The organism is Alteromonas sp. G5_S2_22_S1, assembly GCF_054968525.1.
On record NZ_JBQKUJ010000004.1, the window covers coordinates 172,834 to 230,504 of the forward strand.

The 57,671-nt window shown below is 45.6% G+C and carries 51 protein-coding genes (2 of these 51 only partly in view); 28 read left to right on the plus strand and 23 right to left on the minus strand.

Going from position 1 to position 57,671, the window contains the following annotated elements:
* Positions 1 to 29, minus strand: partial view of a DNA helicase II gene (uvrD, locus tag ACTRWF_RS06750; protein ID WP_012516720.1) — the start only. 2,143 nt of this gene lie to the left of the window's left edge; only the first 29 of its 2,172 coding nucleotides appear in the window; it begins with the start codon at positions 27 to 29; the stop codon falls past the left edge of the window.
* A gap of 428 nt (positions 30 to 457) precedes the next feature.
* On the opposite strand from uvrD, the gene cysE reads away from it, so the two are divergent.
* Entirely contained in the window at positions 458 to 1,264 is an 807-nt protein-coding gene (cysE, locus tag ACTRWF_RS06755) for a serine O-acetyltransferase (RefSeq protein ID WP_012516721.1), read from the plus strand.
* 90 nt (positions 1,265 to 1,354) lie between these two features.
* Here cysE and ACTRWF_RS06760 read toward each other — a convergent pair whose 3' ends face one another.
* From ACTRWF_RS06760 to ACTRWF_RS06795, 8 genes are read right to left on the minus strand one after another with little or no spacing between them, the layout of a single operon-like run.
* Positions 1,355 to 2,095: an HAD-IA family hydrolase gene (locus ACTRWF_RS06760; protein WP_024015502.1), complete on the minus strand. Its 741-nt coding sequence runs from the start codon at positions 2,093 to 2,095 to the stop codon at positions 1,355 to 1,357.
* Positions 2,096 to 2,116: 21 nt separating this feature from the next.
* The gene (gene xerC / locus ACTRWF_RS06765) at positions 2,117 to 3,037 is read right to left on the minus strand and encodes a tyrosine recombinase XerC (protein ID WP_012516723.1); all 921 of its coding nucleotides are present in this window, start codon (positions 3,035 to 3,037) and stop codon (positions 2,117 to 2,119) included.
* Between the two features lie 5 nt (positions 3,038 to 3,042).
* Positions 3,043 to 3,738, minus strand: a complete 696-nt coding sequence (locus ACTRWF_RS06770; protein WP_012516724.1) for a DUF484 family protein — start codon at positions 3,736 to 3,738, stop codon at positions 3,043 to 3,045.
* Positions 3,735 to 4,565, minus strand: coding sequence for a diaminopimelate epimerase (gene dapF / locus ACTRWF_RS06775; protein WP_012516725.1), 831 nt, complete (start codon positions 4,563 to 4,565; stop codon positions 3,735 to 3,737). Before dapF ends, ACTRWF_RS06770 begins: the two co-directional genes overlap by 4 nt.
* 35 nt (positions 4,566 to 4,600) lie before the next feature.
* Positions 4,601 to 5,851, minus strand: coding sequence for a diaminopimelate decarboxylase (lysA, locus tag ACTRWF_RS06780; protein WP_012516726.1), 1,251 nt, complete (start codon positions 5,849 to 5,851; stop codon positions 4,601 to 4,603).
* On the minus strand, positions 5,851 to 6,048 hold the full coding sequence (gene lptM, locus ACTRWF_RS06785) for an LPS translocon maturation chaperone LptM (protein WP_231125109.1): 198 nt from the start codon (positions 6,046 to 6,048) through the stop codon (positions 5,851 to 5,853). The genes lysA and lptM overlap by 1 nt, the downstream gene beginning before the upstream one ends.
* Positions 6,049 to 6,099: 51 nt before the next feature.
* Positions 6,100 to 7,167 carry an MJ1255/VC2487 family glycosyltransferase gene (locus tag ACTRWF_RS06790; protein WP_015065947.1) on the minus strand — a complete coding sequence of 356 codons (1,068 nt, stop codon included), beginning with the start codon at positions 7,165 to 7,167 and terminating at the stop codon, positions 6,100 to 6,102.
* A 1-nt stretch (position 7,168) separates the two neighbouring features.
* Positions 7,169 to 7,681: a phosphatase PAP2 family protein gene (locus tag ACTRWF_RS06795; protein ID WP_071950502.1), complete on the minus strand. Its 513-nt coding sequence runs from the start codon at positions 7,679 to 7,681 to the stop codon at positions 7,169 to 7,171.
* 351 nt (positions 7,682 to 8,032) lie between these two features.
* Between ACTRWF_RS06795 and rraA the strand changes: the two genes are divergently transcribed.
* On the plus strand, positions 8,033 to 8,518 hold the full coding sequence (gene rraA, locus ACTRWF_RS06800) for a ribonuclease E activity regulator RraA (protein WP_071950503.1): 486 nt from the start codon (positions 8,033 to 8,035) through the stop codon (positions 8,516 to 8,518).
* Positions 8,519 to 8,650: 132 nt separating this feature from the next.
* On the opposite strand, the gene ACTRWF_RS06805 is transcribed toward rraA, so the two are convergent.
* The 3 genes from ACTRWF_RS06805 to mpl all read right to left on the minus strand — a co-directional run bounded on the left by ACTRWF_RS06805 (position 8,651) and on the right by mpl (position 11,524).
* Complete coding sequence (locus tag ACTRWF_RS06805) at positions 8,651 to 9,457, minus strand: S1/P1 nuclease (RefSeq protein WP_015065949.1); 807 nt, start codon at positions 9,455 to 9,457, stop codon at positions 8,651 to 8,653.
* 2 nt (positions 9,458 to 9,459) lie between these two features.
* Positions 9,460 to 10,092 carry a flavin prenyltransferase UbiX gene (locus ACTRWF_RS06810; protein ID WP_012516732.1) on the minus strand — a complete coding sequence of 211 codons (633 nt, stop codon included), beginning with the start codon at positions 10,090 to 10,092 and terminating at the stop codon, positions 9,460 to 9,462.
* A 73-nt stretch (positions 10,093 to 10,165) separates the two neighbouring features.
* Positions 10,166 to 11,524, minus strand: coding sequence for a UDP-N-acetylmuramate:L-alanyl-gamma-D-glutamyl-meso-diaminopimelate ligase (mpl, locus tag ACTRWF_RS06815; protein ID WP_015065950.1), 1,359 nt, complete (start codon positions 11,522 to 11,524; stop codon positions 10,166 to 10,168).
* Between the two features lie 313 nt (positions 11,525 to 11,837).
* Between mpl and ACTRWF_RS06820 the strand changes: the two genes are divergently transcribed.
* The 3 genes from ACTRWF_RS06820 (at position 11,838) to ACTRWF_RS06830 (ending at position 14,128) form a co-directional block, all read left to right on the plus strand.
* The gene (locus tag ACTRWF_RS06820) at positions 11,838 to 12,815 is read left to right on the plus strand and encodes a class 1 fructose-bisphosphatase (protein WP_015065951.1); all 978 of its coding nucleotides are present in this window, start codon (positions 11,838 to 11,840) and stop codon (positions 12,813 to 12,815) included.
* Between the two features lie 163 nt (positions 12,816 to 12,978).
* Positions 12,979 to 13,509: an inorganic diphosphatase gene (gene ppa / locus ACTRWF_RS06825; RefSeq protein WP_024015508.1), complete on the plus strand. Its 531-nt coding sequence runs from the start codon at positions 12,979 to 12,981 to the stop codon at positions 13,507 to 13,509.
* Positions 13,510 to 13,642: 133 nt separating this feature from the next.
* Positions 13,643 to 14,128: a DUF3299 domain-containing protein gene (locus tag ACTRWF_RS06830; protein WP_462835283.1), complete on the plus strand. Its 486-nt coding sequence runs from the start codon at positions 13,643 to 13,645 to the stop codon at positions 14,126 to 14,128.
* 18 nt (positions 14,129 to 14,146) lie between these two features.
* Here ACTRWF_RS06830 and ACTRWF_RS06835 read toward each other — a convergent pair whose 3' ends face one another.
* Positions 14,147 to 14,845 (minus strand): 2OG-Fe(II) oxygenase, encoded by a 699-nt coding sequence (locus ACTRWF_RS06835; protein WP_015065954.1) that lies wholly within the window; start codon positions 14,843 to 14,845, stop codon positions 14,147 to 14,149.
* A gap of 22 nt (positions 14,846 to 14,867) precedes the next feature.
* Positions 14,868 to 15,287, minus strand: coding sequence for a thioesterase family protein (locus ACTRWF_RS06840; RefSeq protein WP_462835284.1), 420 nt, complete (start codon positions 15,285 to 15,287; stop codon positions 14,868 to 14,870).
* A 184-nt stretch (positions 15,288 to 15,471) separates the two neighbouring features.
* Here ACTRWF_RS06840 and ACTRWF_RS06845 point away from each other — a divergent pair, with 184 nt between their 5' ends.
* Entirely contained in the window at positions 15,472 to 16,974 is a 1,503-nt protein-coding gene (locus ACTRWF_RS06845; protein WP_020745186.1) for an Hsp70 family protein, read from the plus strand.
* 64 nt (positions 16,975 to 17,038) lie between these two features.
* On the opposite strand, the gene ACTRWF_RS06850 is transcribed toward ACTRWF_RS06845, so the two are convergent.
* Positions 17,039 to 17,206, minus strand: a complete 168-nt coding sequence (locus tag ACTRWF_RS06850; protein WP_015065957.1) for a hypothetical protein — start codon at positions 17,204 to 17,206, stop codon at positions 17,039 to 17,041.
* A 203-nt stretch (positions 17,207 to 17,409) separates the two neighbouring features.
* Positions 17,410 to 20,241: an excinuclease ABC subunit UvrA gene (uvrA, locus tag ACTRWF_RS06855; RefSeq protein WP_020742666.1), complete on the minus strand. Its 2,832-nt coding sequence runs from the start codon at positions 20,239 to 20,241 to the stop codon at positions 17,410 to 17,412.
* 496 nt (positions 20,242 to 20,737) lie between these two features.
* Between uvrA and ACTRWF_RS06860 the strand changes: the two genes are divergently transcribed.
* Together ACTRWF_RS06860 and ACTRWF_RS06865 are read left to right on the plus strand one after the other, a co-directional pair.
* Positions 20,738 to 22,075, plus strand: coding sequence for an MFS transporter (locus tag ACTRWF_RS06860; protein ID WP_012516743.1), 1,338 nt, complete (start codon positions 20,738 to 20,740; stop codon positions 22,073 to 22,075).
* A gap of 68 nt (positions 22,076 to 22,143) precedes the next feature.
* Complete coding sequence (locus tag ACTRWF_RS06865; protein ID WP_012516744.1) at positions 22,144 to 22,728, plus strand: HAD family hydrolase; 585 nt, start codon at positions 22,144 to 22,146, stop codon at positions 22,726 to 22,728.
* A gap of 74 nt (positions 22,729 to 22,802) precedes the next feature.
* On the opposite strand, the gene ACTRWF_RS06870 is transcribed toward ACTRWF_RS06865, so the two are convergent.
* On the minus strand, positions 22,803 to 23,396 hold the full coding sequence (locus tag ACTRWF_RS06870; protein WP_012516745.1) for a hypothetical protein: 594 nt from the start codon (positions 23,394 to 23,396) through the stop codon (positions 22,803 to 22,805).
* Positions 23,397 to 23,628: 232 nt separating this feature from the next.
* Here ACTRWF_RS06870 and ACTRWF_RS06875 point away from each other — a divergent pair, with 232 nt between their 5' ends.
* Entirely contained in the window at positions 23,629 to 24,492 is an 864-nt protein-coding gene (locus ACTRWF_RS06875) for an alpha/beta hydrolase family protein (protein ID WP_012516746.1), read from the plus strand.
* A gap of 431 nt (positions 24,493 to 24,923) precedes the next feature.
* On the opposite strand, the gene ACTRWF_RS06880 is transcribed toward ACTRWF_RS06875, so the two are convergent.
* Positions 24,924 to 25,925: a LacI family DNA-binding transcriptional regulator gene (locus ACTRWF_RS06880; RefSeq protein WP_012516748.1), complete on the minus strand. Its 1,002-nt coding sequence runs from the start codon at positions 25,923 to 25,925 to the stop codon at positions 24,924 to 24,926.
* Between the two features lie 326 nt (positions 25,926 to 26,251).
* On the opposite strand from ACTRWF_RS06880, the gene ACTRWF_RS06885 reads away from it, so the two are divergent.
* The 6 genes from ACTRWF_RS06885 (at position 26,252) to ACTRWF_RS06910 (ending at position 33,566) form a co-directional block, all read left to right on the plus strand.
* Positions 26,252 to 27,274, plus strand: coding sequence for an aldose epimerase family protein (locus tag ACTRWF_RS06885; protein WP_015065960.1), 1,023 nt, complete (start codon positions 26,252 to 26,254; stop codon positions 27,272 to 27,274).
* A gap of 169 nt (positions 27,275 to 27,443) precedes the next feature.
* Positions 27,444 to 28,499 (plus strand): UDP-glucose--hexose-1-phosphate uridylyltransferase, encoded by a 1,056-nt coding sequence (locus ACTRWF_RS06890; RefSeq protein WP_012516750.1) that lies wholly within the window; start codon positions 27,444 to 27,446, stop codon positions 28,497 to 28,499.
* Positions 28,492 to 29,640: a galactokinase gene (gene galK / locus ACTRWF_RS06895; RefSeq protein WP_015065961.1), complete on the plus strand. Its 1,149-nt coding sequence runs from the start codon at positions 28,492 to 28,494 to the stop codon at positions 29,638 to 29,640. The genes ACTRWF_RS06890 and galK overlap by 8 nt, the downstream gene beginning before the upstream one ends.
* Before the next feature lie 340 nt (positions 29,641 to 29,980).
* The gene (locus ACTRWF_RS06900) at positions 29,981 to 31,543 is read left to right on the plus strand and encodes a sodium/sugar symporter (protein ID WP_015065962.1); all 1,563 of its coding nucleotides are present in this window, start codon (positions 29,981 to 29,983) and stop codon (positions 31,541 to 31,543) included.
* A 264-nt stretch (positions 31,544 to 31,807) separates the two neighbouring features.
* Entirely contained in the window at positions 31,808 to 32,398 is a 591-nt protein-coding gene (locus tag ACTRWF_RS06905; protein WP_012516753.1) for a single-stranded DNA-binding protein, read from the plus strand.
* A gap of 214 nt (positions 32,399 to 32,612) precedes the next feature.
* The gene (locus tag ACTRWF_RS06910; RefSeq protein ID WP_041702419.1) at positions 32,613 to 33,566 is read left to right on the plus strand and encodes a hypothetical protein; all 954 of its coding nucleotides are present in this window, start codon (positions 32,613 to 32,615) and stop codon (positions 33,564 to 33,566) included.
* A gap of 216 nt (positions 33,567 to 33,782) precedes the next feature.
* On the opposite strand, the gene ACTRWF_RS06915 is transcribed toward ACTRWF_RS06910, so the two are convergent.
* From ACTRWF_RS06915 to glpK, 5 genes are all read right to left on the minus strand, one after another.
* Complete coding sequence (locus ACTRWF_RS06915) at positions 33,783 to 36,359, minus strand: CIA30 family protein (protein WP_015065964.1); 2,577 nt, start codon at positions 36,357 to 36,359, stop codon at positions 33,783 to 33,785.
* 17 nt (positions 36,360 to 36,376) lie between these two features.
* A complete protein-coding gene (gene galE / locus ACTRWF_RS06920; RefSeq protein WP_462835285.1) occupies positions 36,377 to 37,393 on the minus strand; it encodes a UDP-glucose 4-epimerase GalE in 1,017 nt (338 codons plus the stop codon).
* 10 nt (positions 37,394 to 37,403) lie between these two features.
* Complete coding sequence (locus ACTRWF_RS06925) at positions 37,404 to 39,764, minus strand: glycoside hydrolase family 2 TIM barrel-domain containing protein (RefSeq protein ID WP_342326042.1); 2,361 nt, start codon at positions 39,762 to 39,764, stop codon at positions 37,404 to 37,406.
* A gap of 99 nt (positions 39,765 to 39,863) precedes the next feature.
* On the minus strand, positions 39,864 to 42,521 hold the full coding sequence (locus ACTRWF_RS06930; RefSeq protein ID WP_462835286.1) for a TonB-dependent receptor: 2,658 nt from the start codon (positions 42,519 to 42,521) through the stop codon (positions 39,864 to 39,866).
* Positions 42,522 to 42,966: 445 nt separating this feature from the next.
* On the minus strand, positions 42,967 to 44,451 hold the full coding sequence (gene glpK, locus ACTRWF_RS06935) for a glycerol kinase GlpK (RefSeq protein WP_015065968.1): 1,485 nt from the start codon (positions 44,449 to 44,451) through the stop codon (positions 42,967 to 42,969).
* 161 nt (positions 44,452 to 44,612) lie between these two features.
* Between glpK and ACTRWF_RS06940 the strand changes: the two genes are divergently transcribed.
* The 13 genes from ACTRWF_RS06940 to ACTRWF_RS07000 form a co-directional block, all read left to right on the plus strand.
* A complete protein-coding gene (locus ACTRWF_RS06940; RefSeq protein WP_015065969.1) occupies positions 44,613 to 45,371 on the plus strand; it encodes a DeoR/GlpR family transcriptional regulator in 759 nt (252 codons plus the stop codon).
* Between the two features lie 263 nt (positions 45,372 to 45,634).
* Complete coding sequence (glpD, locus tag ACTRWF_RS06945; protein WP_015065970.1) at positions 45,635 to 47,173, plus strand: glycerol-3-phosphate dehydrogenase; 1,539 nt, start codon at positions 45,635 to 45,637, stop codon at positions 47,171 to 47,173.
* Between the two features lie 144 nt (positions 47,174 to 47,317).
* Positions 47,318 to 47,902 (plus strand): phosphoglycerate mutase family protein, encoded by a 585-nt coding sequence (locus tag ACTRWF_RS06950; RefSeq protein ID WP_015065971.1) that lies wholly within the window; start codon positions 47,318 to 47,320, stop codon positions 47,900 to 47,902.
* A gap of 122 nt (positions 47,903 to 48,024) precedes the next feature.
* Positions 48,025 to 48,528 (plus strand): hypothetical protein, encoded by a 504-nt coding sequence (locus tag ACTRWF_RS06955; protein ID WP_012516764.1) that lies wholly within the window; start codon positions 48,025 to 48,027, stop codon positions 48,526 to 48,528.
* 166 nt (positions 48,529 to 48,694) lie between these two features.
* The gene (locus ACTRWF_RS06960; protein ID WP_015065972.1) at positions 48,695 to 49,609 is read left to right on the plus strand and encodes a hypothetical protein; all 915 of its coding nucleotides are present in this window, start codon (positions 48,695 to 48,697) and stop codon (positions 49,607 to 49,609) included.
* On the plus strand, positions 49,606 to 50,232 hold the full coding sequence (locus ACTRWF_RS06965; protein ID WP_015065973.1) for a PilN domain-containing protein: 627 nt from the start codon (positions 49,606 to 49,608) through the stop codon (positions 50,230 to 50,232). Before ACTRWF_RS06960 ends, ACTRWF_RS06965 begins: the two co-directional genes overlap by 4 nt.
* Positions 50,207 to 50,854, plus strand: a complete 648-nt coding sequence (locus tag ACTRWF_RS06970) for a type II secretion system protein M (RefSeq protein ID WP_015065974.1) — start codon at positions 50,207 to 50,209, stop codon at positions 50,852 to 50,854. Before ACTRWF_RS06965 ends, ACTRWF_RS06970 begins: the two co-directional genes overlap by 26 nt.
* A gap of 6 nt (positions 50,855 to 50,860) precedes the next feature.
* The gene (locus tag ACTRWF_RS06975; protein ID WP_015065975.1) at positions 50,861 to 51,190 is read left to right on the plus strand and encodes a mannose-sensitive agglutinin biogenesis protein MshK; all 330 of its coding nucleotides are present in this window, start codon (positions 50,861 to 50,863) and stop codon (positions 51,188 to 51,190) included.
* Entirely contained in the window at positions 51,174 to 52,922 is a 1,749-nt protein-coding gene (gene mshL / locus ACTRWF_RS06980; RefSeq protein ID WP_020742678.1) for a pilus (MSHA type) biogenesis protein MshL, read from the plus strand. The genes ACTRWF_RS06975 and mshL overlap by 17 nt, the downstream gene beginning before the upstream one ends.
* Before the next feature lie 2 nt (positions 52,923 to 52,924).
* Entirely contained in the window at positions 52,925 to 53,827 is a 903-nt protein-coding gene (locus ACTRWF_RS06985; protein ID WP_012516770.1) for an ExeA family protein, read from the plus strand.
* Positions 53,824 to 55,080 (plus strand): tetratricopeptide repeat protein, encoded by a 1,257-nt coding sequence (locus ACTRWF_RS06990; protein ID WP_020742679.1) that lies wholly within the window; start codon positions 53,824 to 53,826, stop codon positions 55,078 to 55,080. The genes ACTRWF_RS06985 and ACTRWF_RS06990 overlap by 4 nt, the downstream gene beginning before the upstream one ends.
* Entirely contained in the window at positions 55,080 to 56,792 is a 1,713-nt protein-coding gene (locus ACTRWF_RS06995; RefSeq protein ID WP_015065978.1) for a GspE/PulE family protein, read from the plus strand. Before ACTRWF_RS06990 ends, ACTRWF_RS06995 begins: the two co-directional genes overlap by 1 nt.
* Positions 56,792 to 57,671, plus strand: the 5' portion of a protein-coding gene (locus ACTRWF_RS07000; RefSeq protein WP_015065979.1) for a type II secretion system F family protein. The gene runs 356 nt beyond the window's last position; only the first 880 of its 1,236 coding nucleotides appear in the window; it begins with the start codon at positions 56,792 to 56,794; its stop codon lies off the right edge, out of view. The genes ACTRWF_RS06995 and ACTRWF_RS07000 overlap by 1 nt, the downstream gene beginning before the upstream one ends.

The following is a 57,671-nucleotide window of genomic DNA, read 5'->3' on the forward strand; positions in this document are numbered from 1 at the left end:
AGCTCGTCTAGCAGTCGAGATACATCCATAGTGTGGCACCTGTTAGTTGATAGTGTTATACATTCAGCAGCGGGCTATTATGCCATCTGCCTGTTAATTTATACAGTCCAGTTTTGCTGCCGGCTTCCAGCGCGCACGTGTCTGCTGTGAATCGAATGCTTATTGAAACAATGCCGAGGTAAGAATGCATGCTTATAAATAAGCTACATTGTTTCAACGTTGGTTATAACGGTTATTAGCTATAACGAATTAATTCGATAAATTGATCGAATTGTGCGCTCGGGCGGTATCTCATTGGTATTGAATCGTCTAAAACTCAGGTAAACTTTCACCCTGAATTCAGCTTTTTTGCATTTTACTGCTAAGCCCTAACACGTTTTTTGTAGCAGGCGTTTAGCTATGCTTACAGTCACAATTTCCAGTACACGAGACTTTCATACATTAACGGGACATGCTCATGACCGCACTATCTACGCCCATCGATTTTTGGTCGACGTTAAAACAAGAAGCGCAAGTTGTTGCAGACAAAGAGCCGTTGCTGTCGAGTTATGTTCATGCCAGTGTACTGGCGCACCACAACTTTGAGTCGTCTTTAAGCTTTATTTTGTCAAATAAAATGGCTGATGACGTTATGCCTGCGCTGGCAATTCGCGAAGTGTTCGACGAAGCTTACCTGCTTGAGCCCGGTATCAGCGAAGCGGCCAGTGCGGATATACTGGCGATCAAAGCGCGCGACGCCGCAGTGAATGATTTTTTAACGCCGCTACTGCACTTTAAAGGCTTTCACGCTGTTCAAGTTCACCGCATGGCCCATTACCTTTGGCTTCACGGTCGACATCAACTGGCCTTGTTTCTACAAAGCCGTAATTCAGCAAGCTTTGGGGTGGATATTCACCCGGCGGCCCGCATAGGTAAAGGGGTGATGTTTGACCATGCTACCGGCATTGTTGTGGGTGAAACGGCGGTAGTTGAAGATAACGTGTCTATTTTGCAAAGCGTTACCTTAGGCGGTACGGGTAATGAGTCTGGTGATCGTCATCCTAAAATTCGCCAAGGTGTGCTGATTGGCGCAGGGGCTAAAATCTTGGGCAATATCGAAATAGGCGAAGGTTCAAAAGTCGGCGCAGGAAGTGTTGTCCTTAACAATGTACCTGCCCATGTAACTGTGGTGGGCGTACCTGCGAAAGTTGTTGGGAGACCTGTTTGTGAAAGCCCTTGTGAATCTATGCGCCAAAACGTATTAGAGGACAACTCCCACGTTTGATACCCCTCTAATATTGGGGGGCAGTGTACTTTAACGCTGCACCCCTTTTGATTCGGGTAAATGTACTCTGACCCTCACCGCTTTTATTTGCTATAGAAAATGCGTTAACTCGCTAAGATCATCTAATGCCACATGAGGCAGCACGCTAACAGGCTCATTGTGTAAGGTCATTGGTCTGTTACACGCAAACCACGCAGCCTGATACCCGGCGTTAATCGCACCGTAGACATCTTTAAATATATTATCGCCCACATGCAGTATGTGCTTAGGCGCTAAATTCAACCGTGCTGCGGCTTCATCAAACATATGCTGTGCGGGCTTCATGGGGCGCGACGTGCTGGCATGCAATATGGTATCGAAATAGCTATCAATACCTATTTTTTCAGCGTTAACATTTCCGTTTGTAATGCCAATTATCGGTAAACTTTTACTGACTGCTTTAAGGGCGCTGTGAACGTCCTTGGCTAGGGTAAAGTCGCTTCTTGCGTCGTAGAAACAATTAAAACAAGCTTCTACTGCTTGCGTTAGCTCGCCTTCTTTTTCCAGCTGCGTTGTTATCTTGTCTGGCGCGGTGTTAGAGAGTGCTGCTGTGAGTACTACGCGGCGCAACTGACCCATATCTGACGCTAAGCGTTTGTCTTTAGCAATGGCCGCACGCTTCAGTGACAGCCAGTCGCTAGCGGAGAGTGCTGCGGCATGTTGATGGTGCTTTGCAATGTGTGCTTCTAACGCTTTTTCGGCGCGGCGGATAATAGGGTCGTTATTGTAAAGGGTGTCATCAAGGTCGAATGTCATGGCCTCGACCTTATTGATAGACCTAAAAAACTGCATGGTTACAACCTTAATCTAGCTTTATTTTTTATGCGCCCGGGGGTGAGCTTCATCGTAAACATTGGCGAGATGCTGAAAATCTAAATGGGTATAGACTTGTGTTGTCGACAGGTTCGCGTGCCCTAAAAGTTCTTGTACCGCGCGCAAATCACCACTGGACTCTAATACGTGTGTCGCGAAGGAATGGCGCAGTTTGTGAGGACTAACTTTTTGCGACAGCGAGTGCTCTTTAGCCATTTTGTCGAGTCTATTTGCCACTTGCCTGTTAGAAATGCGGGTTTTGCGTTTGCTAACAAATACCGCGCTCTCATAAGGCGAAGCGTAAGCAGGTCGCACTTTAAGCCATGCGTTTAACGCTTTTTGTGCGTGACGACCTAACGGTAAAATGCGTTGCTTACTCCCTTTACCCATAACTTTCACCGTACCGTCTTTAAGGCAGTCGGCCAAATTTAAGCCGGTTAGTTCGCTTAAACGCAATCCGCAGCCATAGAGAAGCTCAAACATCGCCACATCGCGAAGCTGCATTCCTTCATCTTCATCGCTGCTTTGAGGCGAGGCATTGAGCAACTGCTGCATTTCATCAACACTCAATTGCTTAGGGAGCGGCTTGCCTTGTTTAGGGGCTTGAATACCTTCTACTGGATTGCTGAAAAGCTGTTGATGTTCAATAAGGTATTGGCAGAATGTGCGAAGGGCAGAGAGCCGAAGGGCAATACTTCGAGGGCTATGTCCCGACATTTTAGCGTCGGCCATGACCCGTTTAATATCGCTTGGCGTTAAGCCTGACCATTCGTACAAACCCAATAGTTTTGCAACTTCAGTTAACTGGCGTTTATAGTTTTTAATGGTGTGAAGAGATAAGCCGCGCTCAACCTGAAGGTGAAGCAGAAATTTATCTAGCCATTGTTGGCAGGGTTCGCTAATAAGCGCGTCCGTAGACACGGCACTTAATATCCCATCATTTCAGGTAGTATGATATTAAGCACCTGCTGTAGTTGCTGTAGCAGCAGTGTATCCATATCAGGCGTAAAGTGGCTGGCGTCGCTACTGCTAATGCCTAAAATACCTAAATCGCGGTTATCACCAAGTAGCATTAGCGCTACAGATTCCGCAGGACTTTCTCCAAAAAGAAGTTGACGTTCATGCTGAGATAGTCGGCCGAAGAAAAAGTTGGTGTTCTTGAAGCGCTTTTCGGTGAACAGGCGCTGCTGCAACTCAGGAATAGCATGGGGGCCTTTGAAACTTTTGATTACAGCAGATGAAAGCTGTAAACGCTCTTGCAATACATCTTCTAAGGTAAACTGTACTTCAGCTACGCTTTCACAGCGCAGTAGCTGTACGTTTAAATCGGTATAAACGCGATAAATTTTTTCGTTTTGCTTGGCGATGGTTACCAGTTGATTGAGCTTGAAATTAAGCTGCCTTACTTTTTGTCTCAACTGGTCACTTTGAATTTCAACAAGCGAAACACTGCCTTTGTGTTCATGGGGAAGCTTAATTTTTTCGAGAAGGTCTGGGTACTGAGCAAAGAACTCGGGGTTTTCTAACAAAAACGCGTGCACATCTGTACTCGACAATGTAGAGGTGTCGTTAAATGGCTCAATAATTTGCGTGGCGTTAGATTGCCCCGATAAGTCGTTCATAGATTTATGTGTCCGTCATATACGTGTTCGGCAGGCCCTGTCATTTTTAATACATTATCTGGACCGGGCCAGCGTATACGTAAACTGCCCCCGGGTAAGTCTACCCGCACGTCTTTACTTAATTTACCCTGTATTTGACCAATTGCAACTGCTGCGCACGCACCGCTTCCACAAGCAAGGGTTTCACCCGAACCACGCTCAAATACTCTTAGCTTAATATGCGAGTCGTTGATGATTTGCATAAAGCCTACATTCACGCCTTCTGAAAAGCGTTCGTGCTTTTCAACTAGCGGGCCAATTTCAGCGACGTTGGCGGTATCGACATCGTCAACTTCCATTACGCAATGAGGGTTTCCCATTGACGCTGCGCCAATGAATAAGGTGCTTTCGCCCACGCGTAAGATATAGGTATTTTCTTGCTTGTTGGCTTTAAGGGGAATGTTAGCCGGTTCGAACTCTGGCTTACCCATATTGACGGTAACTTGCCCGTCTTTCTCTAGGTAAAGCACCATTTTGCCTGCTTTGGTACTCACTACAATTTTGTTGCGGTTTATCAAGCCCTTTTGCTTAACAAAGCGCGCAAAGCAACGTGCGCCATTACCGCACTGCTCTACTTCAGAGCCATCGGCATTGAAAATACGATAATGAAAGTCTTGTTCAGGATCGTAAGGCGGTTCAACCATCAACAGCTGGTCGAAGCCGATACCGAAATTTCGGTCAGCCAGTTGTTGGATTTTTTCTTTAGAGAAAAATACGTTTTGAGTAACGTTATCAATTACCATGAAATCGTTACCCAAACCGTGCATTTTGGAAAATTGAACCTGCATTAAACGCGCATCTATCTTGTTAGTTTGTCTCTAGTTTACGGAAGTTTATGCTCACCTTGCCAGAGATCTTTTTGTTTTTCTCTTTCGCGGACCACAATGGCTTTGTCACCATCTACCATAATCTCCGCTGGGCGGCAGCGGCTATTGTAGTTCGACGCCATAACAAAACCATAGGCACCGGCACTGCGAACTGCAAGTAAATCGGTGGGCTCAATGGCTAATTCACGGTCTTTGCCTATAAAGTCACCGGTCTCGCACACTGGGCCTACCACATCGTAGGTGTGTAGTTTTGCGGTGCTTTCTTCTTTTACCGGGATAATCTTTTGCCACGCTGAGTAAAGCGCTGGACGCAGCAGGTCGTTCATTGCCGCATCGACAATAGCAAAGCTTTTCTCTTCGCCTTCTTTGATGAACTCGACCTCGGTGACTAAAATACCAGCGTTGGCGGCAATAGCGCGGCCCGGCTCAAGGATAAGTTTGAGATTCTCTCTGCCGACCATTTTTTCAGCCATGGCTTGTGCATAGGCTTTAGGGTGGGGTGGCTCTTCATCGTTATAAGTCACGCCCAGGCCGCCGCCCACATCTAAATGTTCGATGATGATGTTGCGCTCGGCAAGCTCATCAATAAGCACAAGCAAACGCTCTAACGCATCTACGAAGGGACCTATTTCAGTTAATTGAGAGCCAATGTGGCAATCCATTCCTACTACATTCAAATTTGGAAGCGATGCCGCTAGTTCATAAGTCGCCAGTGCGCGCTCGCGCGCTATTCCAAATTTATTGGCTTTTAAGCCAGTTGAGATGTAAGGGTGTGTCTTAGCATCTACATCTGGGTTAATACGCAAAGAAATAGGGGCTTTTACGCCTACTTCACCAGCCACTTCATTAATGCGGTGTAATTCAGGCTCTGACTCTACGTTAAAGCACATAATGCCTTGCTCTAACGCATAGCGAATTTCGTCGTGCTTTTTGCCTACGCCGGAAAAAACCACTTTGCTAGCGTCGCCACCGGCTTCTATAACGCGGGCCAGTTCACCGGCTGAAACAATATCAAAACCTGAACCCAGCTTCGCTAATACACTTAATACGCCAATATTAGAGTTAGCTTTAACGGCATAACAAACCAGGTGAGGGTGCTCACCAATGGCATCGTTAAAAGCGTGCCAATGACGTTCTAACGTGGCTCTTGAATAAATATAAACCGGCGTTCCGTGCTGAGCTGCAATATCAGAAACAGCGACCTCTTCAGCGTGAAGCTGACCTTGGCTGTAGGCGAAATAATCCACTAATTCTGCTCTCCAGAGGTAGGTGCGGGGAATGTGTTGTTTATGTCAGAAGACGAATCAGCGTCTGCGTTTTCAGAGGGCGCTGGTTCAGCAGGGGTGTTTTGCGCAGGCGCTTCAGGAATATAGAGCGCCCCTTTGTAACCACAACCACCTAATGCCGTGAGCGTTAGCAAAAAAACAACTGACTTTTTAAGCACGAAAAATCCCGCGAAGAATACGATAAATGCCGCTATCATCGCATTGCGGTGTTAAATTGCAAGAGCCAATAATCGTTCTTGTGTTTTATCACCGTATTGAACGTTTTTCCAAAGGGCATCACATAAGCGTTGGGTGTCAGAAAAGTCTCTGCGTTTAAGCCAGTCAATGAGGATGTTCGGGTTATCTGGAAACGTAATTGCTTCGTTTGCTGGTGCTTCCAGCCACTCTTCAACAATGTCAGTATCTAACTGAAAAAGCGTTTGGCACAAGTCCAATTGGTTAAGCGTTAAAACGTTAGATAGCTGCTCAAACTGTCCGTGTAATGGCTTAATTAGAAGCTTTTTGCCCAGTTGCAGCGCTTCACTTGATAGCTCAAAGCCACCGTTTGCAATGACACCACTACAATGTTGCAAGGCCTTCTGAAAATGTTTCTTCGACGTGGGGTGCCAGTGAATGTGACCTGCCTCTTTAACGTCTTCGATATTAGGATGGAAGCACTCAAACACTTGGTCGCTCAATGGCTCAAGCATTTGCTGTATATCTTCTATTTCCTCGAACGGTAAGTAGACCAGTACATGTCCGTTGCCCGAGGTTAGCGCTGGTTTTTCTGCCACAAACGGCGGAATGATAGGTTGGTTGAAGTGGTACCAATGAACACCTAATTGAAGCTCCGTAGGGGCGAATACCTTCATCAACAGGGCGTCAAAAATCGTATTGCCGCTTTTGGGAACATCGTAAGCAAACGCTGCTTGGTGACTGATGGATATTGAAGGTAACCCTTGGCGCTTAGCGGCCCATGCGGTGACAGGTTCAAAATCATTAACCAATAAATCGTATCCGCTGGTATCAAAGGCTTTAGCGTCTTTTAGAAGCTGGCTAATATTCGCTTGTTTAACTGTGGCCCATTTGTCAACGCGACCGCCTTTGGTGATAAAGCTCAGCCCGGTGAAGGTTTGATAGTCACCAAATACATCCATGTCGAAATACTTTTCTGGCGCACGGCCAGTAAAAACAAAATCTACGCTGACATCGTCGCGTTCGGCGAGGGCGGCAGCCATAATTCGCGCACGCGCAATGTGTCCATTTCCGGTGCCTTGCACACCATACAATAATTTCATACTACCCCAGAATGTAAATACTCAATGTCGCTATCGTGCAGCCAAGTAAGGTGCCGGCTATGACATCAGATGGATAGTGCACACCTAACAACACTCGTGATAAACCAATCAGCGCCGCCCAACTATATGCAAGCACAGCGAAAGGAGGGTAATAGTGCGCAATAATTGAAGCCATTAGCGTCGCTGCTGCAGTATGACCGGAAGGCAATGAAAACTTATCCGACGGTGTGACATGTGCCGTTAAATTCATTAGAAAATCGCAAGGGCGCGGGCGCTTGAACATTTTCTTAAGCAGCACATAAATAGGTAATTCAAGCGCATAAGCCATCAGCGCTGTATAAAGGAAGAGCTCTCCGTGCTCAGGCTCGAAAGCCCATAGCAGCATACCGATAACAAAATACAGATATCCATCGCCCGTTTTCGACAGCCAAATAATACTGCGGCAGTCTCTTTTCTGCGTCAGTCTATAAAGGCGATAAAATAAGTTAGTATCGTACTTGGTCAAGGATTTCATCAACATCGCCTTGTCCCCTATCGGTTAATTACTGTACAGGCTAAAGTTTGTCTGTGACCAGTGGGTGACGAAAAAAAGAAACTTTTTTGACAGCACGCTTCTTCTCACTCTCCATTACAGCGCTTTTTAAAACTACAGATTGGTGTGGTTAAAAGCTAAGCAAAATACGTGCTCATGTGATGGCTTAAAGGTCTACTTCATGAACTTTATTGATGAATGGTAAAAATTCGACGAAAGGCGTTAAATCAAACGTTTGCATCACCACATTTAATGCTATGCTAGGTCAAGAGGTGCAATTAGCGCTTTGTTTTCAACTAATTTTAGTCTTCTCAATTTTAGTAAGGCAGAACAATGGAATACAACACATCTGAATTATGCGATTTGTTTGCTGATAGCGTGGACGTGGTAGACCCGATTTTCGCGAGCTTTGGCGGCAGGTATTCCTTCGGTGGCGAAATAACCACGGTTAAGTGTTTTGAAGATAGGGGGCTTATTGATCGCGTGCTTGCTCAGCCTGGTGCTGGAAAAGTATTGCTTATCGATGGTGGTGGCTCAAGTCGTAGGGCTTTGTTTGATGCATCATCTGCTCAGGTTGCTATCGACAATGATTGGGAAGGCGTAGTTATTTACGGCAGCGTACGTGAAGTGGATAGCCTGGCAGAACTTGATATAGGCGTATTAGCGGTAGCTGCTATTCCTGTGAATGCCGAATGCGAAAGTATTGGCGAAGTAGACCTGCCGGTGAATTTTGGTGGCGTGACATTTTTGCCTGAAGACCATCTTTATGCCGATAGCACAGGCGTTATTCTTTCTCCTGAGCCGCTAGATTTAGATTAACGCTCGCACGCGAGAAGACGCTAGCTGCTTTGAAAAACAAAGAAATAGAAACGGAGGCATCATGCCTCCGTTTCTATTTCCGCCTACCACTATTTAAGCGTGGCCTGCGCCGGTATACCTGATGTGAAACTACTAATTTGATTCGTCAAACACTTGGTTCAGATACATAGCAATGCGAATGCCCGCCATTTGTAAACGCTTTTTAGCGGTAGGCAAATGGTTGTACAAATAATCGTAGCTCATGTTATTCGCATCTTCTGGATAAATGGTATCGCGAATAGCGGTGCTTTCTTCAATCCACACCATAGGGTCGGTGGTTGCCCAACTGCGAATTTCTTTTGTGCCTATCGTTTTTGTTAGCCATTGTGTCCATTCTGAGTAAGACAAGTCGCGCTGGTCTAGCATTTGCGAATCCCAAACGCGGTGAAGATTAGAGTCTTGCCAGAAGAAACGCACTTTTACGTCGTTGCCACCACGGTCAGTGCCGTTGCCTGCGTGAAGAGGTTGATGAAGATCGCCAATAATGTGTACGATAAACTGAAGTGCTAAGCGCTTTTCTTCAACACTGGCTGCGTCGCTTTTTAGGGTTTCGGTAAATTGCTTTAAAGCGGTAACCGCATCACCTTGTTTAGGTGCACTTACTTCATTATACGTTGTGCCCTCAGGCACAGTCACATAATGCCAAGGGCTAGCTGTTTTTTGCCAAAATTCGCTGGGGTTCGAGCGCATTTCATCTGCATGGGTAGAAGCTTCTGCTAACGAGCCATGAGGCAGTAGTTCCATAAGTGCGGCTTGTGATAGCGGGCTAAGGTACTGCTCGGCGATAGCGCCGGTTACTCGGTGGCCCGTTTGGCCCCAGCCAAAGGCGGGTGAAGCAACGCAAAGTGTTAAAAGGGTGCTCAGCGCAACAGCGCACGTCCTGTTTGCAAACGCGAACATGGTTATACCTCTGAATGTTTAGACGATTGGTAGCCCCACCTGGCGACAAGAGATTGTTCTATGCCAAGATGGTCAAGTATACGCGCCACGACAAAGTCCACTAAGTCTTCGATAGTTTTCGGATTGTGATAGAAGCCTGGCGCGGCGGGCATAATAGTAGCACCCATTTGCGAAAGCTTGAGCATATTTTCTAAATGGATAGAAGAAAGCGGCATCTCACGTGGCACCAATATAAGTTGCCCTCGCTCTTTAAGCACTACGTCAGCCGCTCGCTCAATCAAGTTGTCGCTTGCGCCAATACTAATGGCCGATAAGGTGCCGGTTGAGCAGGGGCATACCACCATTTTCGACGGTGCGGCTGAACCTGAAGCCACAGGAGAAAACCATTCCTCTTTACCAAATACTTTGATTTGATCGGGCTTAGCATCGCAGTGTTTGCTAAAAAAAGCGGCAGCATCTTCAGGACGCGCTGGAATTTTTACGTCCTCTTCGGTAGCAAAAACAACCTTCGCGGCTGAAGAGATAAGAACAAATACTTGATAGTCAGCATTAACCAGTGACTTCAATAGCGTAAGTGCGTACGGCGCGCCAGACGCGCCCGTAATAGCAAGCGTAACTTGCTTGTCGTGTTTCATTACATTGCCTCTGTAGGCACTACGTCTGAGTATTAGCTTTTTTAGCTGTAGCTAATTTTAAGACTCGTGCTTTCTATAATTTAAATTTCGACGCTAAGGCATCTAAAATTCGGCCGTGGATCCCTTCGAAACTGCCGTTACTCATCACAAGTATGTGATCGCCTGGTTGTGCTACGTTGCAAACGCCCTGAACGATCTTCTCTACACCTTTGAAGCACTGAGTTGGCGCGTTACTGTGAGCAACCGAGTCAACTAGCGACCAGTCCATTCCCTCTGGTTCGTAAAGGTAAACCTCATCTGCTTTTTGCCACGAATTTGCTAATGTATCTTTGTGAATGCCCATTTTCATGGTGTTTGAGCGAGGCTCTAGCACCGCCAAAATTCGCGCATTACCCACTTTTTTGCGAAGACCATCTAACGTGGTGGCTATCGCTGTAGGGTGGTGAGCAAAGTCATCATAAAGCGTAATACCATTTACCTCGCCTTTTACTTCCATTCTGCGTTTAACATTTTTAAACAGAGATAGCGCGTCAATGGCATCCGTTAGGGTGACACCTGCGTGATGCGCTGCGGCAATCGCCATCAGCCCGTTGTCTACGTTGTGTTGACCAACGAGTGACCAGTTAACGGTACCCATTATAACGCCGTTATGTAGAACGTTGAATTCACTGCCGTCTTTATTCAGCAGTTCTGCGTTCCACTCTTTACCCAAAGATTGGCGCGAGGACCAGCAGCCTCGTTTAAGCATATCTTCAATAGAAGGCTTGTTATTTGGGGTAAGTATTAGGCCGTTTTCAGGTACCATTCTCACTAAATGATGGAACTGGGTTTGAATGGCCGCAAGGTCAGCAAAGATATCGGCATGGTCGAATTCAAGGTTATTGATCACCAAAGTCTTAGGGCGATAGTGCACAAACTTAGAGCGCTTGTCGAAAAACGCACTGTCGTATTCATCGGCCTCGATAACGAAAAAGGGGCTGTCACCCACGCGTGCCGACACACCAAAATTCTCAGGAACGCCGCCAATCAAATAGCCTGGGTTAAGGCCCGCGTGTTCTAAAATCCACGCAACCATGCTGCTTGTTGTGGTTTTCCCGTGAGTACCTGATAGACCAATCACCCAGCGATCTTTAAGCAGGTTATCCAGCAGCCATTGGGGGCCGCTAGTGTAGGGTAGGTTTCTATTAAGTACGTATTCCACCGCTGGGTTGCCACGGGACATGGCGTTACCAATCACCACCATATCAGGCGCTGGGTCAAACTGGCTTTTACAGTAGCCTTCGGTAAGCTCGATGCCTAATGCTTCTAACTGTGTGCTCATGGGTGGATAAACGTTTTTATCTGACCCTGTAACTTTGTGGCCTAGCGACTTAGCAATGGCGGCGATGCCACCCATAAAACTTCCACAAATGCCTAAAATGTGTACATGCATAGCGCATTCTCTATGAATTATCATGTTGTTGGCGATACTGTATCAGAACCTCATGGCGTATAGATAATTCAATTTTCTTCACCGAGTTAATGCGTTAACCCTTTATACAACACAGCGCTAAAAAAATTTCACAACATTCAAACTGGTATGGTGTGTGTATGACATTTTACTGGTGTGTTCCACTTAACCAAGAACACGGTTACAATCTAACCACAGGTGACTTCCACCTGTGTGCTTTCAGTTAAAAGCCAGTAAGGAAAGCTGAGCAACTGTAAGTACAACACCCTACACACGAAAAAAAGGCTTACACTTAATGAAACGTTTAAATTCCCAATTGCAACAAGACGGTGCACCGCTTGAGTTAATTTTACTCATTCGTACACTGCTAGCGGGCTGTAAAGAAATTTCTTTCCGCGTGAGTCAAGGCGCACTTGCTGGCGTGCTCGGTTCAACCCTTTCAGAAAACGTACAGGGCGAAACACAGAAAAAGCTCGACGTTATCTCTAACCACATATTAAAAGACACGCTTAGGGAATCTGGCTACGTTAAAGCCATTTCGTCTGAAGAAGAAGATGATGTTGTGCCTTGTGATCCTGAAGGTAAGTATTTAGTTAGCTTCGACCCGCTTGATGGTTCGTCAAATACCGAAATTAATAGCCTTATCGGTACCATATTTTCTATTACCCATGCGCCGCAGTGGATGAAACCAGACGACCCGTCGGCATTTCTACAGCCTGGTACGCAAATGGTTGCGGCAGGTTACGTGCTTTATGGCCCATCAACCATGCTTGCATTGACCACAGGTCGCGGCACGCATATTTATACCCTTGATAAAACCCACGGTGGTTTCCTGCTTACTCACCCAAATATTCAGGTGCCAGAACAAACCTCTGAGTTCTCGATTAACGCGTCGAATCAGCGTCACTGGGAACCGGCAATGCAGGCATACATTGCCGATCTTCTTGCAGGTAAAGATGGCCCTCGAGGCAAAAACTTTAATATGCGCTGGGTAGCGGCAATGGTGGGGGATATTCACCGCTTGCTATGTCGTGGCGGCATTTTTATGTATCCGTTTGATAACAGAGACCCGTCAAAGCCGGGTAAGTTACGTTTGCTGTATGAAGCCAACCCAATGGCGTTTTTGATGGAACAAGCCGGGGGTAAAGCGGAAACCGGCACCGGGCGAATTCTAGAAGTAATGCCTGAAGAAATTCACCAGCGTGTACCCTGCATTATCGGCTCTAAAGACGAAGTTGATATGTGCTTAAGCTACAACGACAACGGGAAATAGCTAAAAAATGGCCCTGATGGGCCATTTGGTTTTTAAAAAGCAGCAAAATTTAACTAAAAATAAAGAGATTAGTACGACATGGGTCGTAAAGCGTTTTTATTTTGCCGCTGTCACCGTATACTTATGACCAAAATTTTTAATCTATCATTGAAAGGACCTAAGAATGAGCTTGAGTGCAATTTCTGCTGGTAAAAACGTACCAGACGAAGTAAATGTGATCATCGAAATTCCAGCGCACGCTGACCCGGTGAAGTACGAAGTAGATAAAGACTCAGGTGCACTATTTGTTGACCGCTTTATGGCAACTTGCATGCACTATCCAACAAACTACGGTTATGTAAACAACACATTGTCTGAAGACGGTGACCCAGTTGACGTTCTAGTGATGACACCATTCCCACTACTTGCGGGTTCTGTTATCAAATGTCGTCCAGTTGGCGTACTAAACATGACTGACGAGTCTGGTAAAGATGCAAAAGTACTAGCGGTTCCTGTAGACAAGCTTTCTACTATTTACCGTGACGTTAAAGAAATTACAGACGTACCTCCGCTTCTTCTTAAGCAAATTGAGCATTTCTTCGAGCATTATAAAGATCTTGAAGAAGGCAAATGGGTGAAGATTGACGGTTGGGCCGACGCTGCAGCTGCAAAAGAAGAAATTACCGCAAGCATCGCGCGTTTCGAAGCAGAATAATTCACGCTGCTTTAAATTGATGATACAAAGGGCTGGTGTAATACCAGCCCTTTTTGTATGTGGTCTAAAAATGAAGATTGATAAAACTAGGCATCACAACAGAAAGCTAAACCGATACCTGAAAGAGACCAGTATGTACCACCTGAAACAAACCGTGACCTCATTATTTGCCGTACTTATGATTGTTGTAACATTCAGCACTTTGGCAGAAGAAGCACCTATTGAAGTGTACTGGGAAGACCTAGTGCCAGAGGGATTTAATGAACTTGCGCCGCCTTCTGTTCAGCACAATGGTGAAATGAGCCAGCTTCAGCCTGACGCGCCGGTTGTCGACACCTTTGACGGTAAACGGGTGAAAATTCCGGGTTTTGTTGTGCCGTTAGAAGGTACGGCCGAGCTAACCACTGAGTTTTTACTTGTTCCCTATTTTGGCGCCTGCATTCATGTACCACCGCCGCCGTCTAATCAAATAGTGTACGTAAAATTTGAAGAAGGTGTGCGCATAGATAACATCTACGACGCGATCTGGGTAACCGGCGAATTATCGACTGACGGTTGGAAAGGCGATATCGCGTCTGTAGGTTATCGCTTAACGGGCGAGGCAGTAGAAGGGTTTTAGAAAAGCTAGCGATAAAGGCTAGCCCTGCGTATAAATCTGCTCAGCGCGGTTAAACAGAAGCCACGACGTTAGAATGTACTTGTCGTTACTTTTTGGAATTTGGCCGCGGTGTGTGTGAGTAAAATAGGCGGGCGCAATCACCATTCTGCCAGCTTTAGGTTTAACCGCACGGTTTTGATAATAAAATTCCGTCTCACCGCCTTCTTCCACATCGTTTAAGTAGTACATAAACAGCAACACGCGGTGTAGCGCATCGTTATGTTGAAGCTGCGGGTACACTTCTGAATGCCAATACGGATAACCGCCATTGCCGGCGGTGTAGCGCTGCGCATTCACATCGCCAACCCGAAACAGGTAATTCACCAAATTGGCCAAATTGGGTTTACCCACTTCATCAAAGTTTTCACCTGTTACTTTTACCGGTTCACCAGTTTTGGGATGGCGTACGGTTAAGCCAATAGGCCCTACAAGCGCAAAATAGTACTTTTCAATGTAGGAGACCAACTGCTGCCCGGTATGCTGCATCACTTGCTGGAATAAATCTTTAAACTCGGGGTTGCGGCTTATCGACACATCCATGCTGCGCTTTTTATCTAAATCGACGCCACCACCGGTACGCCCTTGGCTCAAATTAGGGCTACTTTCAAAGCGCTCCATCAACTGTGTACACAGCTGCGGCGGCAATACGTCATCAATAACTTCAATTAAATCGCTCATAGATACCTCGTATTGCGCCTGATTACTGACCTGATAATTCCTTAAAATGTGACTGTAGCTCTGCCTTCACATCATCTGGGATAGGCGCAGAGCGCTGTGTTTTGTAGTCAAAATGTACCATGGTTGTTACGCCTGTTGAGCAAAGCTTGTCGTCTTGCCATAACTCTTGAAACACGTCGAACGCACTGTTGCCTAGCCGGCTAATGTAGGTTTTAACCGTCACCGGTTTGCCGTAAAAAATTTGAACTAAAAAATCGACCTTGTAACTGGCTAATATTAACGGCCAGTTTTGTAAGTCTAGCTCAGGCGTAAACATTCTGAAAATAGGCTCACGGGCTGCTTCGAACCACGCGACTAATGCAGTGTTACTAACATGCTGTAGGGCGTCGGTTTCACAAAAACGTACATCAAACGACGTAACTAATGGTGCTGTATTGCTCATAAATATTCGTAGGCATTGTTATTAGTTTGGTTTCCACTCTAGCATTATGGGCTGTGCTTTTCAGCTATCACCTGTAACCGATTGTGTTTGGCAATAAATCGTTGTGTTTTGATTACCTTACAGGGGTGTGCCGCTTCTTTCTTTTGCATTACAATCCGCTTCTAACTTTTTGAGCGAACATACTATGACTGCGATTGGGATTGACTACGGTACATCAAATTCTGAGGTTGTGTATTTTGATGGAGCGGCCCATCAGCACATCAAACTTGACCCGTTAGATAAGAAGGGAAATAAAATCCGTTCTTCGGTGTTCATTTATTTTGAGGATGAACTGCCGCCGCCACCTGATGCCATGGTAGAAGCGAAAGTCGCACAATTGCAGCGCGTGATAAGCGACCAAATAGACAAAGCGAAAGACGGGTACTATTCGGCAAAAGACCCTAAAGAGCAGGGTATGTACAGTAACCGTATCGACTCGCTGCGTGGTGATTTGCATAACAAGCCAGCCCTACAGCGCAAGGCTATTCAGCAATTAATGCACGCAATGTCGTTAGATGAAATTCCACTATTGCGATTAGTAGAGCACGGCAAGTTCGCTTTTGGTGAAGAAGGATTTAGGCGCTTTCTCAAAATGCCGGACAAAGGCCGACTAATTTATTCACCTAAGAACTTTCTAGGCGCCTCGCTAGACGGCGACCAAAGACAAGCGTTCATCGGTATTATTGCCAAGCAGCTTGCGTACTTTAAACAGTGCGCAGAGCAGCAGCTAGGCAAGGTCGTTAATAATGCGGTTATTGGGCGCCCGGTTAAGTTTCACGGTACGCGTGGAGAAGAGGGGAACGCCCAGGCCATTCAAATCATGACCGAAGCGGCGACGAAAGCCGGGTTTACAGGGGTTAATTTCCTAGATGAACCTATAGCAGCGGCGTATAAAATCGAGCAAACCCTACCAAAAGATACCACCACGCTGATTGTAGATATTGGTGGGGGTACCACGGATATTTGCTGTATTAAGCTTTCTCCCGAGCGTTCCAACCAGCTTGATCGCAAAGACGATGTTCTGTCGGTAACAGGCAGACGTTTAGGCGGCATGGATTGCGATAAAAGCTTGGTACTTAAAGGTATTGCGCCTGAAATGGGTATGGGCCTTAAAATGATGAACGGGCTTCCTGTTCCACCTACCTATTTCTCTGATATGTGCGCCGTTGATAACATTCCGGCACTCACCCGCTTTTTCTCTGACGATTACGGGCTAGATATCTCTCAAACCATGTCTGTAATAAAAGAGCCTGCTCAGCTAGAACGCTTGCTTATCGTGCAAGAAAACAAGCTGTCTGCCCGCGTGGTCAACTCGGCTCGATTAGCCAAGGAACTACTCTCAACCAAGCAGAACATAACATTGCCACTGCACTATATTGAAGATGACTTCGACGTAGAGATTTCACAAGACTCACTTAAAAAAGCACTAAAGCCTTGGCTTGATAAAGTGAAAGCGCTAGTCGTGGAGTGCTTGGAAAACAGCAGCGAAAAACCAGAAGTGGTGATGATTACCGGCGGTATGAGTTTATCGCCAATCGTAGTGGATGCACTGTATGAAAAACTGCTTACAGGCTTACCTCGGTTAGAGAATGACGCATTTAACTCGGTATGCGAAGGGTTAGCGATTCAAGCTGCTAAGCACGCTTAATATCGTTTGCTAATAAACACTAAGCCTTAGCGTAGTATCGCCTACTACGCTAAGGCTTTTTTGATCAGTGCTTAAGAATATTATGCTCTTTAAGATAAATCGCAATCGCTTCAGGCGACTCGAAGGCATTTAACAGCATTTCTTGTGCGCGCGCTTTTACGTCATTGTCTTCAGACGACGAAAGTAGGTGATACCAAGTTTTCACTAAGGCTAGTGGCGGCGTTTGAGTCATTGGGTTTCGCTCCAGCAATTCTTACTGCAAAATTCACATAAATCATCGTAACGTATGATTTGCCAAAACAAGCTCTGACCAGCATGAAAAAACGTGTAAATAAACGTCAACGCGCACTTTTTACAAGCAGCTGTGTAAATTACACAACTGCTAGCCAAAAGAAACAGTGCGCTTAACGCCTAGGAATTTACATCCAAACCGGCTCAAGCTTGTGTGAGCATGGGCTTAAGGAATCGTCCAGTATGTGAAACTTCTTGTTCTGCCACATGCTCAGGTGTTCCTTCTGCAATAATCTGGCCACCTCCGGATCCACCCTCCGGTCCAAGGTCGACAATCCAGTCTGCGGTTTTAATCACATCTAGGTTATGCTCAATAACCACAACGGTATTACCGTGATCGCGAAGTCTGTGAAGTACGGCCAATAACTGTTTAATATCGTGGAAGTGCAAACCCGTGGTTGGCTCATCCAAGATGTAAAGTGTCTGCCCAGTGTCTCTTTTTGACAACTCTTTCGCCAATTTCACTCGCTGCGCTTCACCACCAGATAACGTGGTAGCCGCTTGACCAAGTCGAATATAAGACAAACCCACATCCATAAGCGTTTGCAATTTGCGCGAAATAGATGGAATTGCATCGAAGAACTCGCGCGCATCTTCCACGGTCATTTCCAGCACTTCATGAATATTCTTGTCTTTGTACTTTATCTCTAGGGTTTCGCGGTTATAGCGCTTTCCTTGGCACACATCGCAAGGCACGTACACGTCTGGTAAAAAGTGCATTTCCACTTTAATCACACCATCACCCTGACACGCTTCACAGCGCCCGCCCTTCACGTTGAAGCTAAAGCGGCCCGGCTTGTAACCGCGGGAGCGAGACTCCTGCGTGCCAGCAAACATTTCACGAATAGGCGTGAAAATACCCGCATAGGTGGCTGGATTTGAACGTGGCGTTCTACCAATGGGGCTCTGGTCGATGTCTACGACTTTGTCGAGCAACTCTAGGCCCGTCATCGATTTATGCGGCGCAGGCTCCGACGTGGTGGCTTTGTTCAATTCACGCTGGGCAATCTTGTAAAAGGTGTCGTTTATTAGCGTCGATTTACCCGAGCCTGAAACGCCTGTTACACACGTCATTACGCCCGTGGGAATGCGTAAGTCTACCGATTGCAAGTTATTACCTGTTGCGCCTGTAAGTTCCAACCATTTGTCGTCTTTTACAGGTGTACGCGAAGCCGGAATATCAATTTTCTCTCTACCCGACAGATACTTTCCGGTAAGTGAGTCTTCACTGTTTTTGATGTCTTCCAGTGACCCTTCGGCAATAATTTCACCACCGTGTACACCGGCACCTGGGCCAATATCTACAATATAGTCGGCTTCACGGATAGCGTCTTCGTCGTGCTCAACAACGAGTACGGTGTTACCGAGGTCGCGTAAGTGAGTAAGCGTATTGAGCAGGCGCTCATTGTCTCGCTGGTGCAGACCAATTGAAGGCTCATCCAGCACATACATAACGCCCACTAGACCAGCGCCAATCTGGCTTGCCAATCGAATACGCTGGGCTTCACCACCTGATAGGGTATCGGCGCTTCGCGACATAGACAGATAGTTAAGGCCTACGTTTACCAAAAAGCGCAAACGGTCCATGATTTCTTTTAAAATCTTTTCGGCTATTTGCGCGCGCTGACCTTCTAACTGTAACGTTTCGAAAAAGCCATACGCATCGGCAATAGACATATTTGCAATAGCAGGCAAGTTAGTGTCTTGAATAAACACATTTCGGGCTTCCACGCGAAGCCGTGTGCCGTTGCAGCTACTGCAATGCTGCTGACTTAAGTATTTGGCTAACTCTTCGCGTACCGAGTTTGACTCAGTTTCGCGATAGCGGCGCTCCATATTGGGAATGATGCCCTCAAATGGATGTTTGCGCTCCATTACATCGCCCCGCTCGTTTATGTATTTAAACGATAACGACTTACCTTTCGAACCATAAAGCACGATATCTTGGTGCTTTTTATCTAGCTCTTCAAACGGAGCGGTAAGGCTAAAATCGTAGTGATCAGCGACCGCCTGAAGCATTTGGAAGTAATAATAACTGCGCTTATCCCAGCCGCGTATTGCCCCGCCAGAGAGGCTTAATTCGGTATTGCCAACCACGCGTGCCGGGTCGAAAAATTGTCTCGTACCTAAACCGTCACATGTTGGACACGCGCCCGCTGGGTTGTTAAACGAGAACAGTCGAGGCTCAAGCTCGCTAATGCTGTAGCCGCAGTGCGGACATGCAAAGTTAGCTGAAAAGACAATTTCTTCAGCGTCTTTGTCGTCCATATCTGCTACGACAGCGTTTCCTCCAGCAAGACTAAGTGCCGTTTCAAATGACTCAGATAACCGAAGCGCCATGTCGTCGCGCACCTTGAAACGATCTACCACCACTTCGATGGTGTGCTTCTTGTGCAGGTCTAGCGGCGGCGGATCCGATAGGTCACATACCTCTCCATCAATGCGCGCACGAATAAAGCCCTGTGCTGAGAGGTTTTGCAAAGCTTTTACGTGTTCACCTTTACGCTCTTTAACGATAGGCGCTAATAGCATTAGCTTACTGCCTTCTGGCATCGCCAACACTTTATCCACCATTTGACTGACGGTCTGGGCGTCTAGCGGTACATCGTGATCAGGGCAGCGAGGCGTACCTACACGGGCAAACATCAGTCGCAAGTAATCGTAAACTTCGGTGATGGTACCTACGGTAGAGCGAGGGTTGTGTGACGTTGATTTTTGCTCAATGGATATTGCAGGCGATAAACCCTCAATATGATCAACATCGGGTTTTTCCATCATGGAAAGGAACTGACGGGCATAGGCAGACAAAGACTCAACGTAACGTCGTTGGCCTTCTGCGTATAGCGTGTCAAATGCTAGAGACGATTTACCCGAGCCAGAAAGGCCGGTTATCACCACCAGTTTGTCTCGTGGCAGTGTTAAATCGATGTTTTTCAAGTTGTGGGTGCGAGCACCGCGAATTTCGATTTTATCCATTGAAGCCTAAATGAGAGAAAAAGAATCAGTATGCCATAGGTGTCAACTAAAGTGATATGACATTCAAGTTATACTGTGAGTAGAGGGAGCAGATCACCTTACCGGTGTTTACTCGCCTTGTAGTTGTTCAATGTGGTGGTTTATTCCTCACTTTTAAACCCCACACTATGCAAATGATTAACGCCAGCGTTGATTGCATTAATCGAATTTAAGGTAAGTGGGTGTAAGTGATACCAGTCCGCATAGATAATTACACACTCAGCGAGACTTAAAATGTTCGTAATCGCGGCGTGTTACCGCAGGTATAGTGGTTCTACATCAAGGTGACACAACAAAGAGTACGGACATTTTAAACTCGCCCTTCTGAGTGGGCAATTATCTATGCGGACTGGTATTATGCTACACTTCGCGACTTTATTCTTCTTGCAGCAGAAACCGGTGTTCTCTGCGCGCTTTTTTGTTTTTTTGATTTTACTTATTGAGGGACACAGACGCTTTGAACGCTTTGGAATTACGCGCCGCGCTTGCACTTGCCTCCGTTTACGTTTTACGCATGATGGGGTTGTTCATGGTTATGCCAGTTTTGGCGGTTGCTGCTATGGACTACCCTGACTATTCTCCGCTATTGGTGGGGCTTGCCGTGGGGGGATATGGTCTAACGCAGGCCGCGCTTCAAATTCCCATGGGCATGATGTCTGATAAATGGGGGCGCAAACCTGTCATTTTGTTAGGGCTTGCCGTATTTGCATTGGGAAGCTTTGTGGCCGCGAATGCCGACAGTATGGTCATGATGATTGTAGGGCGTATTCTTCAAGGTGCGGGAGCCATTGCAGGTGCAATAATGGCACTTGCTACCGACGTAAGCCGCGAAAGTCAGCGGGCTAAAGTATTAGCCATCATAGGAATCGCCATTGGCTTTTCGTTCTATTTGGCCGTTATTTTAGGGCCACTTATTGCCAACAGCTATGGCCTTACAGGCGTTTTCGGCATTACTGGCATCTTGGCCATTCTATGCATGCCGCTGGTTAAATGGGTTGTCCCAAACGGTGTACAGCTGAGCAGTGGCGATACACTTCCTCAAAAAGATCAGCTAAAACGTTTAGTATTTTCATCTCAGTTATGGCGTTTAAATATCAGCGTGATGATTTTACACATGATGATAACGCTGCTTTTCGTGCAGCTTCCGGTCACGCTGCTAAATTTCGATATGGCGTTAGACAGCCATTGGACCGTTTATTTACCTGTACTAGGCGCATCCATTGTTGGCCTTATTATAATGATGGGGATGGCAAGGGGGCGAACGCCTAAATCGCTGCTTGTCACAGGTGTAGTGTTAATGGGTGGCGCATTTTTAGCGCTTAGCTTGGAAGACCACAGCTGGTGGTGGGTGACGGCAGCGGTCGTGCTGTTCTTTACTGGCTTTAATTACTTAGAAGCGAATTTTCCTGCGTTGGTGTCGAGCATTGCGCCGGCTGGGCAAAAAGGAACGGCCATGGGGCTTTACGCCAGTTTCCAGTTTTTTGGTGCATTTTTGGGAGGCGTAATATCTGGTTTGGTTACTGATATTTGGTCTCAAGACATCGCCTACGGTATTGGCGCTGCCAGCACATTGCTTTGGCTCTTCATCATTTTTGGGGTGAAGGAAGCGAGCCGTGTTAAGCGTGTGATGATGAACGGTGAGTTTGATAATTCCAATATCTCCAGCATCGAAGCAGAACTAATGCGAGTACCAGGTGTACTAGAAGTGACATTAAACAGTCAAAATAACGCGGTATACCTTAAGGTTGACCGCGACTTTGACGCGGTCAAAGCGCGAGATGTGTTGTCAGCGTAAAAAGGGCAGTGCATTAAAAACCAAAACAGGTTAGCACCACAAGGTTTGTTAAAAAGGAAGGGAGCACCATGATTGACCTAAGTAGTTACAAAGCCATCATTTTTGACATGGACGGCACCTTGGTCGATTCAATGGGCGCACATATTGATGCGTGGCAGCTTACGTGTGACGCATTCGACTACCCCTTCGACCGAGACTATCAATATAGTTTAGGTGGCGTTCCTACCTTTGAAACCGTACACCTCATGAATGCCAAGTATGGCAAAAGCCATGATCCTGCAAAGGTTGCTCTATATAAAAAACAGGCCTTTGAAGGGCTAGACCATGTTCCCAGACTTATTCAAGATACCCTGGACGTGTTTAATCACTATAAGGGAAGCGTACCCATTGCTGTGGGGACAGGCTCAGATAGGCAGCACGCGCAAATGGTGTTAAATGAGCATGGCTTACTCGCCCAGTTATCGGCGTTGGTAACCGCAGATGATGTAAGCAAAGGCAAACCACATCCTGAAACCTTTTTACGTGCTGCGGAATTAATGGGCGTTGCACCACAGCATTGTGTGGTGTTTGAAGATACCGACATGGGCCGAAAAGCGGCCGTTGACGGTGGCATGGCGTGCTTTATGGTCGATAATACGCGGCTTATCTACTGAATCTTAGCCCGATTGAAAGTTCGAGCTTAGCGCTTACGCTCACTCAATCGCGTTCACTCTATAATTTCTTAAGCTTATACCGCCTCTAGTTCGCTTAGCGCATTTTTGCAATTGTGTAACAGTGACGACTTTATACGTTTGGTGGCATCATCAATGGCGGTTTTCATGGCATCGATAGCAATCTGATTGCTCTCTTTTTCACTGACACTGGCGTTTACATTCACGCTTTGCCCTTTGAAGGTGGTGGCCGGTGAATACTCATCTGCATAGTCAGGCTTGTACTTAACCTTAAGCACCACAGTGGCAACCATATTACTTCCTAAGCTTTTTATAAACGCGCGATTTAGTACTACTTTAACGCTATTGGCTGCTTCAATATCTGGGCTAACATTCATCGCTTCTAAGCTTTGCTGTAACAGTGAATAGAGCGTGTCTTCTAATCCATTACTGCTTCTAACGAGCAAGTCTTTACTCGACCGTATGTCGATTAATTCTGCCAAGTTAATTGGACAAGCTTTCGCTTTAGACATGGTTAGCTGATAGTCTTTTCTCTGCGACGCAGGAATTAATGATGAATCAAGCTCGGGTGGCGTAGACTCGCAGGCAATAAGCAAGGGTAGGGCACAGCAGGCAACAATAAGTCGAGCTGGTGATGTAGCGTAAGACATGGAAAATGTTCTACTTTTCATTAAATTATTTTTGTTTTATGCAGATAAATTATGCAAGTAATATTGTCTTTAGTATAAGAAAGTTTGTATCGCTAAGAAACAGAACAACTGTTGCAAACTGTTACAGCTTGTTTAGCATAGGTGAGGGACTGTTGATCAGCGACACAACCATTACACCTATATAACCTGAAAATAAATTTCGCTATAACCAATCAACACGGACAGTTCTTTAATGATGAGCTTAAAAAACGCGGTAATCAGTGTAGTTGCAAGTGTTTCACTTATTGGGTGTGCAATTAACGTGTCCCCTTCGGCCTTCTTTCATCAAGACTCCCAACAACAGCCCATTGATACCACTAAGCTACATGCTGCCATTCAAAACGATAAAACTGCTGCGGGTATTACCCGTATTGAAGTAAAAAACAAAGAGGGCCTTACCCTTCGAGGTGTTGCGGTTTCTTATCCCAACCCTATCGTTAATATTGTGTTTTTTGCCGACAATCGCATGCCGATAAGTGAAAATAATAGCGTTATACATAGGCTAGGGAAGCTACCCGCAAATATTTTGTGGTTAGACTATCAGGGGGTGGGCGCTAGCGATAAAGCAGAAGACTTAAGCATTAACGCTATTAAACAAGATGCGTTAACCCAGTTTGACTATGTAGAAAGTGCATTCGACGCGTCTATTCCTACAATTGTTCACGGTCGAGGCATTGGCAGTTATTTCGCAAGCTATGTGGCCGCTAATCGGCGTATTGACGCACTAGTATTAGATGGCGCGTTTAATAATATTTCAGACTTAATTGCCAACATGATACCAGGGTTTTCTAACTCGTTTACTAATATGAAGCTTCACGACGAAGTGCATAGCATGCAAATTGCGCCAATTCTGCGCCATTATGATGGCCCGCTTTGGTTGCTAGTAGGTGAAGACGATAAGATAACGCCTTATCCCATCAGCCAGCAGTTGCTAAAAGATGCATCAAGCAGCGAAAAGTATATTTCAGTTATTCCTAGCGCTACCCACAATGCAACGTTAAAAAGCGACTATTCCATTGAACAATACCGCCAGTTTTTAGCTAGATTTACACAATAAAGAATTCCTTACTCGTTGTGGATAACTCGTGGAAAACCTTGTTGGTAAGTCTGTTAATAGCCATATAGAACAACTGATCACGATCTTAAAGGCACTTTCTGGTCGGATCACGAAAAATCAGTTAAATCAAGCGCTGTAGAGCCATTGATGCTGATCTTAATATTATTTGATCGTAAAGCCATACAGGATCAGGCAATTTTCCCCATTGGGGATAAAAGTCTGGAGCAAAACGATCAAGCAGTGATTTTTGTCAATACTTTACTGTCATAAAATTTTCAGAATACGCTTGAGCAGTATTACAACGAATTGCGATTAATCAGCCACCAAACCACGTAGAATTAGCTAAAAAAATACCCGCCGTCGGCAGGTATTAATAATTGCTATATAGCCATCGATAGGATGTGGTTTAAAAAACTGTACCAGAACGTGTATTAAATTCGAATGATGGAGTCGCGTTTGACTACCGTTGGGGTATATTTAAATGTTAGGCCGTCTTCTGGCTTACTGCCCGATGCATATTTCAATGCGAGTTCAGCCGCTTTGGCTGCCATCATTTCCACAGGGTATCGAAGCGTGGTTAATTTAGGTCGGCAGTATTTAGCGAGCAATACGTCATCGTAACCCATTACCGACACTTGGTCGGGCACACAAATGCCATGATCTTGCAGCATTGTCATCGCCCCTGAAGCCATTGCATCGTTGTATGCTAACACGGCAGTAAATTGGGCGCCTGTGGCAAGCAAATTCTGCATCGCTAATTCACCGCCCTCCTGATCGGGGGTGGCATACTCAATCATACTCTCAGTCAAACTTAACTTTGCGTTGTCGACAGCGTTTCTAATACCTTCTAAACGGTGGTTAGGGTCGTCGATACGATATTGGCTACTAATTACTGCTAAATGCTTATGACCCTGACTGATGGCATATTCGGCCATAAGGCGGCCGCCTGTCACGTTATCTAGCCACACGCACCTATTTGCAATTTCAGGAATGTATCTATTTATCAGCACAAAGCCAGGGACTTGTTTAGCAAAGCCGATAAGCGTTTCATCATCTAGCGCTTTACTGTGAACAACCATGGCTTCTACGCGGTGTTCTAACAAGGTTTCAATAGCGCGAAGTTCGGTTTCTTTTTCTATGGAGCCCGCGCTCAACAATATTTGAACGTTGTTCTTTCGCGTTATCGACTCGACGCCGTGGGCGAGCATGGCAAAAAACGGATCGTGAAGTTCAGCGATGACCACACCTAGCGACGCACTGCGTTTTGTTACAAGCGCACGCGCATTAGCGTTGGGACGATATCCCATTTCTTCCATGATTTTTTTAACGCGCTTGCGTGTGTCATTGCCCACTTTCGGGCCATTATTAATAACCCTTGATACGGTAGCCAATGAGACACCAGCGGCTTGGGCTATATCTTTTATTGTTGCCATTTTCTTTTCAAACTTCGTTTTTATTGCATGGGGGCGACTAGGCCTAATAGACATAGCGTACAATATATTTACAAAAAAAGATAAACATCTCACTTAAGCAAATTTATAAATAATCGACGTTATTTGCGTTTGAAAGGGGCGAATTTATTTAATTTAAAGTGGTCCCACCTTTTATATTTATTCAGCTATACGCTATAAAATAGAACGGAAAACGTATAACCTCTCTGCGCTTTATTATTCAAATTCCACCGTTTGTATTTAAATAGGTGAGCCTAAGGCCTGTTCTCTAGCGCCTTAGTTGTGCAGATTAAGGTAAAAATATTGTTATGAAAATAAACGTATCTGTATTCGGTGAAGTAAACGGTAGCACGGTCAAGGCTTTCACATTAAATAACGCCAATGGCATGTCTGTTACCTTGCTAAATTACGGCGGTATTATAAAAGACATCACTGTGCCAAATGCCGAGGGAAAACCAATACACTGTGTTCAGACCTTTGATACTTTGCAAGAGTACATCGACGACCCTAGCTATCGCGGTGCGATTGTAGGGCGTTATGCAAATAGAATAGGTCATGGCACCTTTTTCTTAAACGGTACGCAGTACACGCTGGATAAAAATGGTGGAGAGCACAACCTACATGGTGGCTTTGCTGGTTTTCACAAAAAAATATGGCAGGCAAGTACGAACGAGTTAGACAACAGTGCTAGCGTAACCTTTAAATTGCATAGTCCTGACGGGGAAGGCGGTTTTCCGGGTAATGTGAAAGTTGAAGCCTGTTATACATTAAACAATGACAATGAACTTTCACTCGAACTTTCTGCTACGACAGACAAAGAAACCCCGTTGAGCTTTACCCAACACGCGTACTTCACCTTAAGTGACGACGATAAAGTGGGGAGTATCCTGCTACACATTGATGCTGAACAAGTGACTGATGCCGACAGCTCGCTATTACCGACCGGTAAATTAGTGGACATTGGCGGTACGCCATTCGATTTCTTATCACTAACCCCCATTGAAAAAAGAGCGAGTCAACAAACATCGCATGCGTTGTTTGATATGGTTGGTGGGTACGATCACAACTACGTACTTCGTGCGGCAAAGGGTAGTGAACCCCAAGCCACTGTAATGGCGCCTGATACAGGTATTTCGATGGAGTTATTCACTACACTACCAGGCTTGCAGTTTTATACAGGTAGCCTTGAGAGTGATGAACAACTCGGCGCGCTGTGTTTAGAGCCACAACATTTTCCCGATGCGCCGAATAAGCCGGCTTTCCCTAACTGCTTCGTTAAGCCTGAGGAAACCTTTAAAGCCGCTATCCGCTATAAGTTTAGAGCCGGTTAATTCCGCTACACTAGTAAAAGAAAATTAATTGTTATTAATTTAACAATTATTTTTCTTTGTTACTTAATTGATAAACCGGAACGCATGCTATATTATTGTTAGGGTAAACGTTTAACCCTATTTTAAGTTGCGCACTAGAGCGTAGCTGGCCTATTCAGAGAGAGTGATTATGGGAACGCCTTTTGACCCTACAAACGATCCACATCGCCGTTACAATCCATTGTTGGGGGAGTGGGTGTTAGTGTCGCCTCACCGTGCTAAGCGTCCTTGGCAAGGGGCCTCAGAAGAGCCTAACAATGAACAAAAGCCGTCTTATGATCCAACGTGTTATTTGTGTCCAACCAATACGCGAGTAAACGGGGAAGTGAACCCTGATTACAAAGGCACGTTTGTTTTTCAAAATGACTTTGCCGCACTTAAGCAAGACACAGAACAAGCTAGCGAGAAAAAGGGCCTATTTCAGTTTGAAACCGAACAGGGGTGTAGCCGTGTTATTTGTTTTTCACCTGACCACAGCAAAACACTGCCTGAGCTTACTGATGAAGAGCGAGTAGACGTAGTTAACATGTGGAAAGCGCAAACTGCTGAACTAGGTAAGACCTATCGCTGGGTTCAGGTTTTTGAGAACAAAGGCTCCATGATGGGCTGCTCGAACCCGCACCCTCATGGACAAGTGTGGGCACAGCAACACATACCCACTGACCCTGCCAAGAAAGTATCGCAGTTAAAGCAATACTTCACTGAAAACGGCACGCCTATGCTTTTAGACTACGCAGAACAGGAAGTGGCGAAGCAAGCGCGTGTGGTTTGCCAGAATGACGATTGGGTTGTCGTTGTACCGTATTGGGCAGCGTGGCCTTTTGAAACGTTACTATTACCACGTTTCAACGTGCAATCCCTGCATAAATTATCTGATCATCAGTCGCTATCACTTGCCAAAATTATTGGTGAGATAACCGCAAAATACGATAATTTATTTGAGACGTCTTTCCCTTATTCAATGGGGTGGCACAGTGCGCCGTTCGATAATGATGAACACCAAGAATGGACGCTTCACGCGCATTTCTTCCCGCCACTTCTTCGTTCAGCGAGCGTGCGCAAGTTTATGGTTGGCTATGAAATGATGGCAGAGGCTCAGCGCGATTTAACGCCTGAACAAGCAGCAGACAGATTAAAAGCACTGCCTACAGTGCACTATAAAAAACGTGAGAAGACGAATGGATAACCAAGTACTTTCTTCAAAATTTGAAGCGCAGTATGGCGAAGCGCCAGCGTTAATCGCACATGCGCCGGGTCGAGTGAACATTATTGGTGAGCATACCGATTATAACGAAGGGTTCGTATTTCCGGCTGCAATCAATTTTGGAACGTGGGTTGCGGCAACAAAGCGCGCAGATAATGACATCGTGGTTACCGCGATGGATTACGAAAATCAGCAAAACCAGTTCTCGTTGTCAGACATTAACTATGACCAAGAACAAGGGTGGGCAAACTATGTTCGCGGCGTAGTGAAAGTACTTAAAGAGGCCATTCCAGATTTTGGCGGCGCTAACTTATTGGTTACGGGCAATGTGCCACAAGGCGCTGGGTTAAGCTCTTCGGCATCTTTTGAAGTGGCTATATTAAAAGCGTTAAGCGCGCTGTATGAGTTGCCCCTAGATGGCGTACAGGCAGCACTGTTAGGGCAGAAAGCCGAGAATACGTTCGTAGGCTGCTCATGCGGAATTATGGATCAGTTAATCTCTGCTATGGGTAATGAAGGCATGGCAATGCTGCTTGATTGCCAGTCGCTAGCCATTGAGCATTCACCACTACCAGACTCGCATCAAATCGTTATCATCAATTCGAATGTTAAACGTGGCTTGGTTGATAGTGAATACAACCTGCGTCGCGAGCAGTGCGAGCAAGGTGCATCTCTTCTTGGTGTGTCTTCATTGCGTGAAGCAACCATTGAAATGCTGGAAGAAGCCAAGCCGCATATGCCCGACGTGGTTTATCGCCGCGCAAGGCACATCATTACTGAAAATGCACGGACGCTTGCAGCTAGCCAGGCTTTAAAAAATGGTGATATCGAAACGGTGAGCGAAGCTATGGCCCAATCCCACATTTCTATGTGCGACGACTTTGAAATTACTGTTCGCCCAATTGATTATTTAGTTGAGATTATTGGTGAAGTATTAGGCAAATCTGGTGGTGTTCGAATGACTGGAGGTGGCTTTGGCGGGTGCGTAGTGGCACTTGCGCCATCCGACAAAGTTGAAGCTGTGAAGCAGATAGTTGCCGATAAGTACTTTGCTGAAACAGGGTATAACGCTGATATTTACGTGTGTACCGCTGCTCAAGGTGCCTTTGCTGAAACGAGTTAGGCACACTGCAAAAATACGGTATGAAGAACTAGCTACCTAGGTTTCTTATCCTAATCTTCTTATATCTCGCTCGAAATGTAACCGCGAAGGACAAATTTATGAAAAATATTAAATCTAGTTAAAAAAAGTAAACAAAGTGTGATACTAATATGAGCTTAGACAAGTGTGGTTTTGGGTAACGTTGAGTTGCATAAGAATGAACACTTGTTTGATTAAACACGTTTTTAAAAACGTGACATCGGTGTGGCAAAAACCAATAGAATAATAAAAACAATTTTTCACCTGTGTACCCTGCATAAAAATAATCGCCGCACCCAAAATAAAAACTTTGGGAAAAACTATGAAATTAGCATCAATAGATATCACATTATTTGTGGTATATGTCGTCGCGCTCGTTGGAATTGCGTGGTGGGTTTCTCGTGAAAAGCAGGGCCACCAAAAAGATACAAACGATTACTTTCTTGCAGGCTCAAGCTTACCTTGGTGGGCAATTGGCGCATCACTTATAGCGGCCAATATATCAGCCGAGCAAATCATTGGTATGTCCGGCTCGGGATATCAATTAGGCCTCGCCATAGCTTCTTACGAGTGGATGGCCGCCATCACGCTGCTTATTGTAGGTAAGTTCTTTTTACCGATTTTCTTAAAACACAAGATTTACACCATGCCTCAATTTTTAGAGCAGCGCTACGACCATCGCGTGCGAAAAGTCATGGCTATCTTTTGGCTAGGCGTGTATGTCTTCGTAAACCTCACCGCCGTGCTTTGGCTTGGTGCCCTTGCCATTAACACCATCGCAGGTGTGGATATGATTTACGGCATGATGTTCCTTGGCCTTTTCTCGCTAACCTATTCCCTTTACGGCGGTCTTAAAGCTGTAGCCTTGACCGACATTATCCAAGTGGTTTTATTGGTGCTGGGCGGTTTGTTCCTTTCATATACTGCGCTGAACTTAATCAGTGACGGCAATGGCGCTATTCAAGGTTTCGTCGATTTAACTAACAAGTTGCCAGAAAAGTTCGACATGATCCTGTCGAAAGACAATCCGCACTATATGGATTTACCGGGTATTTCAGTGCTGGTAGGCGGTATGTGGATAATGAACTTGTCGTACTGGGGCTTTAACCAATACATTATTCAAAGAACGTTAGCCGCAAAAAGCGTACAGGAAGCACAAAAAGGGATTGCCTTTGCGGCTTTCTTAAAGCTACTTATGCCGCTAATCGTCGTGCTACCTGGAATAGCTGCAGTACTTATCGTGCCTGACTTAGCTAAGCCAGATCAAGCTTACCCAAGCTTAATGACGCTTATGCCTGTAGGTCTTAAGGGGATAATTTTTGCGGCGTTAGTTGCGGCTATCGTCTCTTCACTTGCGTCAATGACAAACAGTGTCTCTACTATTTTCACTATGGACTTATATAAAGATAAGCGTCCTAACGAGTCTCAGCAGCACTACGTGAAAGTAGGGCGTATAGTGAGCTTTGTAGCACTGATAATCGCCATGATTGTTGCCAAGCCGCTATTGGGCAATTTCGACCAAGCGTTCCAATACATTCAGGAGTTTACTGGTTTCTTTACACCAGGAATTTGCGCGCTGTTCGTGCTGGGTATGTTTTGGAAGAAAACGACGGCGAACGGTGGTTTGCTTGCCGCCCTCGGCTCGTTTGTACTGAGTATTGTATTTAGACAAGTTTGGCCAGAACTACCGTTCATCGACCGCGTGGGTATCGTATTCCTACTTTGCGTTGCGCTTGCTGTAGTTGTTTCGCTTCTAGAGAAAAAAGGGGTCAGTGAAAACGCCGTTGATATAAACGATGTTGAATTTAAAACCACGAAAGGGTTCAACGTTGCATCAATAGCCGTAGTGCTTGTTACAGCAGCGTTTTACATTACCTGGTGGTAAAATTGATAGGGCGTATTTACTTCATACGCCCTTATCATACTTTATGAAAAACAACGCGAAAGTTCAGAAGACGCTGACAATAAATTTTGCTAAGTTCTAGAATGTGTTGCAGTTGGTAGCGTATAAGTGGGGCGAAAAACTTCAAATTTCCCCAATAAAATACGATATACTAACCGGCTAATATTCGATGAACTTTCGCGCTTGCTGATGTCTTAATTAAAAGAGTTATGCAGCAAGCCACTAAAAACGTTACAGGAGACATCAATGGCAACGAAAGGCGTTAATAAGGTTATTCTTGTTGGAAACCTTGGCAATGATCCTGAAGTTAGATACATGCCTAACGGAAACGCCGTTGCGAACTTAAGCCTAGCAACTAGCGAAAGCTGGAAAGACCAACAGGGTCAGGTTCAAGAGCGCACTGAGTGGCACCGCCTTACAATGTACCGTCGCTTAGCAGAAATTGCCGGAGAGTACCTGAAAAAGGGCTCGCAAATTTACGTAGAAGGTAAATTGCAAACGCGTAAGTGGCAAGATCAGCAAGGTCAGGATAAGTACACCACTGAAATTATCGTAGATCAAATGCAAATGCTTGGCGGTCGCGGCGGTGATGGTGGCGGCGGAAACGGCGGTTACCAGCGTCCTCAAAACAACCAAGGCGGTTATAATCAAGCGCCAGCGCAAGGTGGTTACAACCAGGCTCCACAACAAGGTGGAGGCCAGCAAGGCGGCTATAACCAGAGCCAGGGCCAAGGCGGTGGTTATAATCAAGCGCCGCAGGGTGGTAACCCGTCACAGCCTAAGACTCCGCCTATGGCTGAACCAGACTTCGATTTTGACGACGATATTCCGTTTTAGCTACCTGATACATATCTCGTGTTAAAAATATTATAAGAGCCGCTTTATAGCGGCTTTTTGTTTTGAGCTAAGTTCGCTTAATTATGAGATTGATGCCCGCCATAGCTTCTCTCAATTATCTTAAAATGATTTCAGTATTCACCTATGCGGTTTACCAAATAAGCGTGAACAGCGAGCGATTAAGATTCTCATGTAAGAAAAATCGGGTTTTACAGTGTCAGTAGTAGTAACAGTGGTGGCTTTTCTTTTGTTGTCCCTAAAGAGCGGCATGTTATTTGCCCAAACAGGTGGAAAATGTGAAGGTGAAAAATGCACTTTTCAAAAGCCTACAGTGACCTGGGTACGCCCACCAGAGCTTGGACTTGAAGGCAATGGTGTCAGCATTACAGCGGGCCCGCTTTACGACGTAATGGCCTATCTTTCTACATACTTAAATGGTTATGAACATAAGTTTGAAGTTTACCCAGTGAAGCGTGCATGGTCGCTAGTCCGGAATACGCATTCTTCTGAAAAAGTTTATTGCTTTTATGGGGCTGCCTATCAGAAGGAACGAGTAGAATGGGGATATTTCACCCAACCTACCTCTATTAACTTACCGCTACTGATCGCTGCTAAAAAAGCATTACATTCCTCCTCGAATAAGAAGTTAGTCACCGGGCATGCTAACCCAATGTTGGGTTATTTTGAGTCCGTTTCATTGCGAACACTTCTTCGACAAAACTTGAGAACGGTGCTTTACGACGAAGTGAACAACGTTTATGCCGATACGGTCGAGCAATGGGCTACACCGAATAATGTGGTGCGTTTAAATGGTTTAGGGAAAGATTTAGGCATGCATACAATTGAGCTACTGGAAAGTGGCAGAATTGACTTTGGATATGTAGGTCACCGCGAGTTTTCAGTATTACCAAAAGAAGAGCTCGACGTGCTTCATGTTTATCAAATCAGCGAACTATCGCAAGAGTTAAGAGGAACAAAACGCGTACTTTGTTCTAAAAGTGAGCTAGGGCATATAGTCACTAATGCTTTAGATAATGCATTTACGGACATCATGTCTAACCCTAAGCAAAATCAAATTTTTAGAGACATCAATTTTGCAGCAGATGGATATCCTTCATTTTTTAAACCACTTTTCGATGAAAGGTGGAGTAAAGTTATGGTCAATTAATCATGCGATAGTACGACTTCATTTGGAGCTCTACGAAAATCTATAGTTCAGCGTCACTTGCTAATCAGGTGAGTTAAAAAGTTATCTTACGTGACACCAACCCAATCCTTTTTACCAGTCGTCGCGCCTGAATAATTGGTGATCCCGAACTCCATTTCCAAACTCATCACTTTAGCGTGAGGTTGGAAATGGAGGAGATGCTTACGGTAACTTAGCTTATTCCATCTTCACCAGTGCAATTTTACCCACTTCAATGCCACGCCAACCGTTTTTAGGTGCGCGTTTGAGTGGTGGTAATATAAATTGAAGCCCTGTGATCTGGTGAATATCCAAAGGAGGTTGCTCGTCAAATGGCCCCATGGTAACTGGCATAAACATAGGGTACGCACGAGTTAATAAGGTCGCCGTGGGTTTTAGGGCCGAAACAGGAAGAATCAAGGTTTTCCATTCGTCACTTACAGTAAAATCAGTGCCGTAGGCCAGCCCATCGTTAGCAATAACGCCAAATTGCAACCGGTCGCTATTGCCTAATGAACGAACGCGTAGTGCAATAGCGTTATATTTTTTCAAGGTACGGTCTATCAAAGTGGCATTTTTAGGGAGATCCGTACGCAGTAATGGCCCACCAGATTGAAGGTTATCGTCAAAGACTTTGAGCGTAACTGTTTCGCCCTCGGTGGTCGCCGAAGAGGCCGGCCAGCTCACCGTGTTTTGCGGTGGTACAAACGTCCCTCTCGCTTCGCTTGGATTAAAGAGAAGTACTGGACTGCCCGCAGGTTGCAATATCGTGTGATAGTAAGCATTATTCGAGAAATCCCAATCCTGCGGTTTTCCACGTTGCTTACCAGGGTAAGTTACTGTGGTATTTCCGTCAGTAATGGTAAAGGCGTATTCCAATTTACCTGAGAGTTTCCACGTATTGTCATTCGGTAGTGTAACTTGATAAACCCCTTTATCTCCTTGTTGCATAGGCAAAGTAACGAAGTCACTGTGGCCCTCATAACGTACATTTAAGGTAACGAGGGGATTAGGCGTTACACTTTGCACCGTCGCACTAAAGGTCAGGGTATCACCAAGAGTCCGCTGACGTTGGGGTTGGTGAGTCACTATGGTTTCACCTGGTTTGATTGGCGGTAAGTAATAGGCCGAGTCTATGTCACCTGGTGGCTTTGCCTCTGATGGTGATAGCCAATATACCCCAGGCGTGACAACGAAATTACCTCCTGAAGCCTGAGACTGGTAGTTGTTGCCGTCGTTAACACCAGTCACCCCAAAGCGCTCGCCCAGACCGGGAAGGAAAAGAGTCATGCTATTGGCTTTAACTGACAACCGACTGACTTCTCGGTTAAGACTAGAGTTCTGATGTGGGTCTTGTAGATTGATCACATCGGGGAATACCTCTAATCGCCACTGCGAGTCTCCCAGTTTATCCAAGAAGTATGCACCGGAGCCCGTGTATTTAACCAGCTCAGATGATCCAACCCCTGCAATGTGAGTTAGGCTATCAACATCTTTAGGGCTGCGAGTGGTGCTGTTTGTGTAATAGAACTGTTTAGTATCATCAAACACGGCCAAGTCAGCGAGGTAGTCCAGTGTTGTATGATGAAATTGGTTACTCTGCGGGTAATCTGGAGCTTCATAGTCCTGAGGTAAATTACGAAACTCTTCACCGGCAATCATCAAACTTATTGCTTTCGCTGGCGTATACAATAAATTTAAGTAGTGAGTATTGTAGTCTGAGTTACTGTCTGCAATTACCGCAGGGTCGTAAGCAAACTGAGTGGCCCATTGAAACCCCGCGTCGCGAAAGCTGCGTGCCATCGCGGGGTACGTTACGCTATTTGTGATATCCGCCGCGTCAAATTCGTAAATCATGCGCGCTTTATCACTGCACCCGCTGATATCACTAAATGGGTTGGTATACGTTGAAACCGCAGGCAGTACATTGGTATTCAACGCACTGTATTTTAATAAACCAGTGGGATACCACTGATACGCGATACCATCTATTGACGTGTTACATACCGCTTTGGCAAAGTCTCTCTGGTCACCTTGTTCACTAATGTTATAGAACAAAGGCTTGGTAACACCTGCGTCTTTAACCGTTTTAATTAAGGTTTCGATATACGTCGCACTCTTTTGTGGAGCTAAGCGATGTTTGGGCTCATTAAAAAGCTCAAAGGCGATAATTTCAGGGTCGCTGCCAAGGGGTTGCCCAGTGTAGCGGTTTTTATGCGCCATAAACTGAGTCAGATAGCGCTGCTGGGCGGCAATAAGCGCAGGCTTTTCATTCATATCGTTTTTGCTGTAGCCCACTGCAAATCCAGGCTCAGCGGGATCTGGTTCGGGATAGCCCGTTCCCCACCATGCAATGGGAGTGATGATAGCGCGAATGCCATGCTCTTGAAGGCGCATCATCAAATAATCGAATAACTCAAGATATTCATTGTCGATGAGATTGCCTTCTTTGTCGCTGATGGCTTTGTCCCATACGTGAATGCGATAAGCATTTAGCTTAAGCCGGGCCATATGGTCCACGTCTATATCGATCGCGGCTTTGTGATCAATTCCACGCCGAGCGATAGCGCGATATCCAAAGGCAAACGGCGCACTGTAGTTGGCACCAAACAAGTAGACTGGGTCGCCGTTGTCCCATAACAACCGGCCGTTTTCTACTGTCACGGGTGTAGGGGGTAACGTGGTATCGGTCAAACTTACTTCACTACTTAAGCCCGCTGTAGTTAAGCCCATAGTAGCCAAAACGATTGAGGTTACGAATATTTTTGAGAACATCTTAATTTTCCTACAAGTTAGGCTTCGCGATAGCCGTTAGGGTTAGACGACTGCCATCGCCAACTGTCTTTCACCATGTCTTCTAAGGTGCGGGTGGCTTGCCATCCCAGCACCTCTTTAGCGTGACTTGAGTTGGCGTAACACTGTGCCACATCGCCGGGGCGACGGGGGGCAATTTGATAAGGGATAGGTCGGTCACTAGCTTTCTCGTAGGCTTCTACCATCTCTAGCACTGAAACACCGCTACCTGTACCTAGATTAAAGCAATGACTACCCGGTTTTCCGTGCAATTGCTCCAAAGCGCGAACATGCCCTTCCGCTAGGTCACATACGTGTATATAGTCGCGCACTCCAGTACCATCAATGGTGGGGTAGTCATCGCCAAATACAGCCAGATGGGAGCGCTTGCCCACGGCCACTTGTGCAATAAAAGGCATTAAATTATTTGGGATACCACTAGGGTCCTCTCCAATCCGTCCGCAAGGGTGAGCGCCCACTGGGTTAAAGTAGCGCAAAATAATACCGTTAAATTGAGCGGTGGAAGTCGCAAAATCTTGTATGATTTGCTCTACCATGAGTTTACTTCTGCCGTAGGGATTAGTTGCGCCCACGGGAAAGTCTTCCACAATAGGTACAGTTTGTGGGTCACCGTAAACTGTCGCTGAAGAGCTAAACACTAACGTATGTACGCCAGCCTCATGCATAGTTTCTATTAAAGTCTGGCTGGCAGTAACGTTGTTTCGGTAATAAAGCATAGGTTTTTCAACAGATTCCCCCACCGCTTTTGAGCCGGCGAAGTGAATGACGCCATCAAAGGTGTGCTCGGAGAAAACACGTCTGAGCAGTTCTTCATCCCCAACGTCACCTTCATAATGAGGGATCTCTGTATTACAAATACCTTCTACCCGCTTAAGTGCTTCGATGTGGCTGTTAGAGAAGTCGTCAATTACCACAACAGAATGGCCTGCTTCAATTAACGCGATACAGGTATGTGAGCCGATATAGCCAGCACCACCAGTGACTAATATATGCATGGGTCTTTCCTTACTTTTCAAGTGACAATGTTGCAGGTTTCAGACCTTTGGCAGTAACCGTGATTTCGGCGTTTTTAAGTGTTTCACCAATTTCAATTAATAATGCCCCTTCTCCCCATGATGTGGTAATGGGGCTCTGATTTAATAATCTAATATCGCCTTCAACTTCAGCATTCAGCTCGATGTTATTTGTGCGAACAGGATTGCCCTTAGCATCTACCACTTGTGCGTATACAAATACTTTGTCTTTCACGGAGGGAGTAGGAGCAATACCTGAGGTGTCGAGTCGTAGCGTTAACGCACTGGCTTGTTCAGGCGTAGTGACGCTATGACGGGCGACAATATTCTCACTAATAAGCGCTTCAGCACGCAATGTTCCAGGCTCGAAGTTATCTATTGAGAAGGTAAAGGGAGGATGCGCTAAGTGCGTACTCAAAGCATCAGTGTCGGGGCTTTGCGTCCCAATTAAGCGATCGTTGAGGTAAAGCGCGACGCGCTCGGCATTTGAGTAAACGCGTACATTAGTGCCTGACGTTTCATCCCAATTACTTGCGATATACACCATGGGACCGCTTTCAAATTGCGGGGCCTGTTCGTCTGCATTCCTTTGACTTTGGAAAAAGTAATAGCTGAATTTAGGCTGGCGATAAATACTGGCGATACCCGACGCTTCAATGTCATCGGCATAGCCGCGGTTATAATCAAACATTACCCAGTAACCGTCTGCAAAGGCGGGTACGGTAAAGTTGTCATTGTGGGCTTCTTGAAGGTTCTTTGCCTGTTGCAGCAGGCGCTTTTCACCACTATTTAGTAATTGACGGCTAGTGCGTTCATCTTCCTGCAAATCTTGCCAGCTATCCTGATTTAAACCCGCGTTTTGCGCGTAATATTCCCAGTCCCCGTACTCAGATACAATGTAAGGGACTGTGGGTGTTTCGTAATGCTGCAGTCGGTGTTGGCGGGCTTGTACAAAAATATCGTAGCCGAGTTCCCATCCTGCGGAATAGGCGCCAGGGTATTCGGCATGTACTGTATCAGATAGTGCTGCGATAAATTCGTCCGGCATGTCTGATTCGTTTAATGAGCACTCCCATGCAATGACGCTAGCGTGATTACGGTCTCGGCGTAGCAAATCAGCACACGCTTTTAAGGTATGAGCTTCGAACTCTTTTGTGGGGTTGTAATATTGCCAACCCAATATTGCATCCAGTAACACTAAGCCCAATTCATCCGCCGCCTTCATAAATGCTGTTGAGTGAGGGTAGTGGGACAGTCGAACGTAGTCGAAACCCGCCGATTTGATTTTTACGGCATCGCGGTAATCAGCCTGAGCAGAGGTTGCGTAGCCGACAAACGGATATTCCTGGTGGCGGTTGACACCGCGAAGAAAGGTTTTTTCACCGTTTATCAGTAGCTCATTTTTATCATTGAAGACAAACGAGCGAATACCGATGTTTCGCGATTGATGTTCTATAGTTGTATCGTCGTGCGACAATACAGTGTCCAGTGTGTATAAATTGGGGTGCTGAGGAGACCATAAGGCAGGTTCAGTTACTGTAATTAACTGATTAAAATGACGCTTTTCACCTGCCGGCAGAGTGTATTGTTGGCTTACCTTGTGAACGTCACTTCCATCAAATGACAAAGTTTGGGTTAGAGTAAAAGTTTTTTCTTCACCGCTGGTGTTAGCTACATGTGTTTTAATATTTACTTCAGATTTCACTTTCTCGACTAAAGGGAAGGTGACAAAAACACCGCCACCGGCCACTTCGTTAGCGTGCATCTCATCAGTAATCATCAAGGGATTTTTTACCAGAAGATTAACATCGCGATATAAGCCACCGTAGGTATTAAAATCAAGCAATGTAAGTGGCTTCGGGCCTGTAACGTCATTGTCACGGTTATCTAAGCGCACGCGGAGGGTATTCCTTCCTGACACCAGGTAAGGGCTTAAATCGAAAGTGAATGGTAAATATCCACCTAAGTGAGTACCCACTTTCTCATTATTAAGCCAAACCTCTGTAGCATTCATTGCTCCCTCAAAACGAATAAATACCGCTTGCTCAAGCCACTCTGCCGGCACTGAAAACGATTTTTGATACCACGCAATACCTTGCCATTGGTCATTTACCACTTCAGGCTCTAACCGGGGAGTATGTGGAAGAGCAATATTTTCCCATGCTTGGGTTATTTGCTCAGGCGTAAGCGCCTCATCCGCCTTCTTAAATTTCCAGTCTTGATTGAAAGGAACCACTTCACTTAGAAAAGGCGATGAAGAATGCGGTGGATTAGAAGAAGACGTGAAGGGCTGACACGCGCCTAACCACAACAGACAACAGAGTAAAAAGCTAAATCGGGAAATAGAAGTCATTGCTCTAGCCTAGATGAATTTAAAAATAGACAAGCCTAGTTGGCTTAAACGCAAAAAGGCACTGCCCTTATATGAAAGAGCAGTGCCGATACAACGCACTTACATCGCGTATTGGAAGCCTAACAAATAACGGCGTCCCCATTCAGCGTATTGACGTGGTCGGGTAGGGTCGTTGTCAAAGTATGACGTAGACGCTTCATTCGTTAGGTTCTGACCTTGTAACATTACTTTTAAGTTTTCGGTCACTTCGTAGGCAATGCTGGCATCAACCGTGGCTTCGTCGTCTATAGTGAAAACGGCACCTGGATCCCAGCTACCTACGCTAGTGTATGCACTGCGGTAGTTATATGACACCTTCGCATCAATACCTGCTTTGTAATACCAAAGAGTTAAACTACCTACATTTTTAGATAAGCCACCCATAGTCAATGGGTTGTTTTCAGGCTCAAACTCCGTCACGTTAGTATCTGTATAGCTGTAGTTGGTATAAATGCCCAAGCCATCAAAAGGTTCTGGCAACATGTTAAACGCTTGCTGATACATCACTTCAACGCCGCGAATCTGACCACCATCACCGTTCACAGGGCCGGTAAATTGGTAACTTTCACCATTTATATTAAGTGTATCTGTAGCTGCACCTACATGACTCTTTAGGTCTTTAAAGAAGAGTGACACGGTAAGAGCAGCATCTTCAGCAAAGAAATATTCATAGCCCAGGTCAACTTGGTCCGCGATGAATGGATTTAGCTGGGGGTTACCGCCAGAAGCAGTGTTAACCGTAGAAGATGTGTTAAGTTGTAAGCCTGTACGCATTTCAATGAGAGGCGGACGAGATATAGCACGTGAAAGTCCAAAGCGAATTTGCGAATCTTCCGTAATGTCAAAACGTAAGTTTAGCGCAGGCAGCACCTCACTATAGTCATGGTCAATCGATACCGCAGTTAGCTCTCCCCCGTCAGCTTGCTGAAAACCGGATGAAGTAGATTCGGTACTGATGTAACGCACACCTACATTACCCGTGTACGAGATACCGCCAATTTCACCTAACAGATTAAACTGAACATACAATGCAGTATTAGTTTCTTGAACATTCCAGCTATTAAGTATATCGGCATTAGTCTGGGTATGCTGGTTGCGGTTATCTATCCCGCCAAACGCTTCCTGCGCTACTTCTGACCAATTTCGTATGCTGTAAAGCGCAGGGACGTCATAGCCTTCACCAAGCTCGTAAGTAAAGGCGTCTACATTGGCACTACTATTGGCTACACTTTGTTGCCAGCTAACCACATCATTGTCTTTTTCTCTATCTGTCCAACGCCCGCCGAAGCTCATGGCATCAATAATTCCCCACTCGACTGGCCGAGCGAAATCAAGCTTGGCAGTGATCATTTCATCTTCTAACAGGCGGTCGTTGTCCACTTGCATGTAGTTAAGGCCGTAATCTGTAGCATCGCTTATGTCATAACCGGTGCCAATTGATAAGCGGTCAGTGGTAGTGTCCCAGCTATAGTCCATGCCATTTGCATCAGCATCTGCATCCCAATACCAAGACTGAATGTTCACCCAGCGAGAAGTTATTGAAGCTTCTGAATAGCCAATGTCCGCATTTACCTTCCAAACGTCACCTAACCATTCAGCATTTAAGCCTGTACTGACAAGTTCGTTTTCTTGGAACCAAGTAGAATTATTTGCAGTGTGGCTACCGCCCCACAACATTCCACCTGCAACAATTTGTTCTGAACCATCGGGTTTAGTAATGATTTGCGGTGGGTTACTGGCATTTGCAACGTTCCAGTTATTTAAGCCACCCCAGTTACCCCAGCCGTCGAACCAGATTTGGTCTTCTCGTTCTTCAATATCAAATTTGGAATAAAAGAGGTCATACTTTAGCTCTAAACTTTCATTTGGTAGCCATTGAAGTACCGTCATTGCACCAATTCTCTGGTTGTCACCGCCTTTCGTAGCCGTCTGTGCTCCCCAAGGGGCCGCTTCAGGGATGCCATTACCATTAACATCACCCTGATCAGCCGGAACATTGTTGTATTCCCACGAGGTAACATCTTTTTGTAGAGAGGGTTGGTCTTGAACGGCAACGCCAAACGCAATACCAAATGTATCTGAAATAGGGTCGATATAACTGAAATTAGCGCGATAACCTTGGGAGTCGGCTGTGGGAATATCGTCAGCTAAAGGGTAACTCATCAAGTGCCCGCTGATGTTGACGGCCCTTTCATCTTTGGTCAAGGGTTCAACGAACTGCATGTTAACTAGGCCAGAGATACCCCCTTCAATATTACTTGCTAAAGGGCTTTTAAATACTTCAACTGAGCTAATAAGCTCCGCAGGGAATTGTTCATAACGAACACTACGACTTGGTTCACCGCTAACAATTTCTCGGCCATTCATGGTTGCAAGGTTAAGGCGCGGCCCCATACCTCGAATAGAAATCTGACTCGCGTTTCCGCGATCACGGTCTGCTGCAATACCCGGTAAGCGCGCGAGGGCATCAGTGATTGTCACATCGGGAAGTTGTCCCAGGTCATCCGTGGAGATAATTTCTACCGTCGAATCAGCTAACTTCTTATGCTGTAGTGAACGGGTTAATGTGCTACCGAAACCACGGACAGTGATAACTTCGGTTTCGCTGATATCAGCTTGTTTATCAACATCGGCCGCTTCTTGTGCTGAAGCAATGCTGATATTTAAGCATTGCGCTACCGCTAGTGCAGTCAAACCTAACTTGAATTGTGTCTTCATTCTATTACCCCCAAGGTAAATTTTTTAATAGTGTCTTGAGTCGTGTCGAGTGTGTTTTTAGCGTCTTGGTAGGCGTTTGTAGGGATGGCTACCATAAACAGTAACAACTTTATAACATATTTGGGTAAACGTTTACCATAAAAATATTCAGAGAAATTGAATGTTTTATAGACGGTAATAAATAGTAGGCTGAAAACAAAGAATGCTGTCGAGGTGAGTTTGAGCGCTGCACACTAGATTTTTAGGGCTCTACAATAACTTTTTGAATGCAGAGATTTTACTTAAATACAGAGCTTTCAGGTTGTTTGTAGAACGGTGCGGTATGGGAGGAAGGAAAACGATAATGCCCTAATAATAAATATTAGGGTTTATCGTTTTCCTTTGTGCCAAACAGGAGAGTCCTATTTGGTTTTCAGGGACGCTCTAATGCGATGCTCGCTACAAATTAGCTACAGCGGATGCGGGCAACAGCCGATTTCCAGCCGTCATAGGCTTGATCGCGCTCTTGCTTGGTTAATCTAGGAGTGAAAACGCTATCACTCTTCCAGCAGTGAGTTAAGTCATCTACAGAATTGAATATTCCAGCGTGTAACCCCGCTAGAAATGCAGCGCCTAGCGCCGTGGTTTCCGTTATTTCAGGCCGTTCAACCTCGGCACCTAAAATATCGGATAAGAAGCCCATAACCCAGTCATTACGCGACATGCCGCCGTCTACGCGTATTGTTGTAGGGCGAGCACCGTCGCTTTCCATCGCTTTTTGAAGGTCTTTAGTTTGATAGCATACAGACTGTAAGCCAGCGGCAACTATTTCGCTAATGCCAGTATCTCGCGTCAACCCTAAAATCGCCCCGCGCGCGTCTGGATCCCAATAAGGCGCGCCTAGGCCAGTAAATGCGGGTACTAGAAACACGCCATTGTCTTCTCTGGCACGCTGCGCAAGTGCTTCTGATTCAGCGGCATCGTCGATAAGTTTTAAGCCATCGCGAAGCCATTGCACCGTGGCGCCAGCCATAAATATACTGCCTTCTAATGCATAGGTGGTTTTGCCATTAAGTCGGTAACCTACCGTGGTAAGTAAGCGGTTTTTTGATTGCAGGGGCGCATCGCCGGTATTTAAAATCATAAAGCAACCCGTTCCATAGGTACTTTTTGCCATGCCTTTTTCAAAACAGGCTTGGCCTACCAATGCGGCTTGCTGGTCGCCTGCAACGCCCTGGATGGGGATGGCCCTACCAATAATCTCTTCTTTAATAACGCCGAAGTCAGCTGCACAATCCATAACTTCAGGTAACATTGAGACAGGGATATTGAATTTACTTAATAGCTTTTCATCCCAACACTGGTTGTGAATATCAAATAACATGGTGCGCGACGCATTAGTCGCGTCGGTTTTATGCGATTCACCGCCGGTTAGACGCCAAATAAGATATGAATCCACTGTGCCAAAGAGCAGATCGCCGTTTTCTGCTTTCTCGCGGGCGCCTTCCACGTTATCTAATATCCATGCGATTTTCGTGGCCGAGAAGTAAGGGTCGAGTAAAAGCCCTGTTGCTTCGGTTATATAAGAAACAAACGCCTCGTCTTCGCTAAAATCACGGCAGTATTGTGCAGTGCGTCTGTCTTGCCACACGATTGCATTGTATACGGGTTTACCTGAGTGTTTATCCCATACCAAGGTTGTCTCGCGCTGGTTGGTAATACCAATGGCGGCGATGTCAGATGGAGCGACACTACATTTGTTAAAAACTTCTTTCAGAGTAGATACAACGCTTTCCCAAATCTCTTCGGGATCGTGCTCCACCCAGCCGTCCTTTGGGTATTTTTGAGAGAACTCTTGTTGCGCAATGGCATCAATGCTGCCTTTCGGAGAAAAAATAATACTGCGAGAGCTTGTTGTGCCTTGGTCAATGGCGAGAATATGTTGTCCCATAAGGTCACTCCTGAAGATAGTTTTCGTAGAGTTTGCATTATTTACACGGGTTTAACAATGCTATATTTTCGAAAACGAACATTTCATGTTCGTTTAATCGTGGGAACTTTGTCTTTAAGCACGTATAATTAATTATAATTTTAAATTCATCAGGACTCGTAATGAACCAAACACAAAGACACGAAAAAATTGTTGGCCTTATTAAGCAGCATGGTTTCATGTCTATTGATGATTTGGTTAGTGCTTGCGACGTTACGCCGCAAACTATTCGACGAGATTTAAATCAACTTGCTGAAAATGGCGTAGTGAGCCGTTACCACGGCGGGGCGGGGTTAAATAGAAGTTGGGAAAATACCCCTTATCAAGAGCGAAAGACCCAAAACAGTGAAGTGAAGGAGAAAATCGCCGAAGCTGTGGCGGCAATGATACCCGATGGTGCTTCATTGTTTATCAACATCGGTACAACCACAGAGATGATTGCTACAAAGCTGCTCAACCATAAAAATCTCCACGTTGTAACGAACAATATTCACGTTGCTACTATTCTTTCCGCCAAAGAGGATTTCTCTGTCATTATTGCTGCAGGTGAAGTGCGGTACCGAGATGGCGGAATTATTGGTGAGGCTACGTGCGATTTTATCAGTCAGTTTCGTATGGACTATGGCATTATTGGTATTTCGGGAATAAGTGCAGATGGCGCATTACTCGATTTCGACTTCAGAGAAGTAAAAGTTTCACAGGCCATATTGGAACACACCCAACACGTTATTCTTGCAGCTGACTATAGTAAATTCGAGCGTCGGGCTATGGTAGAGCAGGGGCATATATCTCAAGTAGACTGCCTTGTTTGCGACAAAACTCCTCCACCGGCTATCAGTGACATTATTGAAGAAAACAATATAGCCTTTGTTAAAGCTTGATTACCTACACCTAATACTGCGCTGCTCAGCCTAATAATTTCACTGCTTTATTTTTTCATTCGTTTAAACGGGGTCGTTCTCCTTTATAGCCTGTCATTTAACAAGGCTCCCTCTTCTATTTTACCCTCGTTTTTTCTTGTTCAATCTCGTTTCCTTAACTTTCTTTAATTTCCTTAAATGTTCGTTTGTGTTCGTTTTGTGTTGACATGTTTTCTTTTTGGTTGTCAAATAGCCAACTATATAACGACCATTTGGGGTAACGTATGATTCACAACAAACAATCTGAAAAAACGCTAGACGTTTTAGTCGTAGGCGGCGGTGTAAATGGCGTGGGTGTAGCGCTTGATGCTGCGGGCCGAGGGCTGTCGGTTGCTTTGTGTGAAAAAGGCGACTTAGCTGGTGCGACATCATCTTCAAGCAGTAAGCTCATCCACGGTGGTCTTAGGTACCTAGAGCATTACGAGTTTCGTTTGGTTAAAGAGGCATTAGCTGAACGGGAAGTACTGTTGAAAAAAGCGCCGCACATCATGTGGCCTTTGCGTTTTCGTCTTCCTCATCAAAAGCATCTACGTCCAGCCTGGATGATTCGAATTGGCCTATTCATGTACGATTCATTGGCAAAGCGCAACATGTTGCCTCGCTCGCGCAAGCTTTCAACCACCAGTGAAAGCCCTTTAGTTAGCGATATTTCAACGTGTTTCGAATATTCTGACGGTTGGGTAGATGATGCGCGCCTAGTGGTACTTAACGCGTTAGCTGCCCAGGATCAAGGCGCTCAAATTTATACTCGAACCGAGTGCGTTAAAGCAGAAAAACAAGATAATTTGTGGTGCGTAGAACTTAAAACCGCTGAAGGGAAAACGTTTACAGTTAAGGCGAAGTCGATTGTGAATGCGGCAGGCCCTTGGGCTGTTTCTTTCCTTGATCGCCTAGTAAATGTTAACAACCCTAACGCCATGCGAATGGTGAAAGGTAGTCACATCATTGTACCTAAGCTATACGACACAGATGAGGCCTATATTCTTCAAAACAAAGACGGCCGAATAGTTTTTGTGATCCCTTATGAAGGGGATTTCTCTTTGGTTGGCACGACAGATGAGGACTTTAAAGGTAACCCGTCTGATGCTGCGATTTCAGATGAAGAGGCGGAGTACCTTGTCGATGTGGTTAACCACTACTTTAAAACAAAGATTACCCGAAATGATATCGTGCATTCATACAGTGGCGTGCGCCCTCTTTTAGAGGAAAAGAATGCGTCTGCGCAAGAGCTTACTCGCGACTACAAAGTTGAATTAAAAGGTGAAGCTGGAAAGCCTGTCTTACTTAATATTTTTGGCGGAAAGATAACGACATACCGAAAGCTTGCTGAGCACGCGGTTGATAAACTCGTAACCTGTTTTCCAAAAGCGAAAAAAGCGTGGACGAAAGAAGTGCCGTTACCAGGAGGCGCGTTTGAAGATCAAGCCTCGCTGGTTTCAAAACTAATTAGTGAGTTCCCGTGGCTAGAACAATCTATTGCACAGCGATACGCTCGCCAGTACGGCTTGTTGTGCTATAAGTTTCTAAAAGGCGTAACGTCTGTAAAAGAAATGGGTGAGGATTTTGGTTTCGGCATGTATCGCGCTGAGGTCGACTACCTTATCGATTGTGAATGGGCTTACACAATAGAAGACGTGCTATGGCGAAGAACCAAGCATGGGTTGCGTTTAAATAAAACGCAGCAAGAGGTCTTGGCGCAGTATATTTCCAGTAAAGTTGCCGGTACGACCGACACGGTTGGTGTAACAGCTGCGAGCGCGTAACCTTTTAAAATAACCAAAGCCGTGAAGCTCACTTTTGTGGCTACACGGCCTGATGCTTTTTTAGACAATAGGTCGTCAGGTAGCAAACAGGCCAGTCTCTCTCTAACCTAACCATTATTTACGCGTGTAAGAAACAAGGACGTTATGGCTCACAATCAGATCAGAGAAGTGGTATTTATTCGTCATGGAAAGCCGCTTTCTGCACACAATGAAAAGATAAACTCGGCATGCTACGCAAACTGGGTTCGTCAATATAATAAGTCGCTTCTTGACCCCGCTAGCCACCCTAAAAAGACAGTACCTCTTGAAAATAGCTATATCGTGACAAGTCCGTTGTTAAGAGCCAAGCTCTCTGCTGCATATTACGGCGTAACGGAAGTAAACGAAGAACTGCCTTACTTAAAAGAGATGGATATTCCTTATTATAAACTCCCGTTTACTTTGCGCAGTTGGCATTGGGTAGTACTAAGCCGTGCACTATGGTTTTTAGGGGTTACAGGTCGCTTCGAAAGCTTTAAGTTTGCTAAGCAAAGAGTGAAAAAGCTTGTTTGCCATGTTGAAAAATTGAGTGAAACACATCAAAGAATCGTGCTTTTCGGGCATGGTATGACTAACTATTACGCAGGGAAATTTTTAATAAAAAACGGATGGGAGCTTAAGCAAAAAGATCGCGATTTCTGGGGTGTGACTGTCTTGCAGAAAGTAGAGGCCACTAATGCGAATGCATAGACAGACGACTTTCATTTAAGGATTGTTTATACCGTACTTTATATTTCCTTCAGAATGCCGATAGAATAGCGACGCAGTGTGTATAGCGCTATCTAATATAAGTAAAGGCAGAGGGAACATCGGTGAAAAAAAACAAAGAAAAAATATCTTCCACCGCAAATCTTATTAAAGCCGCAGTGGCCATCTTGTTTGCAATATCTTTAGGTGTTGCTGTTAACGTTTTGCACACGGGGGAAGAAGATACCACAACGACAGCCTTTGCCACTCAGTTAGATACCTTCAAACGTCACGTTGTTTCTTCCCACTGGCAGTGGCGAGTACGTCAACCTACCACCATGATTATGCTTATCCATTACGATGAAAAGGGCAATGAGGTCAACCGAAAACCCGTTCGAATGAATCACGAGGGTTGGCCTACTGCAGACTTATCCGACCCTGGTTGCGAAAAAATATGGAAATCCCTAGTAGCAAGCCCGCTGCGCGTCGACGGTTTTAAAGTTCATGCAAGGTATTATGCTGAACTCGATGAGGGGGAAGACAATTACTGGTGCCGCTATAGCCTAAGTCGAGGCGCTCATTTTGATTACTACCCTGCAACGGGTTCAGTAACGAATCTAAATGAATAATTACATACCGTAAACTGAGTCTATTAATATAAATTTATACTTATGTAGGTGTTTGTTCTACTTAGATAATTAGTCTACTTTTGTGTTAGTGCCATGTAACTGATTGGCGCGTTAAGGTATTGTCGATTATAAGATACTACTGGATATTAACGAACTAAGTAGACATATGCTAACGGGCTTATTCTCTTCGCAAACAAACAAAACAACGCTCACAGTAGGGGTATCGGTGAGTGCCGCTGAGCTGCATGTTGTTGCCATCGATTATGATAATAGCACTGTGTCGCTTAGTTCAGTTTCGTCTGTACCCTTTGACCCACGTCAATCGCTTGATAAACAGGTCAATGATGCATTAACGGCATTTGAAAAAGCGCCCTGTCGCGTATCTGTCGTACTTTCCCAAGATATGTATCACATGGTGCAGGTAGAAAAACCAGATGTACCAGAAGAAGATATTACCACCGCGTTACCGTGGACTTTGGGTGATCTTGTCCCTTATGACGCGAGCAACATTGTTTTAGACTATATTGATTACCCTGTTCAAACCCGTACTGGTGCAAAAAAGATAGATGTATTCGCTGCGGAAAAATCTTCGCTTTCAGCAGTAGTCGAGAGTATGTCTAAGAAGAAAGGGCAAACCTTAACCCATATTCACACCAAAGAAGTGTTAGCGACTGAAATGGTGCCCGACGACGACTATGCACGCTTACTCATAATACAAGAATCTAACAGCGAACCGTTTTTGATGATCGTCCGCTCTCGTGCAATATGGTTATCGCGACGTCTACGAGGGTTTGTAAATAAGGCAAACGGTAACGCAGACTTGTCACAGCTAAGCGATACACTTGGCTTAGAAATTCAGCGTTCAATGGACTTTTATGAGTCTCAGTTGAAACAGCCACCTTTGAAAGAAATCCTATTTAAAACACAGTTTGATTGTATGCCAGTGATAGAGCGCTTAAAACCGTTTCAACCGGCAGCGATGAATGCCTTTTCGCCTGAACTTGATTTGTCTGATGTGGTTGACCCTTCGTGTCACTTTGCGCTGGCTAGTGCCCTTGTTGCAGCGAGGGAAGCGCAGTGAAAAGAACGATAAACCTTTACCACCCATCACTTCAGCCTCAAAAAGAGCGACTCCCCCTCGCAAAAGTACTTTGGGTTAATAGCGTTGCCTTTGCCGTAATGCTTACAGCTGTGGTTTTGCTCAACGTAATTTTAAGTGGCAAGCAGGAAACGCTAAAGCATCAGACGGCGGCGGTGAGTCGAATAAATGACGAAATAAAAGCGTTAACCGCTGCACTTGAGAAGAAACGAGATACCAAAAACTTACAGCAGCAGTTAGCGCGGGTAAATACCAAAATAGAAAACAGAAAGCAGCTACTGGCCTACCTTGAAAGTGGAGAGCTTTCCTTCGATGCAACAAAATACGGTGAAGTGATGGATGATTTAGCGAACTATCACAACCAAAACCTATGGTTAACCCGCATTGATATAGATACGCAGAAAATTCGCCTATCTGGGCAAACAATAGCGCCTTCATCAATACCCCAGTGGCTTAAAAAGTTACAGCAGTCTCCTTTTTTTCAAGGTAAAGCCTTTTCATCGGTGAAATTTGATGAAGTGGAAGACACCGACAACGTAAAACAATTTTTAATTTCTACCGACTTTGAAGGAGAGGATGATGAGCCAGTACCAACAACTCTCTGAAAAGTTTTCGGCCCTTGAGGGGAGAGAAAAGCAGCTTATTTTATGGGTGAGTTTTGGCCTCATCGTATATCTGTTCTTCTGGTTTGGTATTTCGCCCGCGCTTGACGATTTATCAACAGCCGACAAAGCAGTGAAAAGAAAAAGCAGTGAGTACAACGCCTTGGTTATTCAACGAGATGCCGTTCAACAGGCGCTTTCTATCGATTACACGCAGCGCACCCAGCAAGAGCTGGATAGCGCAAGAAAAGCCTTACTTGCGATAGATGAAGAGCTACTTTCATTGAACGAAGGGTTCGTGGCAGCAGACAGAATGCCGGAACTACTGATGACGCTATTAAACGAAGAAAACAACGTGCGTTTGGTTAATTTCAACGTTGAGCCTACTCAAATCGTTCGCTTTGGCGAGGGAGAGTCGCAAAGCACGCCGTTTTATCGTCATAACATGCGCTTAATTATTGAAGGTAGTTATTTTGACCTACGCGGCTATTTAGCGCGTCTTCAAGCGTCGCCAGAAAAGGTGATAGTAACTGACTTTGCTTACCACGTTGCACAATACCCAAACGCTACATTGGCGCTTGGTCTGGCAACGGTTAGCAATAACGAAACCTTTATTTCGCTGTAAGGAGTTATGGTGAAGCTATTTAAAATTGTAGTTGCAGCGTTAGCGATAGTCAGTGTGACCCTGCCAACCGCATCAGGGGCGGTAGACCCAACCAAACCGGCGGTTTCAAAGGCTTCTATGCCTGGCGATAAAAATACTATTGCGGGCGAGTTAACGCTTCAATCTATTTTTAAACGCAGTACAGGCTATAGCGCCATTATTTCGGGAAAGTCCTACCGAGTTGGCGACACGCTTGACGAGTACACCATTTCGAAAATTAATCCTAAAAATGTGGTTATCACTGACGGACGTCAGCAACAGACACTAAGAATGTATGCATATGAAATTAAAAAGTAGTCTCACTTTACACGCATTTGTTTTGACAGCGGCGCTTGTAGTAAGTGGTTGTCAAACTTACGGTGTTGGCGAGGAAGTGAAACCTCATATACGTGACGAGTTAAACCGCTCGCAAAATAAGCCCACCGGTGTGCCAACGCCTCCACCTCAGCTTAATCAGGAATTGTTGTCGGAAGTTGCTCGTTATCAAGCGCTTCCAGCACCAACATCGCAAAAAACCTTTGCAGTGTCAGCGAATAACGTAGACGTGCGCCCCTTCTTTGATGCGTTAGTGGAAGATACACCCTACAGCGTAGCGGTTCACCCTGCGGTATCTGGTCAAATTAGCCTAACGCTAAAAGAGGTTGCCCTTGACGATGTATTAACCATTATTTCGAGAATGTATCCGCTAGATGTCTTCTTAGAAGGCAAGGTTATTCAAGTTATGCCGTCTCAATTAAAAACAGAGTCTATTCCGGTTAACTTTTTAATGATCAAACGGTTTGGTGTATCAAACGTTAGCGTTATCGCTGGTGGCGTAAGCGAACAAGACCAAAATAACGGCGGCAATAATGGCGGTGTCAACGGTAACAATAATATAAGCGGTAACTCATTAGGTGGACAAGGCGGTATTGGCGGTCAAGGTGGGCTTGGTGGCAACAATATTCAGCAGCTTAATGGCTCTAACATACAAACCACCAGTGAAAACGACTTTTGGAGCGATTTAAAAGAAGCGCTTAAAGTACTGGTTTCACCCACCGAAGGTCGCCAAGTTGTGGTTTCTCCGCAGGCGGGGCTTGTTACCATACGCGCCTTGCCAAGTGAAATTGCGGTAGTGAAAGACTTTTTAAATCAAAGCCAAGAAAGCTTACAGCGCCAAGTGGTGTTAGAAGCGCGCATTATCGAAGTTACACTTAATGATGGTTATCAACAAGGCGTGCGCTGGGACCGAATTGCTAGCGGCCTAACTGGCAGCGTAAACTTTGGTTTTAGCGGTGGCGCACTGGCGTCTAATTTCGCCGCGAACACCGCTGCAGGCATTGACCCTGCAATCAATGCAGTTAATGCCATTGGTAACACCATTTCTACTGATATTGGCGGGGTCTCTACGTTGCGTATTTCCCGTGGTGACTTCGACGGTGTTATAAACATGCTGCAAACCCAGGGTGATGTGCAGATGTTGAGCAACCCTAGGGTCACGGTAACAAACAACCAAAAAGCAGTGATTAAAGTAGGGCAAGATGAGTATTTTGTTACTGACGTTTCTACCAGCGAAGATCAGAGCACAACGAGCACTGAGAACGAAAACGATATTGAGCTTACCCCTTTCTTTTCAGGTATCGCACTTGATGTAACACCGCAAATAGATAGAAGCGGCTCGGTCATCCTGCACGTTCATCCGTCAGTGACGGAAACGGCAGAGCAAACTAAAGTGATTCAAGTGGGCGACCAGCAAATTTTACTGCCCCTTGCACAAAGTAATATTCGCGAGTCAGATACAGTAATTCGTGCCCGCGATGGAGAGATAGTGGTTATCGGTGGGTTAATGGAAACCGTTACCAGCGAGCAAGAATCTAAAACGCCTTTATTAGGCGACATTCCTTTTATTGGTAATGCCTTTAAGAACAAAGCGAAAACTCAAAGTAAGCGCGAATTGGTTATATTAATTCGCCCTTCTGTAGTACAGCCCGACACCTGGGAAAAGCAGCGCCTTCGCACCCAGTCGTTACTTGATCAATGGTATAGAAACTAACCATGTACCAGGGCTTTTTTCACTTTACCGAGATGCCGTTTTCGCTTACCCCGAATACGGACTTCTTCTGTGCGCTAGCGCCGCACAATGAAGCATTGAAAGTCATTTTGTCGGCGTTGAGTATGTCTGAAGGCTTTATCAAAGTAACCGGTGAAGTTGGTACGGGTAAAACCCTACTGTGCCGTAAGTTAATCAACCACCTTTCTGACAAATTTGTGGCTTGCTATTTACCCAACCCTTACCTATCACCAGATGAGCTTCGCTTAGCGTTTGCAAAAGAGCTCGGTATTGATGTCGATACTACAGGCGATATTCGGGGCTTGCACAGCGCCATAGAGGCCAAGCTTTTAACCCTTAAAAAAGAGGGCCGACAGGCGGTGCTGATCATTGATGAAGCACAGTCGCTAAGTTGGGACGCCCTAGAAATGCTTCGGCTGTTTAGTAATCTCGAAACGGAAAAAAGCAAGCTGCTTCAAATTGTTTTATTTGGTCAACCTGAACTTGACGATAACTTAAATAACCCAAAAGTGAGGCAAATTCGCCAGCGTATTAGTTTTTCATATAGGTTACGCACCATGACTTCTGCTGAGGTTGATTATTACATTGGCCATAGGTTGACCACGGCAGGGGGGAGCGAACACTTAATCTCCAAAGGCTTGCGTGCCTTTGTTGCTTTGGCTACTAAAGGTACGCCAAGATTGGTTAATATTGTGTCTCACAAAATCCTTCTTCGCGCTTATGGTCAGGGTAAAGCTTCAGCGAACTGGGCGCATACGGTTAGCGCCGTATTAGATACCGACGATTGCAAGCGCCGTCTTGTACCGAGGCAAAGCATTATTATTTTGTCGCTTGGCGTAGTCGCCGCGCTGGGTATGCTTCACGTATACGGGGCGGCTAGCCTATGAGTATCTTAAATGACACGTTAAAGTCATTGGACAAGCGCAATCAAAGCGAAGACTTTGGTTTACCTCCTACGGTTCACCTCGCACAACGACCTCTTTGGCCGAAAATTTTCATCGGCATCGCAATTATTGCCTTATTAGGCTGGTTTGTATTAAGCGCTGTGCTTAGTAACCGTGATGACGGTACTACTGTCAGCAGTACAGAGGCAGATAAATCAGCCGCTCAAGCGCCGGATTCAACGCTAACAAAAACCGAGCGTGTGCCGGGGCTCACCCAAACCGGTAAATCGGCAGGATCCGACGAACAAGCGGAAGGCCAAACCGGCACTACAGGCCTTGAAGCCAATGATGAATTTGAGGGGATGCGGTCAAGCCCCTTATCAGAAAACGATATGGCCCTTCAAAACTCGCCTACCGATGTGGCGGCGCTCGTCACTAATAGCGTTGATGAGACGCGAGAAGACGATGAAGCGCAGTACCGAGTGGGCGCTTCAGATAGTAGGAAAGATACACCAATCGAAACAATACCAGTTAAAGCAACGCCAGCCGAATCTGCACCAGACGAGGCAGCACCGGCCGAGACAGGCGCGGCAGAAACAATGTTAACTGAAACAAAGTCAGCTGAAATAATATCGCGACCGCCTGTGGTAGAAGTGGCGCCTAAAACCCCTCAGCAGCAAAGTGCAGTGCACTTAGAGGCTGGCTTAAAGGCTTATAACTTTGGCATGTATGGTGAAGCGCAGAAAAGCTTCACCCTGGCACTTTCTACCCACCCTGAAAATGACGAAGCCCGTAAACAGCTGGCGGCACTTTACTTTGGGCAGAACAATAGCCTACAAGCGCTGCAAGTTCTGTCTGAGGGAGTGATGCTTTCGCCTCAGAGCTTAATGTGGCGGGAATTGATGGCGAAAATTTTGATGCAAGAAAGCCGTTTTGAAGAAGTGCTAAACCTTATGCCAGACAGCTTAGACGCCAAAGCGTTAGCTGAAGGACGCGCCGATTACTTAATTATAAAGGGCACGTCAGCCCAGACCATTAACAAACCAGCACAAGCGGTGTCGGCATTCAGTGCCATGACATCGCTACAGCCCAATAACGCGAAATGGTGGCTGGCGTTAGGGGTTAATTACGATGCGTTAGCAGACGAGCGGCTAGCAATATCGTCTTATTCCAGAGCGCTTGCCATAGGCGGTCTTTCTTCTGCGTCAGCGAAATATGCTAGCTCGCGTCTCACCGAATTACAGGAGCAACCTTAATGCAACCTCGATTAAAGATGCGCCTTGGCGATTTATTAGTCCATGAAAATATTGTTACCAGCGAACAGCTTGATAGCGCATTATCGGCTCAGCGTTCATCAGGCCGAAAGCTCGGTGATACCCTTATCGACTTGGGGTTCATTAGCGAACCTCAACTGCTTCGTTTTCTTGCACAACAGCTCAACATTCCATTTTTAGATATTACACAACGCCGTATCGACCCTGAACAAGCGCAGCTTATTCCTGAAGCCTATGCAAGGCGCTACCGCGCGCTGGTGCTCGAGGCTGATGATGAGGAAGTATTGCTAGGAATGAGCGACCCTACCGATTTAGGAGGCCTTGACCAGCTGGGACCTTTAGTTGCACCTCGCCATATTGAGCTGGCAATTGTGCAGGAAAATCAAATGCTCGAGGCTTTTGATTCAGTATACCGCCGTACCCAGGATATAGCGTCATTTGCAGAAAAGTTAGGTGAAGAGTACGCCGATGAAGCCGACTTTGAACTCTCTGCCTTAGACGATACCACTTCAGATGCCACCGTAGTAAAGCTACTTCATTCTATTTTTGAGGATGCGGTTCAGGTGCGAGCATCAGATATTCATATAGAGCCAGATGAAAAAATTCTTCGTATTCGCCAACGTGTTGATGGGGTGTTACAGGAAAATACATTAAACCAAGTAAAGATTGCTTCGGCACTAGTACTTAGATTAAAGCTGATGTCGGGCTTAGATATCTCTGAAAAGCGCATACCGCAAGACGGCCGCTTCAATATCAAGGTAAAAGGCCACGTCCTCGATGTGCGTGTATCCACCATGCCGGTGGCAAATGGTGAAGCTGTAGTGATGCGTTTGCTAGACCAGTCTGCGGGCCTGTTAACGTTAGACCAAACGGGAATGCCCGATGTTATGGCGGAAAAGTTTCGCGCCGCTATCAACCGCCCTCACGGCATGATATTGGTAACCGGGCCAACAGGGTCAGGTAAAACGACAACCTTGTACGGCGCACTAAGCGAGCTTAACAAACCTGATTTGAAAATTATTACCGCTGAAGACCCCATTGAATACCGCTTACCTCGCATTAATCAAGTTCAGGTGAACAGCAAAATCGGCTTAGACTTCGCGGCTATTTTGCGTACCACACTTCGTCAAGACCCCGACATTATCATGGTGGGGGAAATGCGTGACCAAGAAACCGTTGAAATTGGATTAAGAGGCGCGTTAACGGGCCACTTAGTATTGAGTACGCTTCACACCAATGACTCTGTAACCAGTGCTATTCGTCTTATTGATATGGGAGCGGCGCCCTATCTTGTGGCTACGTCGTTACGTGGTGTGTTAGCACAGCGACTTGTGCGTAGAGTGTGTGAGAACTGCAAGCAAGAAAAATTGCCTTCTGCGCAAGAACAAGCCTGGGTTGGCTTTTTAAAACCTGAACTTACAAACGCTAGTTTTTACAAGGGGCGAGGCTGTAACAGCTGTAATCATACCGGTTACAAAGGACGTATTGGTGTCTTTGAGTTCTTAGAAATGAATGAAGATATGATGGAAGCGCTGCGCGACGACAATACGCAGGGTTTTGTTGATGCAACAAAGGCAAACAAAGACTTTGTTCCGCTGTCTCATATGGCGCTAGATTATGCGGCAGAAGGCAAAACTTCTTTAGACGAAGTTTTCAAAGTGGCTGAGTTTGTACCAGAGGTGGTGAACCACTAATGCCTCAGTTTAGTTACGCGGGTAAGTCGGCACAGGGCGGGCCTTTAAAAGGCATAATTGAAGCTGCGTCAGCGCAAGCCGCGGCGCAAGCCTTACTGTCGCAAAACATCGTACCCATCTCGATTGAAGAAACAAAAAAAGTATCGGGTACGAACAACAGTAGTGGATTTGATATTGGGAGCTTGTTGGAGCAAAAGGTAGGGTTAGATGAAATGATCATCTTTTCTCGCCAAATGTATTCGTTGCTGAAAGCGGGTATTCCTATCATTCGGGCTATAAAAGGGCTAAGTGAAAATGCCTCTCACAAACGCTTCCAAGAAATTCTTAAAGATATTGCCGACCAGCTAGAGCAAGGACGAAGCTTATCTTCGGCTATGGTTAAGTACGAAAAAGTGTTTACACGCTTAACCATCTCAGTGGTGGTTGTGGGCGAGAACACGGGTAAATTAGACGATGTATTTTTGCAGCTGGCACTGTATTTCGAACGCGAGCAAGAAACCCGAAAGCGCATAAAGTCTGCTTTGCGTTATCCCACCTTCGTGTTAATCGCACTTGCCATCGCTATGTTTATTTTAAACCTGTTTGTGGTGCCTGTATTTACGCAAATGTTTGAGCGCTTTGACACCGAGCTTCCCATAATGACCCGCGTATTAATCGGAACCTCAAACTTTTTCGTTAACTATTGGTGGCTAATTTTAATCGTATTAATCGCAACAATTATCTCTGCTAAACAATACGTTAACTCGACTAATGGACGACTCAAATGGGACAAATTTAAACTAAAGTTGCCTGTTGTAGGCAGCATTATTGAGCGATCATTATTAGCTAGATATAGCCGAAGTTTTTCAATGATCTTGCGTGCAGGTGTGCCTTTAACCG

Coding starts and splice junctions, on each gene's coding strand:
- ACTRWF_RS06930 (WP_462835286.1), bottom strand. CDS start 42,521: ATGAAGACACAATTCAAGTTAGGTTTGACTGCACTAGCGGTAGCGCAA.
- ACTRWF_RS06900 (WP_015065962.1), top strand. CDS start 29,981: ATGAAATTAGCATCAATAGATATCACATTATTTGTGGTATATGTCGTC.
- ppa (WP_024015508.1), top strand. CDS start 12,979: ATGAGCTTGAGTGCAATTTCTGCTGGTAAAAACGTACCAGACGAAGTA.
- ACTRWF_RS06960 (WP_015065972.1), top strand. CDS start 48,695: ATGCTAACGGGCTTATTCTCTTCGCAAACAAACAAAACAACGCTCACA.
- ACTRWF_RS06970 (WP_015065974.1), top strand. CDS start 50,207: ATGAGCCAGTACCAACAACTCTCTGAAAAGTTTTCGGCCCTTGAGGGG.
- ACTRWF_RS06885 (WP_015065960.1), top strand. CDS start 26,252: ATGAAAATAAACGTATCTGTATTCGGTGAAGTAAACGGTAGCACGGTC.
- ACTRWF_RS06760 (WP_024015502.1), bottom strand. CDS start 2,095: ATGCAGTTTTTTAGGTCTATCAATAAGGTCGAGGCCATGACATTCGAC.
- ACTRWF_RS06865 (WP_012516744.1), top strand. CDS start 22,144: ATGATTGACCTAAGTAGTTACAAAGCCATCATTTTTGACATGGACGGC.
- mshL (WP_020742678.1), top strand. CDS start 51,174: ATGAAATTAAAAAGTAGTCTCACTTTACACGCATTTGTTTTGACAGCG.
- ACTRWF_RS06985 (WP_012516770.1), top strand. CDS start 52,925: ATGTACCAGGGCTTTTTTCACTTTACCGAGATGCCGTTTTCGCTTACC.
- ACTRWF_RS06875 (WP_012516746.1), top strand. CDS start 23,629: ATGATGAGCTTAAAAAACGCGGTAATCAGTGTAGTTGCAAGTGTTTCA.
- ACTRWF_RS06950 (WP_015065971.1), top strand. CDS start 47,318: ATGGCTCACAATCAGATCAGAGAAGTGGTATTTATTCGTCATGGAAAG.
- ACTRWF_RS06890 (WP_012516750.1), top strand. CDS start 27,444: ATGGGAACGCCTTTTGACCCTACAAACGATCCACATCGCCGTTACAAT.
- glpK (WP_015065968.1), bottom strand. CDS start 44,451: ATGGGACAACATATTCTCGCCATTGACCAAGGCACAACAAGCTCTCGC.
- ACTRWF_RS06915 (WP_015065964.1), bottom strand. CDS start 36,359: ATGTTCTCAAAAATATTCGTAACCTCAATCGTTTTGGCTACTATGGGC.
- ACTRWF_RS06790 (WP_015065947.1), bottom strand. CDS start 7,167: ATGAAATTATTGTATGGTGTGCAAGGCACCGGAAATGGACACATTGCG.
- ACTRWF_RS06995 (WP_015065978.1), top strand. CDS start 55,080: ATGCAACCTCGATTAAAGATGCGCCTTGGCGATTTATTAGTCCATGAA.
- ACTRWF_RS06770 (WP_012516724.1), bottom strand. CDS start 3,738: ATGAACGACTTATCGGGGCAATCTAACGCCACGCAAATTATTGAGCCA.
- ACTRWF_RS06975 (WP_015065975.1), top strand. CDS start 50,861: ATGGTGAAGCTATTTAAAATTGTAGTTGCAGCGTTAGCGATAGTCAGT.
- ACTRWF_RS06805 (WP_015065949.1), bottom strand. CDS start 9,457: ATGTTCGCGTTTGCAAACAGGACGTGCGCTGTTGCGCTGAGCACCCTT.
- uvrA (WP_020742666.1), bottom strand. CDS start 20,241: ATGGATAAAATCGAAATTCGCGGTGCTCGCACCCACAACTTGAAAAAC.
- ACTRWF_RS06925 (WP_342326042.1), bottom strand. CDS start 39,764: ATGACTTCTATTTCCCGATTTAGCTTTTTACTCTGTTGTCTGTTGTGG.
- ACTRWF_RS06820 (WP_015065951.1), top strand. CDS start 11,838: ATGAAACGTTTAAATTCCCAATTGCAACAAGACGGTGCACCGCTTGAG.
- ACTRWF_RS06845 (WP_020745186.1), top strand. CDS start 15,472: ATGACTGCGATTGGGATTGACTACGGTACATCAAATTCTGAGGTTGTG.
- ACTRWF_RS06940 (WP_015065969.1), top strand. CDS start 44,613: ATGAACCAAACACAAAGACACGAAAAAATTGTTGGCCTTATTAAGCAG.
- ACTRWF_RS06905 (WP_012516753.1), top strand. CDS start 31,808: ATGGCAACGAAAGGCGTTAATAAGGTTATTCTTGTTGGAAACCTTGGC.
- ACTRWF_RS06850 (WP_015065957.1), bottom strand. CDS start 17,206: ATGACTCAAACGCCGCCACTAGCCTTAGTGAAAACTTGGTATCACCTA.
- cysE (WP_012516721.1), top strand. CDS start 458: ATGACCGCACTATCTACGCCCATCGATTTTTGGTCGACGTTAAAACAA.
- galE (WP_462835285.1), bottom strand. CDS start 37,393: ATGCATATATTAGTCACTGGTGGTGCTGGCTATATCGGCTCACATACC.
- glpD (WP_015065970.1), top strand. CDS start 45,635: ATGATTCACAACAAACAATCTGAAAAAACGCTAGACGTTTTAGTCGTA.
- ACTRWF_RS06880 (WP_012516748.1), bottom strand. CDS start 25,925: ATGGCAACAATAAAAGATATAGCCCAAGCCGCTGGTGTCTCATTGGCT.
- dapF (WP_012516725.1), bottom strand. CDS start 4,565: ATGCAGGTTCAATTTTCCAAAATGCACGGTTTGGGTAACGATTTCATG.
- rraA (WP_071950503.1), top strand. CDS start 8,033: ATGGAATACAACACATCTGAATTATGCGATTTGTTTGCTGATAGCGTG.
- ACTRWF_RS06795 (WP_071950502.1), bottom strand. CDS start 7,681: ATGAAATCCTTGACCAAGTACGATACTAACTTATTTTATCGCCTTTAT.
- ACTRWF_RS06830 (WP_462835283.1), top strand. CDS start 13,643: ATGTACCACCTGAAACAAACCGTGACCTCATTATTTGCCGTACTTATG.
- ACTRWF_RS06810 (WP_012516732.1), bottom strand. CDS start 10,092: ATGAAACACGACAAGCAAGTTACGCTTGCTATTACGGGCGCGTCTGGC.
- ACTRWF_RS06870 (WP_012516745.1), bottom strand. CDS start 23,396: ATGTCTTACGCTACATCACCAGCTCGACTTATTGTTGCCTGCTGTGCC.
- ACTRWF_RS06835 (WP_015065954.1), bottom strand. CDS start 14,845: ATGAGCGATTTAATTGAAGTTATTGATGACGTATTGCCGCCGCAGCTG.
- ACTRWF_RS06840 (WP_462835284.1), bottom strand. CDS start 15,287: ATGAGCAATACAGCACCATTAGTTACGTCGTTTGATGTACGTTTTTGT.
- ACTRWF_RS06990 (WP_020742679.1), top strand. CDS start 53,824: ATGAGTATCTTAAATGACACGTTAAAGTCATTGGACAAGCGCAATCAA.
- mpl (WP_015065950.1), bottom strand. CDS start 11,524: ATGCATGTACACATTTTAGGCATTTGTGGAAGTTTTATGGGTGGCATC.
- galK (WP_015065961.1), top strand. CDS start 28,492: ATGGATAACCAAGTACTTTCTTCAAAATTTGAAGCGCAGTATGGCGAA.